Source organism: Lacinutrix algicola (assembly GCF_001418085.1).
Classification (GTDB): Bacteria; Bacteroidota; Bacteroidia; order Flavobacteriales; family Flavobacteriaceae; genus Lacinutrix; species Lacinutrix algicola.
In genome coordinates this window covers 115343-173013 of sequence record NZ_LIQH01000032.1, presented here as the reverse complement: position 1 = coordinate 173013, position 57671 = coordinate 115343, and the positions used below count along the sequence as shown (strand labels likewise).

The 57671-nt window shown below is 32.5% G+C and carries 49 protein-coding genes and 1 tRNA gene (2 of these 50 running past the window's edge); 26 read left to right on the top strand and 24 right to left on the bottom strand.

Going from position 1 to position 57671, the window contains the following annotated elements:
- The 6 genes from ASC41_RS07290 to ASC41_RS07265 all read right to left on the bottom strand — a co-directional run.
- On the bottom strand, positions 1-504 hold the 5' portion of the coding sequence (locus tag ASC41_RS07290; RefSeq protein ID WP_055435978.1) for a response regulator. Its footprint begins 129 nt before the window's first position; 504 of the gene's 633 nt are visible here — the first part of the coding sequence; its start codon is at positions 502-504; its stop codon lies beyond the left edge, outside the window.
- A 59-nt stretch (positions 505-563) separates the two neighbouring features.
- A complete protein-coding gene (locus ASC41_RS07285) occupies positions 564-1010 on the bottom strand; it encodes a retropepsin-like aspartic protease (RefSeq protein WP_055435977.1) in 447 nt (148 codons plus the stop codon).
- Positions 979-3573: a CHAT domain-containing protein gene (locus ASC41_RS07280; RefSeq protein WP_083477160.1), complete on the bottom strand. Its 2595-nt coding sequence runs from the start codon at positions 3571-3573 to the stop codon at positions 979-981. The genes ASC41_RS07285 and ASC41_RS07280 overlap by 32 nt, the downstream gene beginning before the upstream one ends.
- Before the next feature lie 52 nt (positions 3574-3625).
- The gene (locus ASC41_RS07275; protein ID WP_055435975.1) at positions 3626-5584 is read right to left on the bottom strand and encodes a DUF7849 domain-containing protein; all 1959 of its coding nucleotides are present in this window, start codon (positions 5582-5584) and stop codon (positions 3626-3628) included.
- 187 nt (positions 5585-5771) lie between these two features.
- Entirely contained in the window at positions 5772-6746 is a 975-nt protein-coding gene (locus tag ASC41_RS07270; RefSeq protein ID WP_055435974.1) for a hypothetical protein, read from the bottom strand.
- A 78-nt stretch (positions 6747-6824) separates the two neighbouring features.
- Positions 6825-7262, bottom strand: coding sequence for a hypothetical protein (locus ASC41_RS07265; RefSeq protein ID WP_055435973.1), 438 nt, complete (start codon positions 7260-7262; stop codon positions 6825-6827).
- Between the two features lie 151 nt (positions 7263-7413).
- On the opposite strand from ASC41_RS07265, the gene ASC41_RS07260 reads away from it, so the two are divergent.
- From ASC41_RS07260 to ASC41_RS07220, 9 genes are all read left to right on the top strand, one after another.
- Positions 7414-7995: an RNA polymerase sigma factor gene (locus ASC41_RS07260; protein WP_055435972.1), complete on the top strand. Its 582-nt coding sequence runs from the start codon at positions 7414-7416 to the stop codon at positions 7993-7995.
- Positions 7996-8000: 5 nt separating this feature from the next.
- A complete protein-coding gene (locus ASC41_RS07255) occupies positions 8001-8741 on the top strand; it encodes a tetratricopeptide repeat protein (protein WP_055435971.1) in 741 nt (246 codons plus the stop codon).
- Positions 8742-8850: 109 nt separating this feature from the next.
- On the top strand, positions 8851-9618 hold the full coding sequence (locus ASC41_RS07250; RefSeq protein ID WP_055435970.1) for a TatD family hydrolase: 768 nt from the start codon (positions 8851-8853) through the stop codon (positions 9616-9618).
- A 35-nt stretch (positions 9619-9653) separates the two neighbouring features.
- Positions 9654-10685 (top strand): asparaginase, encoded by a 1032-nt coding sequence (locus tag ASC41_RS07245; RefSeq protein WP_055435969.1) that lies wholly within the window; start codon positions 9654-9656, stop codon positions 10683-10685.
- A 182-nt stretch (positions 10686-10867) separates the two neighbouring features.
- Positions 10868-11635, top strand: a complete 768-nt coding sequence (locus ASC41_RS07240) for a MotA/TolQ/ExbB proton channel family protein (protein ID WP_055435968.1) — start codon at positions 10868-10870, stop codon at positions 11633-11635.
- 31 nt (positions 11636-11666) lie between these two features.
- Positions 11667-12119: a hypothetical protein gene (locus ASC41_RS07235; protein ID WP_055435967.1), complete on the top strand. Its 453-nt coding sequence runs from the start codon at positions 11667-11669 to the stop codon at positions 12117-12119.
- A 2-nt stretch (positions 12120-12121) separates the two neighbouring features.
- Complete coding sequence (locus ASC41_RS07230) at positions 12122-12757, top strand: ExbD/TolR family protein (protein WP_055435966.1); 636 nt, start codon at positions 12122-12124, stop codon at positions 12755-12757.
- Positions 12758-12775: 18 nt separating this feature from the next.
- Positions 12776-13252, top strand: coding sequence for an ExbD/TolR family protein (locus tag ASC41_RS07225; protein WP_055435965.1), 477 nt, complete (start codon positions 12776-12778; stop codon positions 13250-13252).
- 177 nt (positions 13253-13429) lie between these two features.
- Positions 13430-14134 carry a porin family protein gene (locus tag ASC41_RS07220; RefSeq protein ID WP_055435964.1) on the top strand — a complete coding sequence of 235 codons (705 nt, stop codon included), beginning with the start codon at positions 13430-13432 and terminating at the stop codon, positions 14132-14134.
- Here the strand turns inward: ASC41_RS07220 and ASC41_RS07215 are convergent.
- The 12 genes from ASC41_RS07215 to rplM all read right to left on the bottom strand — a co-directional run bounded on the left by ASC41_RS07215 (position 14129) and on the right by rplM (position 26805).
- Positions 14129-14734 (bottom strand): hypothetical protein, encoded by a 606-nt coding sequence (locus ASC41_RS07215; protein WP_055435963.1) that lies wholly within the window; start codon positions 14732-14734, stop codon positions 14129-14131. The genes ASC41_RS07220 and ASC41_RS07215 overlap by 6 nt on opposite strands.
- Before the next feature lie 24 nt (positions 14735-14758).
- Positions 14759-16216, bottom strand: a complete 1458-nt coding sequence (rpoN, locus tag ASC41_RS07210; RefSeq protein WP_055435962.1) for an RNA polymerase factor sigma-54 — start codon at positions 16214-16216, stop codon at positions 14759-14761.
- A gap of 94 nt (positions 16217-16310) precedes the next feature.
- On the bottom strand, positions 16311-17741 hold the full coding sequence (gene asnS / locus ASC41_RS07205; RefSeq protein WP_055435961.1) for an asparagine--tRNA ligase: 1431 nt from the start codon (positions 17739-17741) through the stop codon (positions 16311-16313).
- 45 nt (positions 17742-17786) lie between these two features.
- The gene (locus ASC41_RS07200; protein WP_055435960.1) at positions 17787-20198 is read right to left on the bottom strand and encodes an efflux RND transporter permease subunit; all 2412 of its coding nucleotides are present in this window, start codon (positions 20196-20198) and stop codon (positions 17787-17789) included.
- 52 nt (positions 20199-20250) lie between these two features.
- On the bottom strand, positions 20251-21519 hold the full coding sequence (locus ASC41_RS07195; RefSeq protein ID WP_055435959.1) for a DUF5686 family protein: 1269 nt from the start codon (positions 21517-21519) through the stop codon (positions 20251-20253).
- 3 nt (positions 21520-21522) lie between these two features.
- On the bottom strand, positions 21523-22263 hold the full coding sequence (locus ASC41_RS07190; RefSeq protein WP_083477159.1) for a TlpA family protein disulfide reductase: 741 nt from the start codon (positions 22261-22263) through the stop codon (positions 21523-21525).
- 68 nt (positions 22264-22331) lie between these two features.
- A complete protein-coding gene (gene frr, locus ASC41_RS07185) occupies positions 22332-22889 on the bottom strand; it encodes a ribosome recycling factor (RefSeq protein WP_055435957.1) in 558 nt (185 codons plus the stop codon).
- A gap of 160 nt (positions 22890-23049) precedes the next feature.
- On the bottom strand, positions 23050-23772 hold the full coding sequence (gene pyrH / locus ASC41_RS07180; protein ID WP_055435956.1) for a UMP kinase: 723 nt from the start codon (positions 23770-23772) through the stop codon (positions 23050-23052).
- A 160-nt stretch (positions 23773-23932) separates the two neighbouring features.
- On the bottom strand, positions 23933-24892 hold the full coding sequence (tsf, locus tag ASC41_RS07175; RefSeq protein ID WP_055435955.1) for a translation elongation factor Ts: 960 nt from the start codon (positions 24890-24892) through the stop codon (positions 23933-23935).
- 83 nt (positions 24893-24975) lie between these two features.
- The gene (gene rpsB, locus ASC41_RS07170; RefSeq protein WP_055435954.1) at positions 24976-25761 is read right to left on the bottom strand and encodes a 30S ribosomal protein S2; all 786 of its coding nucleotides are present in this window, start codon (positions 25759-25761) and stop codon (positions 24976-24978) included.
- A gap of 202 nt (positions 25762-25963) precedes the next feature.
- Entirely contained in the window at positions 25964-26350 is a 387-nt protein-coding gene (gene rpsI, locus ASC41_RS07165; RefSeq protein WP_055435953.1) for a 30S ribosomal protein S9, read from the bottom strand.
- Entirely contained in the window at positions 26350-26805 is a 456-nt protein-coding gene (gene rplM, locus ASC41_RS07160) for a 50S ribosomal protein L13 (protein ID WP_055435952.1), read from the bottom strand. Before rplM ends, rpsI begins: the two co-directional genes overlap by 1 nt.
- Before the next feature lie 324 nt (positions 26806-27129).
- Between rplM and ASC41_RS07155 the strand changes: the two genes are divergently transcribed.
- The 4 genes from ASC41_RS07155 to ASC41_RS07140 all read left to right on the top strand — a co-directional run bounded on the left by ASC41_RS07155 (position 27130) and on the right by ASC41_RS07140 (position 32530).
- A complete protein-coding gene (locus ASC41_RS07155) occupies positions 27130-29091 on the top strand; it encodes a YgiQ family radical SAM protein (protein WP_055435951.1) in 1962 nt (653 codons plus the stop codon).
- 82 nt (positions 29092-29173) lie between these two features.
- On the top strand, positions 29174-30241 hold the full coding sequence (locus ASC41_RS07150) for a methyltransferase (RefSeq protein ID WP_055435950.1): 1068 nt from the start codon (positions 29174-29176) through the stop codon (positions 30239-30241).
- Between the two features lie 120 nt (positions 30242-30361).
- Complete coding sequence (locus ASC41_RS07145) at positions 30362-31162, top strand: hypothetical protein (protein WP_055435949.1); 801 nt, start codon at positions 30362-30364, stop codon at positions 31160-31162.
- A gap of 123 nt (positions 31163-31285) precedes the next feature.
- Positions 31286-32530: a DNA cytosine methyltransferase gene (locus ASC41_RS07140; RefSeq protein ID WP_055435948.1), complete on the top strand. Its 1245-nt coding sequence runs from the start codon at positions 31286-31288 to the stop codon at positions 32528-32530.
- Here the strand turns inward: ASC41_RS07140 and ASC41_RS07135 are convergent.
- The gene (locus ASC41_RS07135; RefSeq protein WP_055435947.1) at positions 32503-33267 is read right to left on the bottom strand and encodes an Eco47II family restriction endonuclease; all 765 of its coding nucleotides are present in this window, start codon (positions 33265-33267) and stop codon (positions 32503-32505) included. The two genes, ASC41_RS07140 and ASC41_RS07135, sit on opposite strands and share 28 nt — an antisense overlap.
- A gap of 227 nt (positions 33268-33494) precedes the next feature.
- Here ASC41_RS07135 and ASC41_RS16785 point away from each other — a divergent pair, with 227 nt between their 5' ends.
- Together ASC41_RS16785 and ASC41_RS07130 are read left to right on the top strand one after the other, a co-directional pair.
- Positions 33495-33608: a P-loop NTPase fold protein gene (locus ASC41_RS16785; RefSeq protein WP_152971434.1), complete on the top strand. Its 114-nt coding sequence runs from the start codon at positions 33495-33497 to the stop codon at positions 33606-33608.
- Between the two features lie 39 nt (positions 33609-33647).
- Positions 33648-34793, top strand: coding sequence for a P-loop NTPase fold protein (locus ASC41_RS07130; protein WP_055435946.1), 1146 nt, complete (start codon positions 33648-33650; stop codon positions 34791-34793).
- Here the strand turns inward: ASC41_RS07130 and polA are convergent.
- Positions 34790-37636, bottom strand: a complete 2847-nt coding sequence (gene polA / locus ASC41_RS07125; protein ID WP_055435945.1) for a DNA polymerase I — start codon at positions 37634-37636, stop codon at positions 34790-34792. The genes ASC41_RS07130 and polA overlap by 4 nt on opposite strands.
- A 335-nt stretch (positions 37637-37971) precedes the next feature.
- On the opposite strand from polA, the gene ASC41_RS07120 reads away from it, so the two are divergent.
- Together ASC41_RS07120 and ASC41_RS07115 are read left to right on the top strand one after the other, a co-directional pair.
- Positions 37972-39273 (top strand): metallophosphoesterase, encoded by a 1302-nt coding sequence (locus ASC41_RS07120; RefSeq protein ID WP_055435944.1) that lies wholly within the window; start codon positions 37972-37974, stop codon positions 39271-39273.
- An 87-nt stretch (positions 39274-39360) separates the two neighbouring features.
- A complete protein-coding gene (locus ASC41_RS07115; RefSeq protein WP_055435943.1) occupies positions 39361-39657 on the top strand; it encodes a thioredoxin family protein in 297 nt (98 codons plus the stop codon).
- On the opposite strand, the gene ASC41_RS07110 is transcribed toward ASC41_RS07115, so the two are convergent.
- On the bottom strand, positions 39654-40307 hold the full coding sequence (locus ASC41_RS07110; protein WP_055435942.1) for a polysaccharide deacetylase family protein: 654 nt from the start codon (positions 40305-40307) through the stop codon (positions 39654-39656). The two genes, ASC41_RS07115 and ASC41_RS07110, sit on opposite strands and share 4 nt — an antisense overlap.
- 2 nt (positions 40308-40309) lie before the next feature.
- A complete protein-coding gene (locus ASC41_RS07105; RefSeq protein WP_055435941.1) occupies positions 40310-43801 on the bottom strand; it encodes a glycosyltransferase family 117 protein in 3492 nt (1163 codons plus the stop codon).
- A gap of 210 nt (positions 43802-44011) precedes the next feature.
- Between ASC41_RS07105 and ASC41_RS07100 the strand changes: the two genes are divergently transcribed.
- A tRNA-Gln gene (locus ASC41_RS07100) sits at positions 44012-44084 on the top strand.
- A gap of 92 nt (positions 44085-44176) precedes the next feature.
- Here ASC41_RS07100 and ASC41_RS07095 read toward each other — a convergent pair.
- On the bottom strand, positions 44177-44998 hold the full coding sequence (locus ASC41_RS07095; protein WP_055435940.1) for a universal stress protein: 822 nt from the start codon (positions 44996-44998) through the stop codon (positions 44177-44179).
- A gap of 302 nt (positions 44999-45300) precedes the next feature.
- Between ASC41_RS07095 and rimP the strand changes: the two genes are divergently transcribed.
- From rimP to infB, 3 genes are read left to right on the top strand one after another with little or no spacing between them, the layout of a single operon-like run.
- Positions 45301-45762, top strand: a complete 462-nt coding sequence (gene rimP, locus ASC41_RS07090) for a ribosome assembly cofactor RimP (protein WP_055435939.1) — start codon at positions 45301-45303, stop codon at positions 45760-45762.
- Between the two features lie 12 nt (positions 45763-45774).
- Entirely contained in the window at positions 45775-47007 is a 1233-nt protein-coding gene (gene nusA, locus ASC41_RS07085; RefSeq protein ID WP_055435938.1) for a transcription termination factor NusA, read from the top strand.
- Between the two features lie 35 nt (positions 47008-47042).
- A complete protein-coding gene (gene infB, locus ASC41_RS07080) occupies positions 47043-49868 on the top strand; it encodes a translation initiation factor IF-2 (protein ID WP_055435937.1) in 2826 nt (941 codons plus the stop codon).
- 273 nt (positions 49869-50141) lie between these two features.
- Here infB and ASC41_RS07075 read toward each other — a convergent pair whose 3' ends face one another.
- Positions 50142-50534, bottom strand: a complete 393-nt coding sequence (locus ASC41_RS07075) for an SPOR domain-containing protein (protein WP_055435936.1) — start codon at positions 50532-50534, stop codon at positions 50142-50144.
- Positions 50535-50746: 212 nt separating this feature from the next.
- Here ASC41_RS07075 and ASC41_RS07070 point away from each other — a divergent pair, with 212 nt between their 5' ends.
- The 5 genes from ASC41_RS07070 to ASC41_RS07050 all read left to right on the top strand — a co-directional run.
- Positions 50747-52042, top strand: coding sequence for a c-type cytochrome (locus ASC41_RS07070; protein WP_055436005.1), 1296 nt, complete (start codon positions 50747-50749; stop codon positions 52040-52042).
- An 88-nt stretch (positions 52043-52130) separates the two neighbouring features.
- Complete coding sequence (locus ASC41_RS07065) at positions 52131-55232, top strand: TAT-variant-translocated molybdopterin oxidoreductase (RefSeq protein ID WP_055435935.1); 3102 nt, start codon at positions 52131-52133, stop codon at positions 55230-55232.
- Between the two features lie 34 nt (positions 55233-55266).
- Positions 55267-56736, top strand: coding sequence for an NrfD/PsrC family molybdoenzyme membrane anchor subunit (gene nrfD / locus ASC41_RS07060; RefSeq protein WP_055435934.1), 1470 nt, complete (start codon positions 55267-55269; stop codon positions 56734-56736).
- A gap of 3 nt (positions 56737-56739) precedes the next feature.
- Complete coding sequence (locus ASC41_RS07055; protein WP_055435933.1) at positions 56740-57270, top strand: DUF3341 domain-containing protein; 531 nt, start codon at positions 56740-56742, stop codon at positions 57268-57270.
- Positions 57271-57279: 9 nt separating this feature from the next.
- A protein-coding gene (locus ASC41_RS07050) for a c-type cytochrome (protein WP_055435932.1) crosses the window boundary here: on the top strand, positions 57280-57671 show its 5' portion. It continues 166 nt past the right edge of the window; only the first 392 of its 558 coding nucleotides appear in the window; the start codon lies at positions 57280-57282; its stop codon lies off the right edge, out of view.

The following is a 57671-nucleotide window of genomic DNA, read 5'->3' as shown; positions in this document are numbered from 1 at the left end:
GATCTCTTGATTAGATTTGTTTTTCGATAATAACTTAACAATTTTCAATTCTGTTTTGGTTAGTAAATCTTTAATGTGTGCATTAGAATATTTTATTTTAGAGTTTAAATAAGAAGCTATTTCCTCACTAAAATACTTTTCGTTTTTTTCAACATGACCAATACATATTTCAATTTCTTCAATAGCAAATTCTTTTAATATATAACCATATACATTAAAAGCTCTCGCTTTATCGAAAAGGGCTTCTTCATTATCGAAAGTAATTAAAATCACTTTGGTGTTTAGCTCGTATTTTTGGCATTGTTCGGCAACATCTAAGCCTGTTAAATATGGCATTCTTATATCTAAAACAGCAATGTCTGGCTTGTGTTTAATAATGAGATTGTATGCAGCTTGTCCATCTTCGGCTTTTCCTAAAATGTTGTATCCTTTAGAGGATAAAAAATCACTTAAACCGCGAAGCATTAATGGATGGTCGTCTGCAATAACAATGGAGGTACTCATATTCTAAGGGAGTTTTTATGTGAAAGTAGTAGCTAAATAAATGTAATAAAATTATTGCACTATAACGATTTTAAGTAAAGGTATTTCTTGTTATAATCTATAATTGCTTTTCCTTTTTTTAATACATCTGCTCCAATAATACCATTTACTGGTTTTGCGTTATGCATGGTTAACGCTGTATTTACATGTGTTAAATCGAAAAGAACTAAAGTAAGGTTTGAGCTTTTCCAACTACCAATTTTTATATTGTTTTTAGATGCTGTTTGAGTTAGCATATCTGATGCTCCAGCTCCAGCTGCTTTTATATTTGAAGCTTTGGCTTTTAAGTTAAAAAAATCGACATCTTCAAATCCAATACAGCTGTTAGAAGCTCCTGTGTCTAATATAAAAAAACCTTTTACGCCGTTAATAGTAGCTCTTACCTCAAAATGATTAGTTTTTGTGAGCCTTAATTTTATCTTTTTATACTCTTTTTTAAGCAGAAATTCCCAGAGTGCGTTTTCCATTTTTACGTTTAAATAACCACAGTAAAAGTAGCATAATTAGAAAAGATAGTCCAATAATTGACCATAAATTATTACTTTCATTAACTTTATCAAAACTTCCATAAAGTGTAAAAGCGCTCCAATAATATGGTGATTTTTTTAAATTTTTTATATCTTCATTATTAAGGTAATCTAATTTAGATTGTTGGTTCGCATAACTTATAGATTTACTGTTGTCCAATTGTTTGTAAAAGGAAGTCATTATTTGCGAGGTAGATAAGTCGCTAATTTGCCACAGCGAATACAATACTCTTTTTGCTCCAGCATATTGAAAACCTCTTGCAATGCTTAAAACACCTTCTCCACTTTTTATTTCGCCAACACCTGTTTCGCAAGCGCTTAAAACTACCAATTCCGGATTTAGGTTTAAACCATAGAGCTCGTTAGTAGATATTGGTTGGTCTATAAAAGCTATTTGTGCAGGCTCAAAAAAGTCACCACTTGTTCCATGTGTAGATAAATGTAGAATCGAGTAATTGTTGGCTTGTTTTAGAAAATTACTTTTAGTGGCTTGAGCATCCATTAATAAGGTGGTCTCTATTTCTTTTTTAATATTTTTTGCTTCGTCTATAGAGTAAGTTAATTCTTGAGAACTCTCTTTAAAAACAGGAAATACGCCTAAAACATTATATTTTACTTTAGTAGAATTGCCTTTTATATAGAATGAAACACTAGAGTTAAAAACAGCATTATGAGATTTTACTAAAAATGGCATGTTTTTGAAAGTTTTACTTTCTGTTTTTGTAGTTAAAAGCGCATCAAAAGGAATGAAGTTTAAAAAACCATCAGGAATAATGATGAGGTTTTTTTTTTCTTTTACTTCATTTAGTTTTAATAAGTTGTAAAGTGAATGTGCATCTTCGGTATATTTAGAGATGTTATTGTTTATAGTAGAAGGACTATCAAAATACTTAATAAAGGTTTTAATAGCTTTAGTGTTTGCATCATTTAAAAGAATCTTATTAAAAGCAGTTATTTTATCTGAAACAATAATCTGATATATGGCTTCTTTACCATAAAAGTAATTTACTAATGTAGATTGATCTTCTATTAGTTTAATATTAAGTTTTGATACGTTTAATGAAGTTTTTGTATTAGTCGCGTACTTTTTGCTAATGGTATCTTTTAGGTTTTTAAGTTCAATATTTATAGAAGATAGTTGAGCTCTAAGTTCTAGTTTTTGGTTTTCAGTAAAATTAGTAAAAGGCGCTCTTGTTAGTTTAATAATGAGTTGTTCTTGATTGTTTAAAAGCTTTTGCTGTGTTATTAAAAGAGAATCATTTGGATGCTCTTTTAATAAATTTTTTTTACTAATGGTTTCTTTTAAAACGGAAGCTTTATAGCGCTCGGAAAGTTGTAATGCTTCAAAGGTGTATTCTGTATCGTCACTGTTATTTTGAAGATAATATAATATGTTCAAGCTTTGTTCGCTTCGTTTGCGTTTTTCATTTAATACTATAAGTTTTCCTTCTTGTGTAGTAATATTTTCAGTGAGTAAGTCGCTAACATAAAAACTTAAATTGTAATATTCAATTGCTTTTTTAGGATCAGTTTCTATTTCTGCAAATAAATCGAAAATTCCAATAAAGGCATTCTCCGGATATAAGTCTGATTCTGCAGGAAGAGTATTAGAATTGTAATTAGGAATCAATAATTTTAAAGCAGAATTTAAAATCTTTTTAGTGTCTTTGGGCTGCTTAAGTAGTAAGTAAAGTTGAGCTTCTTCAATGTAAATTTTAGACAAACTATTTACTGAAGATAGTTGATTAGTTTTGAGCGGTTTTAAGTTTTTGAATATTTTTAAAGCTAAAACATAATCTTTTTTCTGAATAGCCATTTCGTAGGCCAATTCTAGTGTTTCTATAGATTGTGTTTTATAGTTGATAACAATACCTCTGTTATCTGTAAATTTCACTTTTTTGTTTAGCCTTGTTTCACTTCTCGATTTTATAAGCTTTAATTTGCCTTTTTGCTCTGTACTGGCTTGTTTTATATTTAGGCTATAATTAGCAATATCAATTGCGAGTTGGTGTCTTCCAATGGTTTGGTATAAACGCGATAAGTTTATTGCTCCTGCAACACGTTGTGTGTTGTTTTTGTTCTTTTCGGCTATTGCAATGTAGGTTTTTATTGTATTTTCGGTAGCGGTGTGGTCGCCAATTTCATTATAAAGCACAGCTAGCGGAATTAAACAATAATCGACAATATTGTATTTGTAAACAGATGCAACTTTATCATTATAAATTTTATAGGCTTTTTCGTAACCTTTAATAGCTTCTATATTTTTATTATTAGTTTTTAAGTAATGTGCTTTGTTAACTAATAGATTTACAAACGCGAAGTAATCGTCTGTGGTAGACAATTGTGTTTCAAATGTTGAAATCGTATTATTTAGCGTCGTTAATGCTTCAGCAGATTTTAGGTTATTAAAAGCATCTGTAGCTTCATAGATTTTATCTTCTAAGGTTTGCGAAAACACACTTCCGAAGCATAGAAAACAGAGAACGAGTACGTGGTTTTTCATAATTAATTATAGTAATAAGCGCATGAGTGAGTTGCCAAAAAAACGCCTAGCGTTAGAATTTCCAGATGGCGTAAAATTGCATGTAGTTGTAGTTTTCTTTAAAATTAAGTACATAGCGTGCGCCAACGCTAGGACCAATTCTTGCAAATCCAGCAGTGGCTTCTACTAGAAAACCAGTTCTAAAATTAGCAAAAGAATTACTTGCACTGGTTGATGTTTTGCTAATTTGAGAATATTGCCCAATATCTCCTCCGTTTAAGTTTTCGGCTTGTTCTATTGTTATTTCTTCTGTGCTTTTTTCGCTTATAGAAATCATGCCTTGTAAACCTGCGCCTAAGCCAATATAATTATTAATGTTGTATCTAGCTAAAACGGGTAATTCCCAATCGACATTGTTAAAACTGTTGGTTGTTGTTGTACGTTGTGTGCCAATAAAAGTAGGTGAATCAATCGTTTCTATTGTAACTGTTTTATTATCGTTGTATTTATGAAAACTATTTAATAATTCTACTTGCCAATACCATTTGTATGATTTGTAAGGTGAAATGGTAGCACCAACAAAGTAGCTTTTAGAATCTTCAAGGTCGCTAAAGGAATTGTATCCAGCTTTTGCACCAATTGAGATGCCAGGTAAAAAACGAGTTGTAGAGTAATTGGTGATTATAGGTTTGTTTTTATCGAAAATAATAGCTGTTCTTGATTTTGTTTTTTGCTTATGAAAATCTTTGCTAAACTTTAAACTGTATTTTACAAAACCTTGTGTAGAATCGTAATCCTTCACGTTTTTTTGTTCACTTCCAGGAAGGTAAATGTTTTTGAAAGTAAAAATGGCTTGTTTGTTTGTATAAGTAGTGTCTAAACAACTATAGTTAACTTCACTTTTAGGGCAGATTTTAACTTTAGGATACATGTCTTCCACGCGAATGGTAGCTTTATCGAACATGTCTGGAACATCTGTTTCTAAACGAATAGTACTTGCAGGACCTTCGCCATTGTTTTGGAATCTAATTTTAAATTTTGGTCTTTTAAAACGGACTAATCTATAGTTTAAAAAGGTGGAATTAGACGACATTTTGTTAGGATCGTGAGAGGTTACAATCTCCATTTCCATATCTTTTACCTTGTGTGTTTTGTAATTGTTGTCTGGAATATAAATACTTCTCACCGAAATAATAGCACTTGTGTCGTTAAGCATTTCTGGAGTTGTTTTAAAAGTGTAGAAAATATTACGTTCTTCGTTTGGTTTCATATTTTCAAAAGCAATGGTACTTGATTTTTTATAGGTTGCTTTCGTTTCCATAAGTGTAAGCTCAAGATCTTCTTTTTCGGTAGAATCTTGAAAACGCGCGCGAAGTAAGTTTATTTCGTTTTTAGACGAGGCGTAAAAGCTGCGCTCATCGTTAACTTCATGAGAGAAAACAAGATCTTCACTTTTAATTTGTCTTTCGTTGTTATAAAGTCTTGTATCTGCTAATTCAAAATTATCGGCTTTATATTTTTGTTCATTAAAATACAGGTGAAGCGTCCCGCTAGTAGCATAATCTTTATAGTTTTTATAACTCATTACCACAACCATTTCTTCACTAGGCATTGGTTCTCTATTGCGAATTAATGAAAGATCGTCTGCCATAGAAGAATCAGCTTCTGCAGAATCATTAGCATCATCTATTTTAATTTTTTTAGGCCTTGATGTTGGTGGTTTTCCGTTGTCGTAAACATTGGTTGCCCAGTATTTTACTTCGTATTCACCTTCTTTTTTATATTGTTTTGTGGGTGCTTCTTCATTACTATAGTCACCATCTCCAAGTTCCCAAAAGTGTTTGTAGAATGCTGTTGGAGCTCCTGCTATTTGAGTTAGTGGAGGTGTTTCGGGCGTAAATGTAACTTCACTACCATTCTTTTTATATGTAATATTAGCAACTCTTCTGGTTGTGTCTACTATTTGGCTCTCTTGACTAGTTGCATTTTTAGAGAAAAAAATAATAATGAAAAGGATTAATAGGTTTTTCATAATAGCGCTGGTTGGTTTAGATTTTAAAGATACAAAAACTGTAATTTCAAAGTTAACTGAAAACCTGTTAATTTCTTAAGTGTATTCTATTACTTGCTGTTTTGAGTTAATTAACTGTAGAGTTTGTGTTATATAAAAAGACCAGAAAAATTTAATTTCTGGTCTTTTTTTTAATGTTATAAATGTTTTAATCTAAAATAGATAAAGCATCAAGAATTTCTTGTGTTGATTTTACTTCAAAGTTTAGAGTTAACTCTTCTTCGTCAGAAATAGTTACATCTTCCATAGCTAAGTATTGCTGATTGTTTTCTACGGTAATGGCTACATAGGTTACAGCTAAACCTTCTGGAAGCATATCTATATAACTCTGTATTCCATTAGCGTAAGTTGTTGAGAACTTAACAACGGCTGGTAAATTGTTTTCTTCAAAGATTAAAAATATTGCTGTTTCAGAGGCATTAGGACTATTTGATAAATTAATATAGTTAGTTGTTTGTGCTCCAGGATAATTGTAAAATTTATCGCAATTAGACCATCCGGTATTAAAAATGTCGTAGATATAAGATGCAGGAGCTGTTACATATTGCATTCCACTACTCGTTACACCAACATCACTTGTAGGATCCCATACAATACCTTCGGCATCTGAAGTTGTTCCTTCAAAGGGAAGCATTTCGTAATCTAAACCACCAGCAGAAGGTACAGATATTTGATAGTTAATACCATTTGCAAGTTGCAAAGTGTTTCCGTTTTGAGAAATTTTAACTTCTGTTTCACCTTCAGATAAAAGAAAAGTGTTTTGGTTCGAAAAACTTAAAGCGTTTGTTGGTTTGTTAGATAAAATCATTTCACTTGGCTTAAAAATTTCTTTTATAGCTACATCCACGATTCCGGTTACTGGATTATTACTTCCATCTACAAATGCATTAGCCGGGAAAGTAATAATAGTGCCGTCTTCACCAATTATATTTCCACCTGTAACGGCATCTAATGTAAAATCTTGGTCTTGTACTCCATTAGTTTCAAAAAAGCCCTGAATATTATTGTATTCTAAAACCTCTGGTATGTCAATTGTTTCTCCGTTATCATCTGGATCACAACTTGTAAATAAGGTTAGGGATGTAATAAATAAACTAGCAAATACTGTTTTTAAATTTCTCATAATTTCTAACGTTTTAATTGTTTATACCTCTTTGCATAAATTGAGTAACAATTTTGCTACCCAGTTTTTAAATGTTTTTTATATTTTTTTACTTTCTATTATTCTGTAAGACACTATCTCTCCTTTTGCTACTAAATGCATCATCTTTTTAGCAGAAAACTCATTAGAGCTATATCCTTTAGCATAACCGTATTCGCTCTTTACTTCCCAGAAATAAACTCTATTAGTTTTAGAATGCATTTCGCTTTTTAACACATAATAGTTGGTGATTTTTTGTTCAAGTACTATAGAACCTTGTCCTAGCATGTTTGATATTCTTTTAGCATCGAATAAAGTAGAGGTTGTTCCTGCAAATTCACCAGTTGTTGTTTTAACAGTCCAATCGAAAATTTGAACTATTTCATCTTTTGTAATATCTACACTTGTTGCAGTGTTTGGGTTTGTTTTTAAAGTTGTAGCATTTAAATTTAAAAAGCTTAATACTACTGTCGCGATAATTAAAATTGAATTTTTCATAATTTCTAAATGTTTATGGTTTAATGTTTTGTTTTAAAGTTGTTAGCGTTTTGCCTTTTACAACCTTATATCAAAACCATTTAAAAATTGTTACCTCTTTTTTCTAAAGTTTTTTTAAATTCGTAGGAAACTAACCGAAAAACAAGGGCTTATGAGTGGGAAGAAAATTCATGAAGATCAAAAGTATATAGAAGGATTATTAAATAATAAATCATTTATTATACAAACTATCTACGATAAGTTCGTGCCTAAAGTGGTTAATTATATAAAGCAGAATAGTGGAGATGCAGATAAAGCGCAAGACATTATACAAGAAACTATTGTTACTATATATAATCAAGCAAAAGAAAAAGGCTTACAGCTTACGTGTCCTTTTGATGCTTATTTCTTTTTGCTTTGTAAACGTAAGTGGTTAAATGCACTCAAAAAAAATAACAATAAAGAGGTAACAATTAACGAAGAAGTTTTATCTATAGATGACGACGCACAAGAACTAGCGTTTGAAACCTCTCTGTTTGGAGAAAAACAAGCTTTATTCAACGAGATGTTTCAAAAAATGGGTACAGCGTGTAAAGATTTAATAAAAGCAACTTTTAAAATAAAGTCTATGGAAGATGTTGCTAAAAGTTTAGGCCTAACTTATGCTTATGCTCGAAAAAAGAAATCGTTATGCATTGGGCAATTAACAAAGTTGGTTCAAGAGTCGCCAAAATTTAATCAACTTAATTTTTAATTGATATGGAAGATCAGGACTACATTTTATTCGATAGTTATATAAATAATGAATTATCTGCAGAAGAAAGACTAGCTTTTGAAAACAGACGCGATAATGACGAAGCATTTGCACAAAGTTTTAGAGTGTTTTTAGATGCTACTATTTATTTACAAAATTCTATTGGAAATGAAGCTGAAACAAATGCCTTTAAAAAGAATTTAGAAAGTATATCTACTAATCATTTTAATAAAGCCGAAGCAGTAACAGTCAAAACAGAACCTTCAAAAGTGTTTAGATTCGCAAAACTGGCAATGGCAGCAAGTGTGGTTATCTTTTTAGGTGTTTTTGCTTTTAATCAGTTTTCTAATCCAGTATATTCAGATTATAACGCGCACGAACCAATGACAATTGTTAGAGGTAGCGTAAAGGATTTAATAGCTGCTACAAAAGCATTTAATAATAAGGAATACGATAAAGCAAATGTGTTATTAAAAAATGTACTTGAAAAAGATCCTGAAAACAGTGAGTTACAATTATACTATGCAATTACAAATATCGAATTAGATAATTTTAAAGTAGCAGACGCTCAATTAAATAAAATTATTACAGGAGAATCTGCTTATAAAGACAGAGCATTATGGTATTCCGCTTTAAGTAGGTTAAAACAAAAAAATATTGATGCCACTATTGTTCTCTTAAAGCAGATTCCTGATGGAGCAGACGATTATAAAGAGGCTCAGAAGTTATTAGATAAATTAGAGTAAACGTTAAATTAGAATTGTTTGTTCGGGTTAAATTCTTTTATCAGAACTTTATATAAAATAGAATCATAAAAAGTCATCATTAAACCGATGACTTTTTTATTTTTACCACATGATTATTACAGATACACATACACATTTATATAGTGAAGCTTTCGATGAAGATAGAGCAGAAGTAATGCAACGTACTCTTGAAGCAAATGTTTCAAGATTATTTATTCCAGCAATAGATTCTACTTACACGGCTTCAATGCTTCAGTTAGAAAAAGACTATCCTGAAAATATTTTTTTAATGATGGGTTTACATCCAACACACGTAAAAGATAATTATAAAGAAGAACTTGCTCACGTAGTAGAAATGTTAGATAAACATAAATTTTATGCCGTTGGCGAAATTGGTATTGATTTATATTGGGATAAAAGCACTCTAGCAACACAACAAGATGCTTTTAGACAACAAATAAAATTAGCAAAACAGCATAAATTACCAATAGTAATACATTGCCGCGAAGCATTCGATGAGATTTTCGAAATATTAGAAGAAGAAAAGAGTGACGAACTTTTTGGAATTTTTCATTGTTTTTCAGGAACTTTAGAACAAGCACATCAAGCCATTTATTATAATATGAAATTGGGTATTGGTGGTGTAGCAACATTTAAGAACGGTAAAATAGATCAGTTTTTAAACGAAATAGATTTAAAACATATTGTTTTAGAAACCGATTCTCCTTATTTAGCACCAAAGCCTTTCCGCGGAAAGCGAAATGAAAGTAGTTATATATTAAAGGTAGTGGAAAAGCTATCTGAGATCTATAATATTTCCGAAGAAAAAATTGCCGATATTACAACAGAGAATTCTAAAGCCGTCTTTGGTGTATAACCAAAAGTAAAACGTTGTTAGTTAAAAGCGAATAAATGACAAAAACAATCCCGAACATACTCCTTATATATACCGGTGGAACTATTGGTATGATAAAAGATCCCGAAACAGGAGCATTACGTGCATTCGATTTCGATAATTTATTGATTCGTATTCCAGAACTAAAGCTTTTAGATTGTAACATCGAAACGTTTTCTTTCATAGAGCCAATAGATTCTAGTAATATGGAACCAAAATATTGGGTCGAGATTGCTGAGGTTATTGAAGAAAATTACGACACATTCGATGGTTTTGTAGTGTTACATGGTAGCGACACGATGAGTTACACTGCTTCTGCTTTAAGTTTTATGCTAGAGCATTTAGCAAAACCAGTAGTGTTTACGGGTTCGCAGTTGCCAATTGGTGATTTGCGTACAGATGCGAAAGAGAATTTAATTACTTCAATACAAGTTGCTTCCTTACAACATTACAGTAAACCTATAATAAAAGAGGTGTGCCTGTATTTTGAATATAAATTATATAGAGCAAATAGAACTACAAAAATAAACGCAGAACATTTTGAAGCCTTTGCAAGTTTAAATTATCCTGATTTAGCAGAGTCTGGCGTGCATTTAAAGGTAAATAACGATGCGTTATTTAAACCTAATGCACGAAAAAAACTGTTAGTTCATAAAAATTTAGATAAAAATATAGCGTTAATAAAGTTGTTTCCGGGCATTTCGGAACAATTGTTGAGTTGTATATTTAATACGCCAAACCTTAAAGGTGTTATTATTGAAACTTACGGTGCAGGAAATTGTACGACCGAAGAATGGTTTATTTCATTATTAAAAGAAACCATTAAAAAAGGCATACAAATTATCAATATTACCCAATGTTCTGGCGGAAGTGTCATGATGGGACAGTATGAAACTAGTGAAAAACTGAAAAAAATAGGTTTAATTTCAGGAAAAGACATAACAACAGAGGCAGCGGTTAGTAAACTCATGTATTTGTTAGGACAAAATATTACACCTAACTTGTTTAAAACCATATATGAAACAGCATTAAGAGGAGAAATGGCTTAAAATTATCATTTTAAATTTGAGACTTAACATTTTTTTCGTTTAATTTGAAATCGGAAATTATTAAAATATATTTAGTGCTTGAGTAAGAATTTTCTACAAGCTCTATTAATATTTTTATATTTACTTCCATTTTTTTTATATCTTTAACACTTTAACTAATTAATAAAATTAAGATCAAAAACATGAAAAGATTATTTTCTATCCTAGCCATAGTATTTTTAATGGCATTTGGCACAGCTAATGCAACTACGAGCGCAGCAACTATTGCTACGACTATTGCGACTACACAAGATGCAGCAGCAGATGATGTAGCAGAAGAATTAACATTCCACCAAGAACTTAAAAAACGTTTTATTGAAGGTGGTCCAGGTTTCATGGGAATTGTATTACTTTGTTTAATTCTTGGATTAGCAATTGCTATTGAAAGAATTATCTTTTTAAACCTTTCTTCTACAAACACAAAAAAATTAACTCAAAATGTTGAAGATGCACTACAATCAGGTGGTCTTGAAGCAGCAAAAGAAGTATGTAGAAATACAAAAGGTCCTGTAGCATCTATTTTCTATCAAGGTTTAGATAGAGCTGATGATAGCTTAGAATCTGCTGAAAAAGCTGTTGTAGCTTATGGTGGAGTTCAAATGGGACAATTAGAGAAAAATGTATCTTGGATATCATTATTTATCGCATTAGCTCCAATGTTAGGGTTTATGGGAACAGTAATTGGTATGATCCAAGCCTTTGATAAAATTCAGTCTGCAGGTGGAATGGATGCAACGTTAGTAGCAGGTGGTATTAAAGTAGCCTTATTAACAACTGTATTTGGTCTTATTGTAGCAATTATATTACAAGTTTTCTACAACTATATCGTAGCAAAAATTGATAGTATTGTAAATGACATGGAAGATTCTTCTATCACTTTAATGGATATGTTATCGAAATACAAAAAATAAGCTATTAACTAAAATTTAAAAACATAAGATTATGCATAAGATTTTAAAAATAGTTGTAGCTGTATTAAGTTTAGTTGGTATAATATCGCTTTTTCGTATTATCGCAAAAGGTGAAGAAGAAGTAAAAGGTCTTGCAGCTGCAGGAGATACTTCTTTATTAGAACCAATGGCTTGGATAGCGTACATAATATTAGCTTTAACATTAGCATTAGTAATTTTCTTTGTAATCACTAATTTATTTGGTGGTAGCGGAAACATTAAAAACACTTTAATAGGTGTTGGAGCTTTTGCTTTAGTGTTAATAATGGGTTATGCTCTTTCAGGAGGAGATCCTTTAGTAGGTAAAGTATATGCTTACGATGGAGTTATGGCAACAGAAGGAGAGTCAAGATTTGTAGGAGGTGGTTTAATAGCCTTTTATATATTAAGTGTTGTTGCAATTGCATCAATGGTATTCTCAGGAGTTAAAAAATTAATTAAATAATTATGGCAAAAAGATCAGCACCAGAAGTTAATGCAGGCTCTATGGCTGACATTGCCTTCTTATTACTTATATTCTTTCTAGTAACAACAGATATCGCAACAGATTCTGGTTTAAGTAGAAAGTTACCACCATGGGAGCCGCCAACAGATGTACCTGTTATTATTAAAGAAAAAAATATTTTTGCTTTAACTTTAAATAGTAAAAATGAGATATTGTTAACTTCTGGAGGTGATTCAGAACTTGTTCCTCTTAATGAATTAAGAGGTCAGGCTGTGAAGTTTCTCGATAACGGAGGAGGAGAAGGAAAAGATGTTTGTAGAAGATGTAAAGGAGAAGGTGATAAAGCTTCATCTGACAACTTCATTAAAGCAGTTATTTCTTTAGCTAACGATAGACTTACAGATTACAAAACGTACATAGCTGTTCAAAATGAAATTTTAGCAGCATATAACGATATTAGAAATCGTGAGTTTAAGAAGGACTATCCAAGTTTAGAAATGGATTTTGTTCAAGCTACAGAAATGTATCAAGATCCTTCAACAGAGCCAAAAGTAAAAGAAAATTTAAAAGAGAAGCTAGAAGCAATTAAAGCAATAGTACCTCAAAAATTCTCTGAAGCTGAGGCAAAAAGAGATTAACAAATTAACATAAACACTATGTCTAAATTTAAAAAGAAAAAAGATGGAGGTTTACCTCCAATTTCAACAGCATCTTTACCAGATATTGTATTTATGCTTCTATTTTTCTTTATGGTTGCTACAGTAATTAAAGAGGATAATTTAATAATCCAAAATAGTTTACCAAAAGCAAATCAGATTGAAAAATTAGATAAAAAGAAACCTATAAGTTATATCTATATTGGAAAGCCAAGTCCAAATTATATTGATACTTACGGTACTGAAGATAGAATACAATTAAACGATAAGTTGCAAAGTGTTGAGCAAGTTCAAGCATTTATTGCTGCAGAACGTGCTGCATTAGCAGAAGAGTTAGTGCCTACACTTACTGTTTCTCTTAAAGTAGATAGAGATGCGAAAATGGGTGTGCTAACAGATGTTAAGCAAGAATTACGTAAAACTAATGCACTTAAAATTAATTACACCACCAAAAAAGGTGATGCACTTGATAATTAGTAGCATATATTCTTAATTTTATAAAAAGGCGTTTTGAAATTTTCAAAACGCCTTTTATTTGTTTTAAACCTTCCTATTTTAGTATATTGTAAATAGAAAGTGCGATGTAGAGTATTTATAAAAAGTAATTAATAACATCGTTATGTTTTTAGCATAAAGCACATAAATTATAAACTCATGAAATCTATAATACTTTTCTTTTGTCTCTGTTTTGTTACCTGTTACTCTTTTTCTCAAGAAGAAATAAGTAGTAATATTCAAGAAATTGATTCGTTATATAAAGAAGATCAGTTTTATTTTGGTTTAACATATAATCTAATAGGTAAAAAGCCTTCTAAATTGTCTCAGACCGGTTTTTCTGGAGGTTTTCATTTTGGATATACTAAAGACATGCCAATTAATAAAAAACGAAATAGGGCCATTGGTTTGGGTTTAGGTCTGTCTTTTAATTCTTTTAATCAAAATATGCAAATTTATGAAGACTCTAATGGAGATGCATTATTTGAAATTATAGATGCAACAGAAGTAACATATACTAAAAACAAGTTTACAACCTACATGGTTGAAATGCCAATAGAATATAGATGGCGTACTTCTACAGCAAAAGATTACAAGTTTTGGCGTATCTATTCTGGATTTAAATTAGGTTACATATTTGCTAATAGTACCAAGTTTGAAGGTTCTCCAGAAAATATTAGTCTCAAAAACAATAGCGCATTTAATAACCTTCAATATGGACTAACATTAGGAGCTGGTTATAATACATGGAATTTTTATTTGTATTATGCTTTAAATCCTATTTTTAAGAGTTCTTCTAAAATAGATGGAGAGGTAATAGATGCTAATGCTATTAAGGTTGGCCTTATGTTTTATATTTTATAACCAGTAACTTAATATTGATAATTGCGGAAATAGCCCAATACAAAATCCGAAAATTAATTCCACATTAGTATGCGCTTTCAAGTGCAATCTTGAAGTTGCAATTGCTCCTGCTATCAAAAAGAATAGAGCTAAAGAACCGTTTAAGTTTTTTCCAAAATGTAAGGATATTGCGATAGCGAACATTAATACTCCTGAAATACCAATCATATGGATACTAGCTTTAAAGTTTAAAATAGCTAGTACTAGGCAAATAATAGTTGATATTAGAATGCCAATAAAGAAAAAATATAATTCTATTATTTGATAAGAAGGTAACACGCGTAGTATTATTAAAACACATATAATAATGTTTAATGATAATGGAATTATGCGCTCTTTGGTTGTTTTAAGGTATATGGATTCTGTTCTACCTATTGTTTTAAGTAAAAAATAAAGCAGTATTGGTAATATAATTGTAAGTATGGACAGCGATATAATTTTCGCTTGAATAACTTCTAGAGGAATATATCTAGGTGATTTTGAAAAATAAAAAATAACACCTAATAATGGCATTATTATAGGATGAAAAATAAAGGATATGCTTTTAAGTAGCCAATGCATTAGTTACTAGTCTAAAATTTGATATTATAATTCCTTTCTTAATCTTGCAACAGAGATATCTAACTGCTCTCGATACTTGGCAACTGTTCTTCTTGCAATAGGATAGCCTTTTTCTTTTAAAATTTTAGCCAAAGCTTCGTCTGTTAATGGTTTCTTTTTATTTTCTTCTTCAATAACAGTCTCTAGAATTTTTTTAATTTCTCTAGTTGATACTTCTTCGCCTTGATCGTTAGTCATAGACTCAGAAAAGAATTCTTTAATTAATTTAGTTCCGTAAGGTGTATCTACATATTTACTATTAGCAACACGTGAAACGGTAGAAACATCCATTTCAATTTCATCTGCAATGTCTTTTAAAATCATGGGTCTTAAATTACGCTCATCACCTGTTAAGAAGTATTCTTTTTGGTAATGCATAATAGAACTCATAGTAACAAATAAAGTTTGCTGACGCTGCTTTATAGCTTCAATAAACCATTTTGCAGCATCGAGTTTTTGTTTGATAAACATGACTGCATCTTTTTGTGATTTAGACTTTTCTTTAGATTCTTTGTAGCCTTTAAGCATATTATTATACTCTCTAGATACGTGTAGTTCTGGAGCATTTCTTCCATTTAAAGTTAGCTCTAATTCACCATTTACAATTTTGATTGCAAAATCTGGAATTACATGTTCTATCATTCTAGTATTACCAGAATAACTTCCTCCAGGTTTAGGGTTTAGGCGTTCTATTTCATGAATGGCATCTTTAAGTTGCTCTTCACTAATATCGAATTTAGACATTAACTTTTTATAATGCTTTTTTGTAAACCTCTCAAAAGCATTATTTATAATATTTAATGCTAAAGCTACATCTGGAGATTGTTCCTTTCTTTTAAGCTGAATACTTAAGCATTCTTGTAAATCTCTTGCTCCAACACCGGCAGGATCTAATTGATGCACTATTTTAAGTACATGTTCAATTTTATCTTCTGTAGTGTATACATTTTGGGTAAAAGCTAAATCGTCCATTATATCACTTAATTCTCGACGGATGTATCCACTTTCATCAACACTTCCAACTAAAAACTCAGCGATATCACGTTCTTCATCGTTTAAACGATACGTGTTTAACTGTGTTTTTAAATGTTGTGTAAAAGACGTTCCGGAAGCATAAGGAATACTTTTTTCATCGTCATCTGCACTATAATTATTTACGCTTGTTCTGTAATCTGGAATTTCATCATCGCTTAAATAATCGTCTACATTTATATCTTCAGCCTCAATCTTATCGTTGTCATCATACTCATCTTGAGAATTATCCATATCCTCATACTCATTATCTTTATCTTCTTTTCCAGTATCAAGAGCAGGATTTTCTTCTAATTCTTGCTTTAAACGTTGCTCAAAAGCTTGCGTAGGCAACTGTATCAATTTCATTAATTGAATTTGTTGCGGAGACAATTTCTGTGATAATTTGAACTGTAAGTATTGTTTAAGCATAATATTAATTTGGTATAAGTATAAAAATAAAAAAAACAATCTACAATATGGATATTAGTAGATTGTTTTAATAATTATTTATGTGGTATGCTTTTTAAAATTCAGCATTTTGTGGTGTTCTAGGATAAGGTATTACATCTCTAATATTACTCATTCCTGTTGCAAACATAACTAAACGTTCGAAACCTAAACCAAAACCAGAGTGTACCGCAGTTCCATACTTACGTAGGTCTAGGTACCACCATAATTCTTCTTCAGAAATATCTAAAACTGCCATTTTCTCTTTTAAAACATCTAAACGTTCTTCACGTTGAGAACCTCCAACCATTTCTCCAATACCTGGAAAAAGAATATCCATAGCACGAACTGTTTTACCATCTTCGTTTAAACGCATATAAAATGCTTTAATGTTTGCTGGGTAATCAAATAAAATTACGGGACATTTAAAGTGTTTTTCTACAAGGAAACGCTCGTGTTCAGACTGCAAGTCGGCTCCCCATTCTTCAATTATATAATTGAATTTTTTCTTTTTATTAGGTTTAGAATTTTTTAGAATGTCTATTGCTTCAGTATAGCTTACTCGTTTAAAATTATTATCGGTTACAAATTTTAATTTTTCAATTAAACGTAACTCACTACGTTCTGCTTGCGGCTTTGTTTTTTCTTCATCAAATAGACGTTGATCTAAGAATTCTAAATCTTCAGCATTATGCTCTAAAACGTATGAGATAACAGACTTCATGAAATCTTCTGCTAGATCCATGTTTCCGGCTAAATCCATGAATGCAACTTCAGGTTCAATCATCCAAAATTCAGATAAATGACGAGAAGTGTTAGAGTTTTCTGCTCTAAATGTTGGTCCGAATGTATATACTTTACCTAAAGACATAGCATAAGTTTCTGCTTCTAATTGCCCAGAAACCGTAAGATTTGTGTCTTTTCCAAAAAAGTTTTTAGAGTGGTCTATCGCTCCGTCTTCTGTTAATGGTGGATTTTTTTGATCTAAAGTACTTACTCTAAACATTTCTCCTGCACCTTCTGCATCACTACCAGTAATAATAGGTGTGTGCATGTAATTAAAACCATTGTCGTTAAAGTATTTATGCACAGCAAAAGATAATGCAGAACGTAAACGCATAACAGCACTAAAAGTGTTGGTACGTGTACGTAAATGAGCATTTTCTCTTAAAAACTCAAACGAATGTTTTTTAGGTTGAATAGGATATGTTTCAGGATCACTATCACCTAAAATTTCGATAGAAGAGACAACAATTTCAACGCTTTGTCCTTTACCTTGGCTTTCCACTAGTTCTCCTTTAATATGAACAGCAGCACCTGTTGTAATACGTTTTAAAGTATCTTCATCTGTATTTTCGAAATCAACAACACATTGAATATTATTAAGAGTAGAACCATCATTTAAGGCGATAAATCTTTTAGCTCTAAAGGTACGAACCCAACCTTTTGCTTCTACTTGCTGTAGCTTTGTTTCTTTTAATAATTGTGCAATTGTTAATTTTGTCATTTTTGTATTTATTAGATAGCAAATATAATTTTTTACCTCGTTTTATTATTCCGTTTCCTCAGATTTTTCATCAGAATCATTTTCAATAGGAATAATATTTATTGAAGGTTTTTTTAGTGTTTCTTTATTAGCAATACTACGTTCTAAAGATAATAATAGTGATGGTAGTAATAGTAAGTTAGATAACATAGCGAATAATAATGTTACCGAAACTAAAGCTCCTAATGCAACAGTACCACCAAAACTAGAAATAGTAAAGACTGAAAAACCAAAGAATAAAACAATAGAGGTGTAAAACATACTTACTCCAGTTTCTCTTAATGCGGCATAAACCGATTTTTTAATTTTCCAGTTATTGGCTTGTAACTCTTGTCTGTATTTTGCTAAAAAGTGAATAGTATCATCTACAGATATTCCAAAAGCAATACTAAATACTAATATAGTCGATGGTTTTATTGGGACACCTAAGTAGCCCATTAATCCAGCGGTTACAACTAATGGTAATAAATTAGGTATTAGCGATACAATAATCATTCTAAAAGAACGAAACATATAAGCCATAAACAGCGAAATAAGTAATATCGCTAGTGATAACGATAAAGCTAAATTGTTAACCAAATAAGTTGTTCCTTTTTGAAAAACTAAAGCTTTTCCTGTAATACTAACGTTGTATTTCTCTTTAGGGAAAACATTGTTTATTTTATTAAGAAGATTTTCTTCGATACGTTCCATTTTATCGGTTCCAATATCCTTCATAAATGTAGTAATACGAGCATATTGTCCGGTGGAATCAACAAAATTATTTAATAGATTGCCTTCTCCAGAGGTAGAGTTTTTAGCATAAGGTAAAATAAAGGCCTCTTCTTGTTTTGTTGGTAATTGATAATATTTAGGGTTACCATTATAGTAAGCTTGCTTAGAGTATTTAACAAGACTAACGATTGAAATTGGTCGAGATAGCTCTGGTGTTTCTGTAATTAAATCTTCAATCTGTTCCATGCGTTTTAAGGTCGTCGATTTCATAACTCCTTTTTTACGCTTAGTATCTACCATAATTTCCATTGGCATGATACCATTAAATTCCTCTTCAAAAAAGCGAATATCACTAAAGAACTCTGCATTTTTTGGCATGTCTTCTATTAAACTTCCTGAAACTTTAATTTTGTAAATACCAATAATACAAACTATTATTAAGCCTAAAGAGGTTGCATATATAGCAATACGTTTTTCTTTTACCATACGTACAGTCCAATCTACAAAACCACCAATCCATTTTTTATTTAAATGTTCTAAATGGCGTTCTTTTGGGTAAGGTAAAAAGGTGTATAAAATTGGGATGATAAGTAAGCAAAGTATAAATATGGCCAATATACTAAGTGATGCTACGACTCCAAATTCTTTTAATAATTTACTTTCTGTTATAATAAAAGTAGCAAATCCAGAGGCTGTAGTAACGTTAGTCATTAACGTAGCATTACCAACTTTGGTAATTACACGTTGTAAAGATTTTACTTTATTACCGTGTAGTTTTACTTCGTGTTGGTATTTGTTAATTAAGAAAATACAATTAGGAATTCCAATTACAATAATAAGTGGTGGAATTAATGCCGTTAAAACAGTGATTTCGTATTTTAAAAGACCGAGTATTCCCAGTGTCCACATTACACCAACGCAAACAACTATTAGAGAAATAAATGTTGCTCTAAAAGATCTGAAGAATAAAAAGAATATAAAAGATGTAATACCTAATGCGGCTAAAACAAATAGACCAATTTCATCTACAATGTTTTGAGCATTTAAAGTTCTTATGTAAGGCATTCCAGAAACACGAACATCTAGATTGTAGGTGTCTTCAAAAACCTTAACTTTTTTCATTAAAGTTTCAATTACAAAATCTTTTCTTGCTGGTGTATTTACCAAGTCTTTTTTAAGGTAAATAGCCGTTCTTACTGTTTTTGTTTCTTTATTAAATAAGAAATTATCGTAAAAAGGATATTTATTAAAAAGCTCGTCTTGAAGCACTTCTATTTGTGCAGTAGTTTTAACCGAATCTTTAATAAAAGGTTCTAAATCGAACTTTTGTTCTTTTGTGTTTTTTACAAGTTTTTGTAAATCTTTAATTGAGACAACGCTTTCTACTTCGTGTGAAGTTCTAAAACTATCTGAGAGTGCATTCCAAGCATTTAATTTTTCGACGGTAAAAAGAGTAGAATCTTTAACCCCTAAAACAATAAGATTGCCTTCTTCTCCAAAAACATCTAAAAAGTTGTTGTATTCAATATTTACTTCGTGATCGTCTGGTAATAAATTTGCTTCGGTATAAGTGAAGCGCATGTATTTCCATTGTGTACTAAATAAAATAGTAATTATTATAATGCCTAAAAGAATACCAATTTTATTACGTAAAATTAGTCTAGCCACTATGTCCCAAAATTTGGATTTTGTTTGTTTCGCCATGATGCTTTAAAAGGAGCTTCAAAGGTATGGAAAACCTATAGATTTTACGAAATTATAATGTAATATTAAAAGTGAATTTAAGAGCAATATTATCTTCTTCTTTAGGTAGGTGATATGCACCATATCGGTAAGTGAAACTTAAACCAAAACCTAGTAGTAGTTTGTTTAATTCTATGCCAGATTCTGTGTAACCACTTTTTAAAGTTCCAAAACTAACGTTTTCATGTCTTGAAACATTATTCATATTACCAACTGCATAACGTGTTATTAAAACCAGCTGTGGTTTAAAATAATTACTAATATGAAATGGTTTTACGTAGTGTTTAACTACCATGGTTGCAAATCGGTCTGAGAAGAACTCGTCGAAAAACATCGTTTCAAAACTATTAATTCCGGCTACAGAGAAACGATTTAAAATAGTTTCTTTGTTAATGTTATTTGGATATGCATGATATAAATGTGTTAATGGAGTGTCTCCATGTGCTAGGCCTAAAGAAAAAGTTCCTATGGTATGAGAATCTTTATTATGCGTAACTTTATGAATGGTTCTAAAGTCTAATTTCGAAAAATTAAAATCAGCATTCAAAACATTCTTAAAACTTTTACTGTACTGTAGAGTAAACTTAGGATAGCCATCTACTGTAGTTTTAGTTTTTCCATTTACAGTTTCATATTCTACAAAAGGACTCCATTGCAAAGCAACTTTAGCAATTGTAGTTTCAAAAGAATTGTAAGAAGTATTATTTAGAATATAGTTGTAGTCGTAAGTTGGAGTGATGTTACTAATAGCAACTTCGGTCTCTGTTATTAACTTTGGACTTATTTCGTGTTCAAGTGAAATAGCCGAAGTAATGTGCTTGTGAAATAAACTAATATTAAGTAAACGTGGTTCGAAAAAAGAGAATGTTCTTCCATCTGTTAAGAAATTAGAACTACCGGTTTCCATTAAATCGTCTGTGTAAGAAACGTTAAGCCAGCTCTTAGTTTTTTCATTTAAAAGAAAACCACCACCAAGTTTGTATTTAAAACGATGATCTCTAAATCCATATACGCCATAAGAATCTATTCTAAAGTTTTTTGAAAACTCATCATTAGTTACACCTCCTAATCCAGTTCTAAAGCCTTCATATTGATTAAACTTAACTAAATAGCGTAAGTCAAAATTCCAAAGTTTAGTAGGGAAGAAACCATTACCTATTTGCTTTAAAAGTGCACTAGACTTTGTCGAGTCTTGTGGTTTTTCGGTATCTTTTTCTGGTGTTTGCGCATTTAATGTAAATGCACAACAAAAGAAAAGCGTGTATAACCAAAGGTTGCGCATATATTATTTTAGTTGGTTTTTAATAGCTTTAGAAAGAACACTTTTAATGTTTGTTCTGTATCCAATTTCTTTAAGTACTATTTCTCCTTTTTTGTTAATTACAATACTTGTAGGATAGCTTTGTACACCATACATATTAATTACATCGTTTGCATTTGGAACTATAGTATAATTAAACTCTGTTTCGTATAAAAAATGATCTACAACACCTTCTTTGTTAAATGTTATTGCTAAAAAAACAACATCTTTATCTTCATACTCTTTTACAAGCTCATTTAGTTTTGGCATTTCTACAACACAAGGACCACATTTTGTAAACCAAAAGTTTAAAACAACCACTTTATCTTTTAATTCTGAAAGCTTAATTGTGTTTCCTTCTAAGTCTGTAACAATAAAATCAAGTGCTTTTTCTCCTTTTGCGAAATCTGCTTCAGGATTTTTTTTAATTAAAATAGGATGATTACTCTTTTTCTGAAATATTACAGATTTAATTTTCCCTTCATCGTTAGCATAAAATAATGGTTTGTAATCAGGATTAGCCATTAATTCCATATTAGACATTGGAAGAATTTCACCTTTTTCATTAAATAGTAAAACATCTGGAGTAATCATGATTTGCATGGTTTTAACCTGCTCATCTGTTAAACGTTCTTGTTTTTTAGGAATGAACTTGTAATCTTGAGTAAAACCTATTGTAGAAAACAATAAAGCACACAAGAGGAATATGGATTTTAGATAGCGCATAATTATATAAACGATAAAGTTAATAGTCCTCGTATAAAAAAAAGCGACAATTAAGTCGCTTTTAACGTTTAAACCGTCATTATTTCTTTGTCTTTGCTTGCTAAGATTTCTTCAATCCGTTTAGAGGAGGCATCTGTAAGGGTTTGTACATCTGCTTCAGCATTTTTCTGTAAATCTTCAGATACGCCATCAACTTTTTTAATATCGTTGTTAGCTTCCTTTCTTGCATTACGCACACCAACTTTAGCATCTTCAGCTTCAGATTTTGCTTGCTTTGCTAAATCACGTCTACGCTCTTCCGTTAAAGGTGGGACACTAATAATAAGTATTTCTCCATTATTCATTGGATTAAAACCTAGGTTTGCAATTTGAATTGCTTTTTCAATAGGTTGAATCATGTTTTTTTCCCAAGGCTGAACAGTAATTGTTCTACCATCTGGAGTGTTTACATTTGCTACCTGTGCTAATGGTGTTTGAGAACCGTAATAATCTACCATCACACTACCTAACATTGCAGGACTAGCTTTACCAGCACGAATATTAGAAAATTGTTTAATAAGGTGTAGGATAGCATTTTCCATAGACTCTTTAGTGCTATCTATTATAAATTGAATGTCTTCGTTCATTGTTAAAAATTTTTGTTACTACTCTGCTTTATTCAAGAATTAAGCCAAATTTTATTTAGGCTTTTAAACTTAATCAAGTGGTAGTATGTCTCTTAATTTAAATACTAAAGTAAACAATTATAGAAACTGATACAAATTTATCGATTTCTAAGGTTTTATATTACTTACTTTTTGGTAATAAACTTACCTGAGTTCCAATGTTTTCTCCAGTAACTACTTTCATTAAGTTTCCTCTTGTATTCATATCAAATACAATAATTGGTAAATCGTTTTCTTGACTTAATGTAAAAGCAGTTGTGTCCATAACTTTTAAGCCTTTACGTAAGACATCGTCAAAAGTAATATGATCAAATTTTATTGCAGTAGCATCTTTTTCTGGATCGGTATTGTAAATACCGTCTACACGAGTCCCTTTTAAAATAACATCGGCTTCAATTTCTATAGCTCTTAAAACAGCTGCAGAATCTGTAGTAAAATAAGGGTTGCCTGTTCCTCCTCCAAAAATAACTACACGTCCTTTTCGTAAATGACTCATTGCTTTTCTTCTAATAAAAGGTTCAGCAACTTCGTTAATTTTAATAGCGGTTTGTAAACGCGTTTTTACATCTGCATCTTCAAGTGCTTGTTGTAATGCTAAACCGTTTATAACAGTTGCTAACATTCCCATGTGGTCGCCTTGAACGCGATCCATTCCATTCATAGCTCCTGCAACACCTCTAAAAATATTTCCACCACCAATTACTATGGCAACTTCAATACCTTTTTCTGTTACAGCTTTAATGTCTTGTGCATATTCTGCTAGACGTTCTGGGTCAATACCATATTGGCGATTTCCCATTAGGGCTTCACCAGATAGTTTTAGGAGGATTCTTTTGTATTTCATGTTGAATGTCGCTGTGTGTTATTTTCGCTTTCGCGGAAATTTTAGTTACGCAAAATTAAGTGTTTTTAAGCATAAAAAAAACCACTAGCTCTAAAAATAGAGTAGTGGCTTTTTATAATATATATTCTTGAAAATTCCACATCAAGTGTGGAAAGACAAATTATCCTAAAGAAACACGCTTAAAAGCAGTTACTTCAACATTTTTAGATGCAACATAAGCTGCAACTGTTTGCTTTTCGTCTTTAATAAATTTTTGGTCAAGTAAACATTGTTCTTGATCTAAAGTTGTGTTATCACTAATAAAACGATCCATTTTACCTGGTAAGATATTTCCCCAGATTTTTTCTGGTTTACCTTCTGCAGCCAATTGAGCTTTAGCATCTTCTTCTGCTTTAGCCATAACTTCAGGAGTTAATTGAGCCATAGAAATATATTGAGGTACGTTTTTAAGTGTTTTACCTAAACGGCCTAATTCAATATTATCTTTTTCTATAACTGCAATTCTTGCTTCAGTTTCGTTTGCTACATAAGAAGCATCAAAACCTTTGTAAGATAAAGAAGTTGCTCCCATAGAAGCGACTTGCATTGCTACATCTTTAGCTACTGATTCTTCTGCTTGAGATAAACCAACTAATGCACCAATTTTATTAATATGAACGTAAGTACCAACGTAAGGAGCTTCTAATCTCTCGAATGCATTGATTTCTAATTTCTCACCTACAACACCAGTTTGTTCAACTAATTTTTCGGCAACTGTCATACCACCAAAGTCTGCAGCTAAGAAATCTTCTTTGTTATCAAAGTTGATAGCGATATCTGCAAATTGTCCAGCTAATGCTAAGAAAGATTCGTTTTTACCAACGAAATCTGTTTCACATCCTAATACAATAGCAACACCAACAGTATTGTCTGCATTAATTCTTGTAACAGCAGCACCTTCAGAAGAATCTCTGTCAGCTCTCTTTTCTGCAACTTTTTGACCTTTTTTACGTAATACGTTGATTGCTTCATCAAAATCACCTTTAGCTTCCACTAAGGCTTTTTTACAATCCATCATACCTGCACCAGTAGCTTTTCTTAATTTGTTTACTTCTGCTGCTGAAATTTTTACATCACTCATAGTAAATATAATTTAAAAAAGTCGTTTAATTAATTTCTGTTAGGAAAGAACTAAACGACTTTATTTGTAATAATTTTATTGTTTTATTCTTCTTCTTCGTTAGCTGCTGCTTTTTCAGTTTTAGCTGGAGCCGCTTTTTCAACTTTAGCTTCAGTTTTACCTTCTGCTTTAGCATCTTTTTCAGCTTTACGCGCATTTAATCCACCAGTGATAGCTTCAGTAACATGCGTTAAAATTTTATCGATCGATTTAGAAGCATCATCATTTGATGGTATAACGTAATCTACTTGACGTGGATCAGAGTTAGTATCTACCATTGCAAAAATAGGAATGTTTAATTTCTGTGCTTCTTTAATCGCGATATGCTCACGTTTAATATCTACAACAAACAAAGCTGCTGGAAGACGAGTCATGTCAACAATAGAACCTAAATTCTTTTCTAACTTAGCTCTTAAACGGTCAACTTGTAAACGTTCTTTTTTAGATAAAGTTAAAAATGTTCCATCTTTCTTCATTCTATCAATAGTAGCCATCTTCTTGATTGCTTTTCTAATAGTAATAAAGTTAGTTAACATTCCACCAGGCCATCTTTCTGTGATAAAAGGCATGTTAATACCTCCCGCTTTTTCAGCGACGATGTCTTTTGCTTGTTTTTTTGTAGCTACAAATAAGATTTTACGACCAGAGGCTGCGATTTTCGCTAAAGCTTCTCCAGCTTCGTCCATCTTAGCTGCTGTTTTATATAAATTGATAATATGGATACCGTTACGTTCCATATATACGTAAGGAGCCATGTTTGGATCCCACTTACGTGTAAGGTGACCGAAGTGTACACCTGCTTCAAGTAATTCTTTTACTTCTACTGCCATTTTGTAATAGTTTACGTTCTGTTGAATTAGCAATAATTAAGTGGTCATTTATTAAAATTCGCCTTAATTATTTAGATGCTAGACTAAATCCTGTGCTTTAGTTTTAAAGACACTAGGACAACAATAACTGTTTTATTTTTTTGTGATTTCAACACTATTGAAAAAGTGAAAAACAAATTTCCAATACTGTTGAAGGATAATATTAACGTTTCGAGAATTGGAATTTCTTACGGGCTTTCTTCTGTCCGAATTTCTTACGTTCCACCATTCTTGGGTCTCTAGTTAATAAACCTTCTGGCTTTAATACTAATCTATGTTCAGCATCTATTTCGCACATTGCACGAGAGATTGCTAAACGGATAGCTTCAGCTTGACCAGTGATACCACCACCAAATACATTTACATTAATGTCAAAAGTCTCCTCGTTGTTAGTTAATACTAACGGTTGGTTTACTTTGTACTGTAACGTTGCTGTATCGAAGTAGTCTTTAATGTCTTTTTTGTTAATCGTGATGTTTCCTTTACCTTCTTTTAGGTAAACACGAGCAACTGCCGTTTTACGACGACCAATTTTGTGTAATACTTCCATTACTTGAATTCGTTTAAGTTAATTACTGTAGGCTTTTGCGCTTCGTGAGCGTGCTTAGTTCCTGTAACAACAGTTAAATTTCTGAAAAGTGCTGCTCCTAATTTGTTTTTAGGTAACATTCCTTTTACAGATTTCTCTACTAATCTTGACGGATCTTTTCCGAACAATTCAGTAGCAGTTAAACTTCTTTGACCACCTGGGTAACCTGTGTGACGAATGTACGATTTGTCATTCCACTTGTTTCCAGTTAAGATGATTTTTTCTGCATTGATAACGATTACGTTATCTCCACAATCAACGTGAGGTGTGAAGCTTGGCTTGTGCTTACCTCTTAAAAGTCTTGCGACTTGAGAGCACATACGCCCTAAAGTTTGACCATCAGCATCAATTAAAACCCACTGCTTATCGACAGTAGCTTTATTGGCTGAAATGGTTTTGTAGCTTATTGTATCCACAATTTTTAAATTTTATAATTAAACATTCCTCTCTTAAAAAGAGTTTGCAAATTTACGACAATCTTATTGATTACCAAATAGTATGGCGTATTTTATTTGATAACTTTGTTCATATGTTTTGCAGCTTTGTTAATTACCTTCTCATTTTTGAAAACCAACTGTTTATAACTGCATCGTATTGTTTATTTCTTAGTTAAAAGATAAAACAGCATACTATAATAGGACAATTGTTTTTTATTTATATAAAAAGATACCTCATAATTTTAAGCTAAAGCCTTTTATAATAATAGATAAGAGTCATTTTTTGTCTATTTTTGCAGCGTTATGCAAGAATTAAAACTTTCAGATTGGTTACCTACCACTAATAAAGAGGTGAAAATACGCGGATGGGAAGCACTAGATGTTATCCTGTTTAGTGGTGATGCTTATGTAGATCACCCAACGTTTGGTCCAGCAGTTATTGGACGTATGTTAGAAAGTTTTGGCTTGCGTGTTGCAATTGTTCCACAACCTAACGTTAAAGACAATCTTCAGGATTTTGTGAAAATGGGTAAACCAAAATTGTTTTTTGGTGTTACTGGTGGTTGTATGGATCCTATGATTAGCAACTATAATGCTAATAAAAAGAAAAGAGATAAAGATGCCTATACTCCAAATGGAGACATTGGCTTTAGACCAGATTATGCCACTTCTGTATATTCTAAGATATTAAAAGAGAAATGGCCAGATACTCCTGTTTTAATTGGTGGTATTGAAGCATCGTTACGTCGTGTAACACATTACGATTTTTGGAGCGATAAATTAATGCCTTCTATTTTAGAAACTTCTAAAGCAGATATGCTAGTTTACGGTATGGGTGAGCAACCTTTACGAGAAGTTGTACGTTTATTAGAAAGAGGAGTGCCTTTTAGTAGCATAAATACAGTATTACAAACGGCTGTTCTATTAGATAAAGACGAAGCAATACCTAAAAATGCAAATTGGGAAGATGTAGAAATTGTATCGCATGAAGTATGTTTAAAGGATAAGAAGAAATACGCTTCTAACTTTAAAGTAATCGAGCAGGAGTCTAATAAATTGGCAGCAAGACGTATTTTTCAGAAAGTAGGTGATAAAACCTTGATGATAAATCCGCCTTATCCAACGATGACGGAAGCCGAAATTGATGCCTCTTTCGATTTACCATATACACGTTTACCACATCCAAAATATAATAAAAGAGGACCAATTCCTGCGTTCGAAATGATAAAGTTCTCCATTAACATCCATAGAGGTTGTTTTGGTGGTTGTAGCTTTTGTACCATTTCGGCACATCAAGGAAAGTTTATTGCCTCTCGTAGTCAAGAATCTATTTTAAAAGAAGTAGATACTGTGGCTAATATGCCAGATTTTAAAGGCTATTTGTCTGATATTGGTGGACCAAGTGCCAACATGTACCAAATGAAAGGTAAAGTACAATCTATTTGCGACAAGTGTGTGGCACCTTCTTGTATTTCACCAGTAATCTGTAGTAATTTAGATACGTCACATAAGCCATTAACCGAATTGTATCAAGCGGTAGATAAGCATCCAAAGGTTAAAAAATCGTTTATAGGTTCAGGTATTAGGCATGATATGTTAGTGCCAGAATTTAATAAAAATGCAGATCCAAAAGAATTAGATGCTTATACTGAAGAAGTAATGACTAAGCACGTTTCTGGTAGACTAAAAGTAGCACCAGAACATACTAGTGATCCTGTTTTAAAACTAATGCGTAAGCCATCGTTTAAATACTTCCATAAGTTTAAAGAACGTTTCGATAAAATTAATGTCGCTAAGAAATTAAAGCTTCAATTAATACCATACTTTATATCTAATCATCCTGCATGTGAGGTTGAAGATATGGCCAACCTAGCTGCCGAGACTAAAGATCTTGGTTTCCAGTTAGAGCAAGTACAAGGTTTTACACCAACACCAATGACGGTGGCGACTGTAATTTATTATAGTGGTTACCATCCTTACACGCTTAAAAAAGTAAATACACCAATTTCGCAAAAAGAGAAAGACGAGCAACATCGTTTTTTCTTCTGGTATAAAGACGAAAATAAAGCGTGGATAAAAAAGACGTTAAACAAATTAGGTCGTGAAGATTTACTAAAAGTACTACTTCCGGATAAAGACGATAAATGGCGTAAAAACAAACCTAAAGGTGATGCTAAAAACACCTTTAATGATGCTGTGCCTAATGTTCCTTTTAATCAAAGGAAGAATAAGGCTAAGTTTAAGTCTAAAAATAAGAGACGTTAGTCTCTACATTTCAACAAAATAATTTAATAGTACGTCTTGCTAATATCATTATTACGCAATTCAATTTAACGCATACATACCTATGATTTCTGATATAATTATAAACAAACCAGCACCTTTTTTACCAGAACAGCCTTTAGTGCAGTTTAATCGCTCTATAAACCTTAATCGTACGATTAAAGGATTAGAAGCTGGTAAGCCTGTAATGATAACAGAATTTTACAGTAATGGTCTAGACTTGCTTAAAGCGTTACATAAGCATCTGCAAGGTAAGTATCCTAACGAGACTTTCCAGGAGCAGCGCGATTACCGTTTGGCTTATAAAGAACTGGCGAAGCTTATTTATATAAAAATTGTAGATCATAAATTAACGGTTAAAAAAGCACCAGCTATTGGTTGGTTAGAAGAATTATATCCAGAGGATACTAATTTTTTATTACCATTTACTAAAGTGCAAGGTCTTAATAGTGCTTGGCAATGGCATAAAAACGGCATTATTTTACCTGTGTTAAGAAATAAAATTCATCCGTATTACGGTGTGTATTTTCCAACACGTTTCGATCATTTAATACTGTTCGATAATTGGTTAAAAAGATATGAAGGTCCTAAAAAGTCTGCAATAGATGTTGGTATCGGTAGTGGTGTGTTATCATTTCAAATGGTAAAACATGGTTTCCAGAAAGTGTTTGGTACAGATACTAACCCAAATGCTATTGTTGGTTTAACCAAATCTATGGGAGAAACAAAAATGTCTCGTAAAATAGAACTTGATTTTGCACCTCTTTTTGGTAAGTTTGAAAAGCAAACCGAATTAATTGTTTTTAATCCGCCTTGGTTACCTGCGTCTCACGATTTAGATAAAAACGACGAAGCTATTTATTATAACGATACTTTGTTTCCTGAGTTTTTTGCGGAAGCTAAAAAACGATTATTACCAGAAGGAAAGCTTGTTGTTATATTTTCTAATATTGCTGAAATTACCGATGTTGAAAGTGAACATCCTATTAAAAAGGAATTGGCTGAAGGTGGCCGTTTTAAATTAGAAAACTGCTTAACACGTAAAGTAAAACTGGCTTCAGATAAAACAAAGCGCGATCAAAATTGGCGTGCTGAAGAAGAAGTGGAGCTTTGGGAATTGGTTAATGCTTAAACCTAAGGTTGCTCATTTTTTACTAAGCACAGGCTAGTGCTAAAAAAATAAAGTAGCGGAGACTTTTAGTTTTTTATGTAGATAATTTTGATTAAATTTTAATTCAATATTTTTAATACTATGAAAAAACGACTTCAAATAATTAATGCTTTTGCTTTTGTTTGTGTTATTGTAATGAACTATTTATCCAACACAGGTTTATTAAATAACACCACTATTGGTGAAGTGTCTAAAGATTATAATACTTTATTTACACCAGCAGGTTATGCGTTTTCTATTTGGGGAATCATATATTTAATGGTTTTAGGATTTGTTATTTACCAAGGACGTAGCCTTTTTGTAAACGTAAGAGACGATGCTTTTGTGCTTAAAACAGGTTGGTGGTTTTTACTGTCTTGTATTGCTAATATATTATGGATTGTAACCTGGATTTATGGTTACACGCTGTTGTCTTCTGTTTTTATTTTTATACTACTAGTCTCGTTAATACAAATAGTGCTTAAAAACAGCATGGAATTGGTAGACGAACCCATTTCTGTGATTCTTTTTTTATGGTGGCCTTTTGTAATTTATAGTGGTTGGGTTACGGTAGCAAGTATTGCAAACGTCTCTGCAGTTTTAGTAAAATACAATTGGGATGGTTTCGGTCTGTCTCCAACCGTTTGGACTATTTTACTTATTGGTATCGCAATGGTAATAAACTTAATGATTACTTGGACACGTAACATGCGCGAATTTGCTCTTGTTGGTGCTTGGGCTTTAATTGCTATTTACGTAGCTAATACTGATGTTAATACTACTGTAGCGTATACCGCTGCAATTGGTGCTGCTATTTTAATAATTAGCAGTTTTACACATGCTTTTAAAAACCGAAAAACGAATCCTGCTATTAAGTGTGTGGAGTATTTTAGGGGAGAGTAGTTTGTTGAAGTTGATTTTTCTATTCTCTGCTATAAAATTTTAGAATAAAAAATAAATCAAAAGACTTCAAATAATTCAAAAATAATTTCATAAATTTGTAACCAATACATAAGGTTGCATAATATGGTTATTAAAAATTACTATTCTATTTCTGAAGCTGCTGAATTATTAGGTAAAACTACTGACACTCTAAGAAGATGGGATAAAAACGGTACACTTGAGGCTTTAAGAGAACCCATAAGCAAGTATCGAATATACAAAAAAGAGGATATCAATAATTTGATAAAACCATTATTTGATAATCTTGAAGAAGTCATTGATAATTCTGAAAAACCGATTAAAGAATTTAAAGTTTTAGAGCTATTTGCGGGAGCTGGAGGTTTAGCGATTGGTCTTGAAAAAGCAGGAATAAAATGTGCTGCTTTAAACGAAATTGATAAATGGGCTTGTCAAACTTTAAGAGAAAATAGGCCAAATTGGAACGTTTTAGAAGGAGATATTAAATCTTTTAGTTTTGAAGAATTTAAAGGAGAGGTTGATATTGTTACAGGCGGTTTTCCTTGTCAGGCCTTTAGTTATGCAGGGAAAAAATTAGGTTTAGAAGATGCAAGAGGAACTTTGTTTTATGAATTTGCTCGTGCTGTAAAAGAAGTCAATCCTCCAATTTGTATTGGCGAAAATGTAAAAGGCTTGCGTTCTCACGAAAAAGGTGAAACGCTTAAAGGAATGCTATCAATTCTTGACGAGATTGGTTATAACGTTGTTCCTGTTGAGGTTTTAAAAGCTATTAACTACAAAGTACCACAAAAGCGCGAACGTATAATTTTGGTTGGTATTAGAAAAGATATTGATATTAAATATGAATATCCAAAACCGTATCAAACTATCTATAATTTATCTGATGCATTAAAGAAAGGAAAGCTTTATAATTCTGATGTTCCAAAATCTGAAGGTTCAAAATATCCTGAACATAAAAAAGTAGTTTTAGATTTAGTGCCACCAAAAGGCTATTGGAGAGATTTACCATTAGACTTACAAAAGGAATATATGGGAAAAAGCTTTTATTTAGGTGGAGGAAAAACGGGAATGGCTAGACGTATTGGTTGGGATGAACCTAGTTTAACTTTAACGTGTAGTCCTGCTCAAAAGCAAACTGAAAGATGCCATCCAGATGAAACAAGGCCTTTTACTGTTCGTGAGTATGCTCGAATTCAAACCTTTCCAGACGACTGGAAATTTATTGGTTCTGTTTCACAGCAATACAAGCAAATAGGAAATGCTGTGCCTTGTAATTTGGGTACAGAAATAGGGTATTCTATTATTAAGTTTTTAAATGATTATCATTCGAGCTTATCAAAACCTAAATAATGATTGTAGTTTTCGAAAGTGATTTCGTCTAAAATTGACCTTTTTGACTTGTTTGAACTATTTGTAATTTCTTCAAGAGCTGAGGTTGATTCAACATCTTTGCTGTCTTTCATTTTTATAAAATCTGAAATTGCTTTAGGAAGTACTTTGTATAATTCGAAAAAAGCATTTTCTCTTCCGCTTAATAATTTATAAAATTGGTCACCTGAAATCATATTTACTCGACTATGACTGTATTCTTTTCCATTTATAATTCCACTCCATTTTTTTATAAAGCACTTTTTGGCTAAGACTTGTACTAAATAACATTCGGCTTGTTTATTATCATCAGCAAAACGTGCGAGTTTTTGGAATGCTGCTTCTGCTGAAGAGCTACTCATTGTATTGTGTTTGTTCTTGATTTCAGCAAATAGAGTATCGTCTTTGGCTTTTACGTCGTATCCACTAAGTTTACCAATTTCAAAGCCTTTAATTCCTCCTAAAATTTCTTCGTGAAATGTTCCGATAAAATTATTAATAGATTTATCTATTTGACGACTAATTTCTGTTTTAATGAGTGTTTCTTCATCTAACTCGTTAAATTTAGAATCAAAAGTCATTTTAATGGTATCAACTTTATTTTTGTAAAACTTTTTCGTGTCTACTCCAGACTTAGCTGAGATATAAGAATTGTTGAGGTTTTCAATACATTTTAAAAGATGTTCGTCTGAAATGTATTTTAAATATTTATTAGCCATGGTTGTATTATTCTAATAGCAAGTTAATAAAACTAAAATATCTTTTTTGAGTATATGAAAATAAATTTTTTATTACTTTTAAAAAAACGAATTTTATGTCAAAATTTTTACCAAATCTACCAATAGAAAATTTAACATCTGAAAATGATTATCTTGGAATCATAGATAAAGGAGAGATAATTAAAACTTTTTTACATAGTAATAAATATCAATTCTGAGAAATTAAAATGTATTCTCTTTATGGAGAATGGGGAAGTGGGAAAAGTACTCTAATGAAATATCTTGAAAAAGAATTAAAAGGAGATTTTAACACGTTCTTTTTTGAAGCATGGGAATTCTAAAGTGATTCAAACTTATCATTATCATTGTTAGAATATGTAATGAAGAAGAGTCAAGATTCAACAGAAGAAGCTTTTGGAGAAATAATTAAAATTGCATCAATGTTATTTAGAGGTTTTTCTCGTTCTGTTAGAATTTCTATGCCTGGATTAAGTATAGATGGCAATAAGATTGTTGAATCTTTGGAAGATGAACCAGATGCTACCTTTTTAGAACTAAAAAATAGTTTCAAGACTGAATTTATTAGATGGGAAGATAATAAAACACCGAGTAAACAAAAAAGCTTTAATATTGTATTTATTGACGATTTAGATAGATGTGAGCCTGAGAACGTTCTTAATTTATTGTCAGCATTAAAATTATTTTTCACCTATGGTAAAAAAACTATTTTCTTTTGTGGTATTGATAAAAAGGCAGTAAAAGAAGCTGTAAAAACCAAATACGGTGAAGTTGTAAAGGCAAACGAGTATTTAGAAAAGATTTTTGATATTTCTTTTACAATGCCTGAGTATAAGAATATATTAAAACTAGTTGATCAATATTTTGATAAAAGAGAAGACGATGCTATCAAAGGTAGTATTAGTGAAAATATTTCATTTTTTTTTGAAGCTATTAAATTTACTAACCCAAGAAGAGTAAAAAAAGTTTTAAACAAGCTTCAGTTATTAAGGAGCGTTATAAATAATAACTTGAATCATGGAGGAAATAAAAATATCACTAATATTTATTCTGATAAAACGGGTAATTATTTGGAGACTATTCTTACAATTTATCTTATTATACTCCATGAATTTCATCCAACTTCTTATGAAAAAGTTTTTGACATTAAAGCCAAAGAAATGCTCTTGTTAAGAGCTGTTAAAGGCGTAACTGGTAGTGCTCACTATAAAGTAAAGATTGAAGGTCTTATGAAAAAAGATATTGTCAATAAACCTCTAAATTCTTTATCATTGGATAGAGGTCAACTAGAGGATTTAATTTTTGTTTTTGCTCCTGATAATATTGAATTATTTAATACTCCTTCATTTAATATGGGGCATTATCTTGGACATAAATTAAAAAAAGAAACTATTGAATCAAGATTTTTGGATTATTTAATTAATAATCCAAGAATAGTTTCTAATTCAAATGAATTCTCTGAAATTTCATTTATTGAGATGAAGGAAATGGTGAAATTGTTCCTCTAATGCGCCTCCAACCAATTCAACCCAACATCCATCTCGACATCCAACGGAACTTCCATTACAAAAGCACTCTCCATTTCTGTTTTAATCAATGTTTTCATGTCTTCAAGTTCAGGTTTAAAAACATCAAAAACCAATTCATCATGCACTTGCAGTAGCATTTTAGTTTTATAATTACCAGCTTCTAGTTTGTTATAGATGTTAATCATGGCAATTTTAATAATATCTGCAGCAGAACCTTGTATAGGTGCATTTACAGCATTACGCTCTGCAGCACCACGCACAATAGCGTTGGCAGAATTAATATCTTTAAGATAACGCCTTCTATCTAAAACCGTTTTTACATAACCATTATCGCGTGCAAAATCGACTTGTTCGCTCATGTATTGTTTCAGTTTTGGGTAAGTTTCGTAATAGGTATCAATAAGCTCTTTGGCTTCACCACGCGATAAATCGGTTTGGTTACTTAATCCAAAAGCAGACACACCATACACAATCCCGAAGTTTACGGTTTTGGCATTACTACGTTGCTCACGAGTAACTTCGTCTAAAGGCACATTAAATACTTTAGCAGCGGTAGAAGCATGAATATCTTCTCCGTTTTTAAAGGCTTCAATCATGGTTTCCTCTTCGCTTAAAGCAGCAATAATACGCAGTTCTATTTGGCTATAATCGGCAGCTAGTAAAGTGTACTCCTCACTACGTGGAATAAAGGCTTTACGCACTTGACGACCACGTTCGGTACGAATAGGAATGTTTTGCAAGTTAGGATTGTTACTACTTAAACGACCTGTAGCCGCAACGGTTTGCATATAATCTGTGTGCACACGACCTGTAGAAGGTTCCACTTGTAATGGTAAAGCATCCACATACGTGCTTTTTAGTTTTGCTAAACCACGATATTCTAAAATATCTCTAATAATTTCGTGCTCTTTTGCTAAAGCAGATAAAATATCTTCTCCAGTTTTATATTGTCCGGTTTTGGTCTTTTTAGGTTTGTCTACAAGCTTTAGTTTTTCGAAAAGGATGATTCCTAATTGTTTTGGTGACGCGATATTAAATTCTTTGCCGGCAACCTCGTAAATTTTGGCAACTAAAGTGTCGATGTCTTTGTTTAGGTCTTCCGCTAACCCATTTAAAAAAGGTACATCTAAATTAATACCTTCAAGTTCCATAGCCGCTAGGACGCGTACTAAAGGTACTTCGATATCTGTAAACAGTTTTTTAGTATTGGCTTCGCCTAATTCTTTTTCAAAATGCTCTTTTAGTTGTAATGTAATGTCCGAATCTTCAACCGCATATTCGGTTTGTTTGTCTAACGGAACATCTCGCATCGACAATTGATTCTTTCCTTTTTTACCAATTAAGTCCACAATAGGAACTGGTGTGTAGTTTAGGTACGTTTCTGCCAAGATATCCATATTATGGCGCATGTCTGGATTTATTAAATAATGCGCTAACATGGTATCGAACAACTTTCCTTTTACTTGCACGTTATATTTTGCTAATACTTTAATATCGTATTTTAAATTCTGACCAATTTTCTGAATGTTTTCGGCTTCGAAAAAACATCGTAATGTTTCGATAATAGCCTGTGCTTCTTCTTTGTCTTCTGGAAAAGGTAAATAGAAACCTTTACCAACTTCCCATGAAAAGGCGATACCAACCAACTCTGCAGTTAACGGATTTAAACCTGTAGTTTCCGTATCGAAACACACAGCCGTTTGGTTCATTAAATTTTTAATAAACAGTTTGGTTCCCATGCCTGGTGCTACACTTTGGTAGAAGTGAGCGTAGGTTGCAATGGTTTTTCTTGCCGAAGCGTTTTCTGTTGTCGCTTCCGCGGAAGGACTCTCGCCTCCAAACAAATTAAATTGTCCTGCGCCAGCACTTTCGGCTTCTTTAGGTGTTACTTTTATTTCTTTTTTAACTGAAGTGTCTGCTGTTGCAGTTGCAGGAGCACCAGAGGTAAATGTTTTATTAAAATTATCGATGAGTCTTCTAAACTCTAATTCTTGAAAAATTTCTGTCACTTTTGGAATATCTGGTTCAGACATTTCAAAATTTTTGGCATCAAAAGTCACCGGAACATCTAGCATAATAGTGGCTAGTTTTTTAGATAGTAAACCCAATTCTTGATTGGCTTCTATTTTTTCTTTCATTTTACCTTTAAGCTCATGCGTATTGGCAAAAAGATTTTCCATGGTGCCATAAGCGGCTAAAAACTTCTTGGCTGTTTTTTCGCCAACGCCTGGTAATCCTGGAATATTATCACTGGCATCACCCATCATGCCTAAAAAGTCGATAACTTGTAAAGGATCGGTAACTGCAAATTTCTTTTGTACTTCTGGTATGCCCCAAGTTTCGTAGCCTCCACCAAACATTGGTCTGTACATAAATATGTTTTCGCTTACTAACTGCGCAAAATCTTTATCTGGTGTTACCATAAACGTTTGGTAACCTTCTTTCTCTGCTTGTTTCGCTAAGGTTCCAATAATATCATCGGCTTCGTAACCTGCTTTTACTACAATAGGAATATGCATGGCTTTTAAAATATCCATGATATAAGGAATGGCTGTTTTAATGCCTTCGGGTGTTTCGTCTCTATTGGCTTTGTAAGCTTCGAATAGCTCTACGCGGTCTGCACTTCCGCCTTTATCGAAACAAACGGCTAAATGGTCTGGTCTTTCACGTTTAATAACGTCTAATAATGAGTTCATAAAACCCATAATTGCTGAGGTATCTTCTCCTTTAGAGTTTATTCTCGGATTTTTTATAAAGGCATAGTAGCCACGGAAAATTAATGCGAAAGCATCAACTAAAAACACACGTTTATTATCTGACATAATTGGAATTTTGATAGAATACCAAAACTACAAAACTTAACGCAGGTTTAGTTGTTTTTTTATTAACATGACGTCTAAATGAAACAAGCATTTTGTTTTACTAATGGCTTTTTAATTAAATAGGATTATTAGTATATAATTTATTTAGGTCTACTGTAATTCATGCTAAATACAGATCTGTTATTATTCTTGTTTTAAAAAGAAGAAATAGGTGTTTGTTGTTTAGGACATTTAGGCTTCTTAATTTTAGTGTTTTGCTCTTAAACTAAACGTTTAACAAATTAGTAAGATAACTCGGTTTTACAATTAATATATTTACACCAAAAATTGATTTTATGTTGCGTTGGATTATTCTTGTTTTAATTATACTGGTATTAGATTTCTATGCTTTTCAGGCTGTTAGAACACTTACCAAAAATTACATGTTTTATATTGTTTATTGGTTTGCGAGTGCTTGTGTTATAGGCAATTTTGTTTATCGTTATTCTAATTTTGTACGTGGAGAAAGCTTTACGCATGAGCATGGTTATGCAGTCGCTTTTTTGTTTATGCTTTTTATACCAAAACTGATTTTGATACTCTTTATGTTTGGTGAGGATATTGTGAGAGGCGCTTTAAGTTTAGTTAATAAAGTGTATAAATCTAGCCCAGAAGACATTGCGTATTCTACAAGTAGACGTGGTTTTGTTTCTAAAATAGCATTAGGCTTGGCGGCAATTCCTTTTACCTCAATTATTTACGGTGTTTTTAAAGGAAAGTATAATTACAAAGTAATAAAACATGCGCTTTATTTTGAAGATTTGCCAGCCGCTTTCGATGGCTATACTATTACGCAAATTAGTGATGTGCACTCAGGAAGCCTAGAGAGTAAAGAGAAGATTTCTTATGGAATAGACTTAATTAACGAGCAAGAGAGTGATGCTATTCTGTTTACTGGAGATTTAGTGAATACTAAGGCAGAAGAAATGAATAGTTGGATTGATACCTTTAAACAGTTAAAAGCTAAAGATGGAAAGTTTGCTGTCATGGGAAATCATGATTACGGTTATTATGCTTATGGAAGTGATGAGGACTCAAATAAAGAAAATCAGCGTCAATTAGAAGAAGTGCACCGTAAATTAGGTTTCGATTTAATAATGAATGACAACCGAAGAATAGAGCGAAATGGACAGGCTATTAATATTCTTGGTGTTGAGAATTGGGGAGCATCGAAACATTTTCCAAAGCGAGGAAGCTTAAAAGAGGCAACCAAGACTATTGGAGAGAATGATTTTAATGTTTTAATGTCTCATGATCCTTCTCATTTTGATTATACCGAAATGGAGCTTAATAAAACCGACCTAAATAAACACGATATCATAACAGATGAAACCAATATTGTTGACTTCGAAAAGCATATTCATTTAACTTTAGCAGGACATACACATGGAATGCAATTTGGTATCGAAGTGCCATCTTTAGGTATTAAATGGAGTCCTGTTAAGTATCGCTATCCTAAATGGGCAGGAATGTACGAAGTTGCAGGTAAGTTTTTACATGTAAACAGAGGTTTTGGATATTTAGCGTTTCCAGGACGTATAGGTATTTGGCCCGAAATTACTGTGATTACACTTAAAAAGGGCACGAAAGTTGCTTAGATTTAAGTTATAAAAAAAGAGGTAAATCTATAAGTTGTTAAAATATTGTAGATTTACATTAACGATGTTAAACTAATACTTTAAATAATGTCAAAATTTGGAGAATTAATCGATGTAAAAATTCCAGTTTTACTGGATTTCTTTACAGAGTGGAATGAACAATCAACAGCTATGCATCCGGTACTTCGTGATGTTGCAGCTGCACTTGGTGATAAAGCTAGAGTGATTAAGATTGATGTAGATAAAAATAAAGAGTTATCTGATGCTTTACGCGTAAAAAACTTACCAACTTTAATTATTTATAAAGATGGCGAGATGAAATGGAGGCAAAGTGGTGAGCAGGATGCAAACACACTAATAGCTTTAATTAAAGACTTTGTTTAAGCGCTAATAGCTTTAAAAATATAACCTTTTTTGCTAAAATGCTCTAATACCTTTGGCAATGCATACATCATGTTTCTTGATGCTTTGATGCTATCATGAAACACTATTATGTTGTTTTTTGCAGATGCTTTGTTAATTACATTTTTTAAACATTGCTCTTTAGATATTTTTTGTTCCCAATCGAAAGCAACAACACTCCACATAATTATTTTATAGCCTAATTTTATAACGGCTTTACCTTGGCTTTTTTTTAATTGCCCGTAAGGTGGTCTAAATAGGCTAAGCTTAATTTTGGTATTAGCTAATTCTTTATTAATTATAGTTTCAGCTTTAATAACATCTTCTATATATGTTTTTGTTGAGGTTTTCCAACCTTTTACATGGTCTTGCGTGTGGTTTCCTATGGTATGCCCATCTTTTAAAACAGCATTAAACAGTTCTGGATGCTTATTAACATTATTACCAATACAAAAAAAAGTAGCTTTAGCATTGTATTGCTTGAGCGTATTTAGTGTCCATTGTGTTATTTCTGGAGTAGGACCATCATCAAAAGTAAGATATAAAACCTTGTCTTTAGACGAAAAATCCCAAACATAGTTTGGGAATATTCGTTTAATAAATTGCGGTATTTTAGCAGGAGTAAATCTCATCTTTATTCTGCAATTTCCGGATCAATAGGCTCTGCAATAGGAATACTACTGTCTCTATTTATATCGCGTTCTTCTCTAAGTTGAGGTGCATCGTTTGGAAATAACCTGCTAAAGAGTTTTTCATAGTTATTAAAATTTAAAAATTCTTTTTCAGCAAAATCCTCGTCATACTTTACTAACACGATTATTAAAGCTCTATAGCGTTCTAAATCTGTAATAATTTGTTGTCCGTTTTTAATTTGGTTATCAAGAGTTAACTCGCTATAATACGTTAAAGTTTCTTGGTATTTAACAGCAACATCTTGATACAATTGTCTTGCCTTTTCTTTAGAGCCTACTTCGTAGTAACCGCTAATGTATGGTTCTAGTAAAGTGTAATAGCCAAACTTATCTACAGGCATATTCTCCATGGCAATATCTGCTATGTTTTCAGCTTTGTCTAGTTTTTCTTCTTGAATAAGTTTTTCCATTAAACGCGCAAGATTACCTCTGTAAGTAATAGAGTTTTTACGTGTCTCTGGATCATGGTAAATGTCATCACTACCACTATTTCCCCAATCCCAAGCTTTAACTTTGTTGTACATAAATTCACTGTCTACTCGTCCCATATCAAAAGGATTAGCACGGTCTGTAGGTGTTTTTATTGGTACCAGCTTGTAAACCATTCCATCAAGTTGTAAGTAGTCTTTCATCCAGATGTAATCGTCTTCACCAAAAGCACCACCTGTAAAGTAGATAGGGCGTTTCCAGTCGTTATTACCAACAATGTCTAGCATTAGTAAACGTTGTTTGTAAATAGCACTTTCTTCAATTTTAATGTCAATATGGTCAACAATAGAAGCAGCGTCTTTTTCTTTTACTATGCCATATTTAATGGCGTTCTCTTTATTAACTGGAATACGAATGTTTTCTACAGGAAAATAATTAGTATTTAATAATTGTGAAGGATATTGTTCTATATCCTCTTCTTGTAGTTGGATTATGCGCTTAAACTTTGTTTTAGGGTTGTCACTTGATACAAAATCTAAAAATTCTTTAATAGAAAGCGTATCACGACTAAACGTAGGTTTAGCTTCTTCCGTTTTAGGGTCTACATAATAGGTGCGTTTCATTATATAATCTCGCGTACCATATTTGTATTGATCGTGTGTTAACTGAGAAGGAATCGGGTCACTTTCGTAAGCTTTACGCTTCATTTGGTCTATATACCAATCAGTTTGGAATAAACTAGTGTTAACTACACGAACGTCTGTTCTATAATTTTCGATTTCTTGAGCATACCAAAGTGCGAATGTATCATTATCTCCAATAGAGAATAGTATTGCATTTTCTCCACAAGAATCTAAGTACTTTTTAGCCATAGATAAAGCGGTGTATTTTCCAGATCTATCGTGGTCGTCCCAATTGTTTACTGCTAAAATTAAAGGTGCAATTAGTAAGCAAATTCCAGTAACGGCTAATGGTAATGCAGAACTTTTTACTTTGTTCTTGAAGAATTCAAAAATACCATACACACTAAATCCTATCCAAATTGCAAATACGTAAAAGGAACCAACTACAGAGTAGTCACGTTCACGAGGTTCAAATGGTCTTACATTGGTGTATACTTGTATTGCAATTCCAGTAAAGAGGAAGAACACTAAGAGTACCCAAAAGGTTTTTTTGTCTTTATTGAATAAGAAAAACAGACCAATAAGCCCTAGTATTAAAGGGAGGAAAAAATAGGTGTTTCTTGCTTTGTTGTTTTTTACATCGCTTGGTAAATTATCCTGAGACTGTCCTAAGTGCCAAGCATCGAATGCGTCGATACCACTTATCCAATTTCCATGATCGTTGTATTCTCCTTGAATATCGTCTTGTCTTCCTGTGAAATTCCACATAAAGTAACGCCAGTACATATAACCTAATTGGTATTGAAACAGGTAAATTGTATTGTCTATAAAAGAAGGTTTTTCAATATTTAAATACTCTTGACCATATTGTTTTAAAAATCTGTGGTAACCTTCGTAGTCAACATTGTTTTTATTAACTTCAGCTCTAAACTGATTAATAAAAGCAATATCTTTTTGTATTCTTGGACTTAAAGCTGTGTTTAGTTTTTCGCCATAAATAGACATGAACTCGTCGTATTCGCGTTCTGTTAATTCATTTTTTTGATATTTTTCTACAAAAGCTTCAATTTTTTTCTGTGTAAAAACATCAACATTAAATTTTTCTTTAATAGTAAAATCTAAAAAGCCAGAAAATAGCATATAATTCTCAGCATTTTCACCACTCCACATTCTTGGTAAAATTGCAGCATGATCGTAGTTGTAGTTTTGCGCTGCGTCTTTATAATCGTTAACGATAACATATTTACCTTGTTCTAAATCTTTTTCATATTTAGGTTTATCATCTGTGTAAGCGTCTTCTTTATTATCATTTAATGTAGCATATTGGTCTGTAAACAATGGTCCATAAAACAAGTGTGTTTTAGGATATTGCTCTAAATTATAATAGGCTAAAAGTTCTCTTGCACTTGAAGGATTGTTTTCATTAATTACTACATCTGCATTAGCACGAATAGGTAACATTAGCCAAGAAGAAAAGCCAATAATTACAAAAGTTATACACAGAATAGCAGTGTTAATATGCCTGTGTCCTTTTTCTCTTGTGTATTTTAAACTAAAATAGATTGCGGCTATTAATAAGACACCAGCGATAATTGAACCAGAGTTAAAAGGCAATCCAATAGTGTTGACAAAGAAAATCTCTAATACACTAAAGAATCTTAGAATATTTGGAGCCAACAATTTGAATACAAATAATAGAACAGCTACTGAAGCAATGTTGGCTATTATAAAGTTTTTAACTGTTACTGTTTTATAGTTTTTAAAGTAATAGATTAATCCTATTGCGGGAATAGTTAATAATCCCATAAAGTGTACACCAAACGATAAGCCAATAATAAAAGCAATAAGTATTAACCAGCGGTTACCTCTAGGGTTGTGCATATCGAAATCCCAGCGTAAAGCGCAGTAAAATAAAATAGCCATTAATAATGTGGCCATGGCATAAACTTCTGTCTCTACGGCATTAAACCAAAACGAATCTGTGAATGCAAACGATAAACTTCCTACTAAAGCACTTCCTAAAATAGCGTAGGCTTTAGAGGTTGTGAACTCTTCAGTTTTAATCATTTTTTGAAGTAATAATGAAATACTCCAAAACATAAACAAAATAGTGAAGGCACTAGAAACAGCACTTAGCATATTAAGCATAAGTCCAATGTTTTCTGGCGACATAGCAAAAGTGGAGAAAAAAGCACCTAACATTTGAAATAAAGGAGCTCCTGGTGGGTGACCAACTTGCAGTTTTGCAGAGGTTAGAATATATTCACCAGCATCCCAATAACTAACGGTTGGTTCTACTGTTAAGCTGTAGGTTATTAAAGCAATTAAAAAAGCGAACCATCCTAAGATATTGTTCCATTTTTTAAAGATTGAAGACGTCATACACGTGGTTTGTTTAATTTTATGGCGAATTTACTAATTATTATCAAACGAGAATGATAAAATTTTCATAACAGATAAAATTGAAAAGAGCTCATTTTCATATACATTACGAGCTTTTTGAAAAAAAAGATGAAATTTTTTTATTTTTTTATTGAAAAATGTTTGCGCAACTACAAATTTGTTTTAAATTTGCAGCCTGTTACAAAACAATGGCCTATGGTGTAACTGGTAACACGTCAGTTTTTGGTACTGAAGAGTCTAGGTTCGAGACCTAGTGGGCCAACAAAGTAATCCTAACACATTTATGTGTTAGGATTTTTTGGTTTTATAGGTTTTTGTAGTGAGATTTTTGTGTTATTTGTAGTATTGTCGGCGTTAAATTTTAAAGGTAATCACTGGTCTTTTTGCGTGATTTACAAGATCTTCACTTAGGCTTCCGTTTAAAAAGTGAGCAATGCCTTGTCTTCCATGTGTGCTAATACCAATAAGATCTGCGTTAATGATGTGAGAGAAATTTAAAATTCCTTTTTCTACAGTTTCATCGTTGTATATGTTGGTGGTGTAGTTTGTGAAATTTGTGCCTTCAATAAATTCGCTGATTTTTACTTTTGCGCGAGCAGTTGTTTTAAAGTTTGCAACAGTGTTTACCATTAATAAATGAATTTTTGCATTAAAAGCTTCAGCTAATTTTACTGCTTGTTTGTAGGTTTCTTTATTATCATTCTCAAAGTCTGAAGCAAAAACAAATTCTTCAATATTAAAATCTAGATGTTCGTTTTTAATAACTAAAACAGGTTTTTCAGATGTGCGAACAATTTTTTCGGCATTAGAGCCAATAAACATTTCCTTGAGTCCATTAGAGCCATGAGATCCCATGACAATTAAATCAATGTCATGTGACTTGCAGGTTTCTAAAATACCAGTAGATATATCATGAAAATCTACCATTTCTGTAACTGTAATATCATTCAAGTAAGCCTTACTCATAACTTCCGCAAATTGTTTGTGGGCAAGTTTCATAAAATAAACAGCTTCTGGTAAGTCTGATGGAACACCTTCAGAAATGTGAGATAGTGGTAAATCAAGCATGTGGAGCAAGATAAGTTCGCAATTGTGTTTTTTAGAGAGTTGAGCGGCTACTTTTATCGCATTCTCTGCTTCGTTTGAAAAATCGGTTGGAACAAGAATTTTTTTCATAATAACTATGTTTAGAGGTACTTAAAGTTAGGGAAAAAAATGGACTTCTAAAAACCGAGGGTCGTTTACTTTTTTGTTGCACTCAAAAAAGACGGGTCATAGGGCTGTTTGTGGTGTTTCCATTAAATGAAGCAGAATAATATTATGCTAATAAATTTGACAGTAAAAAGCTCTTTTTTTTAGTAAAAATAAAAGTCTGCTTTAGTTTTCTATGAAAATTAATAAAAACTATGTATATTTGCAGCGTTGTAAGAAATAATGAATGTGAGCGGACGAAAAGTCCGCTCTTTTTATACTTAAAAATGTTTAACACCACAGTAAAAGATTTATTGAACGAAGCTCTAGAAGAGAGAACCGATTTATTTTTAATCGATTTCACTATTTCTAGTGAACAAGCAGTAAACATAATTATCGATGGCGATAATGGTGTAAAAGTTGACGATTGTATTTTTATTAGTAGAGCAATTGAGCATAATATTGATAGAGAAGAGCATGATTTTTCTTTGGAAGTAGCTTCGGCTGGAGCAGCTGCACCTTTAACACTACCAAGACAATTTAAAAGAAACATTGGTAGAACATTAGAAGTTAGAACACAAACCGATAACATTGAAGCAGAGTTAATAGACGTTTCAGAGGAAGGTATAGAGTTGACATGGAAAGCTAGAGAGCCAAAACCTGTTGGAAAAGGTAAGGTTACGGTTGTTAAGAATGCAAAAATAGCTTTCAACGATATTGTAGAAGCAAAAGTTGTGATAAAATTTTAATTCAGTAGAATAATGGAGAATATAGCGTTAATTGAGTCATTTTCAGAGTTTAAAGACGATAAATTTATCGATCGTGTTACGCTAATGGCAATATTAGAAGATGTATTTAGAAATGCATTAAAGAAGAAGTTTGGAGATGATGATAACTTCGATATTATTATAAATCCAGATAAAGGAGATTTAGAGATTTGGAGAAATAGAATCGTTGTTGCTGATGGAGAAGTAGAAGAGCCAAACCAAGAAATTTCGTTATCTGCAGCTAGAAAAATTGAACCAGATTTTGAGGTTGGTGAAGATGTGTCTCAAGAAGTGAAATTAATAGACCTTGGTCGTCGTGCTATTTTAGCATTACGTCAAAATTTAATTTCTAAAATACACGAACACGATAATACTAATATATTCAAGCAGTTTAAAGAGCTTGAAGGTACATTATATACTGCCGAAGTGCACCACATTCGTCATAGAGCTGTTATTTTGCTTGACGATGAAGGAAATGAAATTATATTGCCTAAAGACAAACAAATACCTTCAGATTTTTTCCGTAAAGGAGATAATGTAAGAGGTATTATTGATAGTGTAGAGCTTAAAGGAAATAAACCAGCGATTATTATGTCGCGTACATCACCTAAGTTTTTAGAAAAATTATTTGAATCTGAAATTCCTGAAGTGTTTGATGGTTTAATTACTATTAAAAACGTAGTAAGAATTCCTGGTGAAAAAGCAAAAGTAGCAGTAGATTCTTATGATGATAGAATTGATCCTGTTGGAGCTTGTGTAGGTATGAAAGGATCTAGAATTCATGGTATCGTTAGAGAATTAGGAAACGAGAACATTGATGTAATCAATTATACTACCAACCTACAATTATATATAACAAGAGCATTAAGTCCAGCACGTGTAACATCAATTAAAATTGATGAAGAAAACAAACGTGCAGAGGCTATCTTAAAGCCAGAAGAAGTAAGTAAAGCTATTGGACGTGGAGGTCACAATATCCGTTTAGCTGGACAACTTACTGGTTACGAGATCGATGTGTTTAGAGAAGGCGCAGAAGAAGATGTTGAATTGAGAGAATTCTCTGATGAAATAGAAGGCTGGGTAATTAAAGAATTTAGCAAAGCAGGTTTAGATACAGCAAAAAGTATTCTAGAACAAGATGTTGCAGATTTAGTAAAGAGAACAGACTTAGAAGAAGAAACAATATTAGATGTTATTAGAATTCTTAAGGAAGAATTCGAAGATTAACATATATTTGAGTAAAATTAAGGTAAAGGCAATTTATGGCTGAAACGATTAGATTAAACAAAGTACTACGTGAGCTTAACATCTCTCTGGATCGTGCTGTGGAATTTTTAGATTCCAAAGGTGTCGAGGTAGAGAAGCGTCCGACTACGAAAATTTCTGAAACAACTTATAAGATTCTTTCAGATGAGTTCGAAACTGATGCAGGTAAGAAGATGAAGTCTCAAGCTGTTAGTGAAGCTAAGCTTAAAGAAAAGGAAGATTTACGTATTAAACGTGAGCAAGAATTAGAAGCTAAGCGAAAAGAGGAGGATGCAAAAGCAGCTATAGCCAAAGCCAAAGCAGAAGAAGTTGTTAAAGCAGCTAAAATTCTTGCTGGACCTAAAAAAGTTGGTAAAATAGACTTAGATCCAAAAAAGAAAGCGCCAAAAGCAGCAGAAAAAGAAATCAAAGAAGTTAAAACTGAAACTCCTAAAAAGGAGGAGAAGGTAGAGATTAAAGCTCCAGTTAAAACTGAAGTAAAAAAAGAATCTACACCTAAAGAAGTTGAAACTCCAAAAGTAGAAACTCCTAAAGCGGATTCTAAAAAAGTAGAGAAAGAAATTTCTGTTAAGAAAGTAACTCCTGTTAAGGAAGTGCCTTCTAAAGAAGAAGTTGCTCCTGCTGAAGAAAGTAACGCACCGGAAACTGTTGAAACAAAATATCAAAAACTTTCTGGACCTAAAATCGCAGGTGAAAAAATTGATTTATCTCAATTTAATAAACCTAAGAAAAAGAAAGAAGTTGCTAAAAAAGGTGATGATGCTAACAAGAAAAAGCGTCGTCGTATTTCTAAGCCAGGAGATAATAGACCAAGTACTGGAGGTAACAACAGAGGTGGTAATACTCGTGGTGGTAACGATAGATTTAAAGGGAAACCAGGACAAGGACGTCGTGCTCCTATTGTAAAAGCAGAACCTAGTGAGGAAGATGTAAAGAAACAAGTAAGAGAAACACTTGAGAAATTACAAGGAAAATCTAACAAAGGTAGAGGAGCTAAAAACAGAAGAGATAAAAGAGATAAGCATAGAGAGCAGACTGAAATCGATGAGCAAATCGAAGCAGCTGAAAGTAAAATCCTTAAAGTAACAGAGTTTGTTACTTCAAGTGAAGTTGCTACTATGATGGATGTTCAAGTCACTCAAATTATTTCAGCATGTATGTCTTTAGGTATGATGGTGACAATGAATCAGCGTTTAGATGCTGAAACATTAACTATTGTAGCCGAAGAATTTGGATATAAAGTAGAATTTGTAACTACAGATATTGAGGAATCAATTGTAGAAGTAGAAGATAAACCAGAAGATTTAATAGAACGTGCACCTATTGTTACGGTAATGGGACACGTAGATCACGGTAAAACATCACTTCTAGATTACATTCGTCAAGAAAACGTAATTGCAGGAGAATCTGGTGGGATAACACAGCACATTGGAGCATACGGAGTAGAGTTAGAAAATGGTCAAAAGATTGCTTTCTTAGATACACCAGGTCACGAGGCCTTTACTGCCATGCGTGCACGTGGAGCTCAAGTAACAGATATTGCAATTATTGTTGCAGCAGCAGATGATGATATCATGCCGCAAACAAAAGAAGCAATTTCTCATGCTCAAGCAGCAGGAGTGCCAATAGTATTTGCTATTAACAAAATAGATAAACCAGACGCTAATCCTGAAAAGATTAAAGAAGGTTTAGCACAAATGAATCTTTTAGTTGAAGATTGGGGAGGTAAAATTCAATCTCATGATATTTCAGCAAAAATAGGAACTGGTGTTAAAGAATTATTAGAAAAAGTATTACTTGAAGCAGAATTATTAGAGCTTAAAGCAAACCCTAATAAGCCTGCGGTTGGTACAGTTGTAGAGGCATTCTTAGACAAAGGTCGTGGTTATGTATCAACAATATTAGTACAAGCAGGAACACTTAAAGTAGGTGATTATGTATTAGCTGGTAAAAATAGTGGTAAGATTAAAGCAATGCAAGATGAACGTGGACACGATGTTCAATCTGCAGGACCTTCTACGCCAGTATCAATATTAGGATTAGATGGAGCGCCTCAAGCTGGTGATAAGTTTAATGTATTTGCAGATGAGCGTGAAGCAAAACAAATTGCTACTAAACGTATGCAATTACAACGTGAGCAAGATGTTCGTACTACTAAAACATTAACATTAGCAGAAATTGGACGTCGTATCGCATTAGGTACATTTAAGGAATTAAATATTATTCTTAAAGGAGATGTAGATGGTTCGGTTGAAGCATTAACAGATTCTTTCCAGAAGTTGTCTACTGAAGAAATTCAAGTAAATATCTTACATAAAGGAGTTGGAGCCATTACAGAAAGTGATGTATTATTAGCAACAGCTTCTGATGCCATTATTATCGGATTTAATGTGCGTCCTGTTGGAAATGCAAGAGTTATTGCAGATAGAGAAGAAGTTGATATTAGAACATACTCAATTATCTACGATGCCATTAACGATCTTAAAGATGCAATGGAAGGTATGTTATCTCCAGAGCTCAAAGAAGAGATTACTGGTACAGCCGAAATTAGAGAAATCTTTAAGGTTACTAAAATTGGAAGTATTGCTGGTTGTATGGTAATGAATGGTAAAATATATAGAAACTCTCAAATACGTTTAGTACGTGATGGAGTTGTAGTTTACACAGGTGAATTAGCCTCTTTAAAGCGATTTAAAGATGATGTTAAAGAAGTTGGTAAAGGATACGACTGTGGTATGCAGGTTAAAAATTACAACGATATTAAAGAAGGCGATGTAATTGAAGCGTTCCATGAAGTAGAGGTTAAGAAAAAACTTAAGTAAATAGATGCTTAAAAAGTATCTATGGAGTTTAATCATTACTCGATAATAAATAAAACTAAAACCGCTTTCAAATATTTGAAAGCGGTTTTTTTATGTTCTTATCTTAATTACTTTATAGGTGACTAATGTATAAATTCAGTATAGTTAATGAAGAACTACTTGTTTAATTTAGTTACTTAACTGAATCCATATGTACCTTTTGTAATTACATAAAAAAAACGTTATCAAATATTTGATAACGTTTTCTTATTTTAAATAACTTCTTGTGCTGTTTTAGCTCTTCTTTTTTGGTTTAAAGATAAATGCACTTGGGAAGTTTTTCTTTACTTTTAATAAAGCTTTATCTGCTTCTAATCGTGTTCTAAAATTACCAACCCATACCTTGTAATTTGGTGTCTCGTATTCTAGTTTAGAAGACCAAGAGTTGAAAGTGCTATCAAAACTATTTTCTATACTTTCAGCACGTTGTCTTGATCCAGAATAGATCTGAATTTTATAACGATCGCTATCTTCATCTTCATTATTTATCTGTTTTTTCAACTTTAATATAGCCGAAATCTCTGGGTCTTGATTTACCGTAACAGTGCCTTCTTGAGCTAAAACGTAACTACTACTAAGTGTTAAGCCTAGAGATAAACAAAGGATTTTTAGAGGTTTAATGTTCATAATCAATATTTATTTAATGCAAATGTAAAAGTAATAAACGAAAAAAAATGTCTTTTTCTTATTTAGAATTTTTCTAAATTATAAATTAAGACTTCCTTAAGATTTAAAAAATGGACTTTAAGTATTACTTTTGCCTAAGTTTTTTATAACTGTATTTTTATACATAGATGAAAAAATCGTACCAAAGTTTAGAAGTAAATTCAATCAACAATATGAAACAGGTGATTCACCGCAGATTAGGTCTTAATGTTTTTCATTTTTGCTTAATTTTTTTAATAGCGTTCTCTACTACTCTTTCTGCTCAAGAAGGAGATGTTGCAGCAGGTAAAGCATTGTTTAATGCAAATTGTGCATCATGTCACAAATTAGACAAAAAAATGACAGGTCCAGCATTGCGTAATGTTGAGAGTCGTTTAGCAGATGACGAAGGTCTTGACAGAGCATGGATATACACATGGATTAAAAATAGTGCCGGAATGGTGAAATCTGGTGATGCTTACGCAAACAAGATTTACAAGGAGTATAATGGCACTGCCATGACTGCTTTTCCTCAGTTAGCAGATGCGGATATAGATAATATATTGGCATACACTTCAGCAGAAGCTCCAGCACCGGTAGTGACTCCTGGTCAGGCTGTAGCAGCTAATCCTTCTGGAGATACTTCTTCAAATGGGTTAATTCTTGGAGCATTAGCATTGTTATTTGCTTTATTAGCAGGAGCATTGTTCTTAGTGAATAAAACTTTACGTCGCTTTGCTGATGAGAAAGGTGTTGAGTTAGCTGATAAGCAAAAAAACACTCCTATCTGGAAAGCGTTTGTTGAAAATCAATTTCTAGTATTAGTTACTGCTATTTTGTTTTTATTAGCTTCAGGGTATTTTGTATATGGTTACTTTATGCAAGTTGGTGTTAATCAAGGATACGAGCCAGTTCAAGAGATTCATTATTCGCATAGAATTCATGCAGGAGATAACGAGATTGATTGTAAATACTGTCACTCTTCAGCTAGAGTTAGTAAAACATCTGGTATACCTTCTTTAAATGTTTGTATGAATTGTCATAAAACAATAGCAGAAGTTGCTCCAGAAACTCAGTCAGAAGGTATGTCTGAATATGGTGTTGATTATAATTCTGAAATCAAAAAACTATACAAGGCTGTTGGTTGGGATGATGCAGAACAAAATTACACAGGTGAAACAAGCCCAGTTAAATGGACAAGAATTCATAACTTACCTGATTTCGCATACTTTAATCATTCACAACACGTGTCTGTTGCAGGAGTAGAGTGCCAAACATGTCACGGTCCTGTAGAAGAAATGGAAGTTATGTATCAATATGCTCCATTAACAATGGGTTGGTGTATTAACTGTCACAGAGAGACAAACGTTAATGTAAAGGATAACGAGTACTATACTAAAATTCACGATCAACTATCTAAAAAATATGGTGTAGAAGAGCTAACTGCTGCACAGATGGGTGGAACTGAATGTGGTAAGTGTCATTACTAAAAGTAAGTTTTTAGTACTTCCATTAAAGTGGATGTCTCGAATAGAGAAATTTTAAATAATAAATTAAGAAGTAATTCAATTATATAATATGTCATCAAACAAGAAATACTGGAAAAGTGTTGAGGAGCTAAAAGATAGCTCTATTGTTGAGACGCTAAAACAAAACGAGTTTGTAAACGAAATACCTACTGATGAGTTTCTTGGAGACAAGGAAACATTAGAGTCTTCTTCTACAACACGTCGCGATTTCTTAAAGTACGTAGGTTTTAGTACAGCTGCTGCATCTTTAGCTGCTTGTGAAGGACCAGTAATTAAATCAATACCTTACGTAGTACAACCGGATTCTATTATTCCTGGTGTTGCAAACTATTATGCTACAACTATTGCTGATGGTTTTGATTTTGCAAGTGTTTTAGTAAAAACTCGCGAAGGTCGTCCAATAAAAATTGAGAATAATAACCTTGGTGCTACAGACGCTGGAGCAAATGCAAGAGTTAATGCATCAGTTTTAGGATTATATGATAGTTTAAGAGTACAAAGTCCAATGAAAGGCGAAGATGCTATTTCTTGGTCCGCTTTTACTTCAGAAACTACTCAGAAATTAAACACATTAAAAGACAGTGGAAAGCAAATTGTGTTATTAACACAAACATATGCTAGTCCAACCACGTCTAAATTAATTGCAGAGTTTAAAGAGAAATACGGAAATGTAAATCATGTAGTATATGACGCTGTTTCAGAGTCTTCTGCATTAGATGCATTTCAAGCAAAATATAACGAAAGAGGCTTAGCCGATTATAATTTTTCACTAGCTGCAACAATAGTTGCATTTGGTGCTGATTTCTTAGGAGATTGGCAAGGTGGAGGATTTGATACTGGATACTCTCAAGGACGTGTTCCAACAAATGGAAAAATGTCTCGTCATATTCAGTTTGAATCTAATATGTCATTAGCAGGAGCAAATGCCGATAAACGTGTGCCTTTAACACCAAGTCAGCAAAAATTAGCTTTAGCAAAATTACATAGTTTATTAGTAGGCGGTGCTTTTTCAGGAAGCTTACCTGCAAATATAGAGAAAGCTGTACAAGATGCTGCTTCAGAGCTTAGAAAAGCTGGAAGTACAGGTGTTGTAGTAACAGGTCTTCAAGATGTAAATGCACAAACTGTAGTTTTAGAGATTAATGAAAAGCTTAATAGTAAAGCTTTTAATCCTAAAAAACCTATTAAAACTAGACAAGGAAATGATAAGGCAGTTATGTCTTTAGTTGCTGATATGAAAGCAGGTAAAGTTGGAGCTGTTATTATGAGTGGTGTAAATCCACTATATACATTACCTAATGCTTCAGATTTTGCTGAAGGATTAAAAAACACTGAATTATCTGTTGCTTTTTCAATGAAAGCAGATGAGACAGCTTCAGCTTCGCAATATATTGCTGCTGCACCTCACTACTTAGAAAGTTGGGGAGATGTAGAGTTAAAGAAAGGTCATTTTGGATTAATTCAACCAACTATTCGCCCTTTATTCGATACGAAACAATTTCAAGACACACTATTACTTTGGAATGGTAGAGATGAGAAGTATAGCGATTATATTAAGTCACTTTGGAATACTGAAATATTAGGCGGTGCATCATTCAACCAAGCGTTACATGATGGATCTTATATCTCTAAATTCTCAGGAGATTTAGTTGAAGATACAACTGAAACTTCAGAAGAAAATGTTGAAACTCCATCTGGAAATGCAGCAAGAGCTTTAGTTTCTAGTGTAACTTCAAATGGAATGGAACTTACTTTATACACTAAAGTAGGAATGGGTGATGGACAACAAGCGAATAATCCTTGGTTACAAGAATTTCCAGATCCAATTACAAGAACAACATGGGATAACTATTTAACAGTTTCTGCAGCAGATGCTAAAGCGTTAGAATTAGTTAACGAACATGAAGCAACAGGTGCTTTAAATGGTAGTTATGCAGATGTTAATGTTAATGGTAATAAATTAACTGTTCCTGTAATTATTCAGCCAGGTCAAGCTAAAGGTTCTGTTGGTTTAGCATTTGGATATGGTAAAGTAGCAGGTTTAAAAGAAGAAATGCAAACTGGAGTTAATGCTTATACATTATACCAAGGTTTTAATACAATACAAAACGTAACTGTTACAAAGTCTGCTGGTATGCACGAGTTTGCTTGTGTACAATTACAAAACACTTTAATGGGTCGTGGTGACATTATTAAAGAAACAACCTTAGAGATCTTTAATACTAAAGATAAAAAGCACTGGAATGCTGTTCCTGTGGTATCTTTAAATCACGAAGAAGTTGAAGTAACTTCACCAGAAGTTGATTTATGGGATGAATTTGACCGTTCAATTGGACATCACTTTAACTTATCTATAGATTTAAATGCTTGTACAGGTTGTGGAGCATGTGTAATAGCATGTCATGCAGAAAACAATGTACCTGTTGTAGGTAAAGAAGAAATACGTAGAAGTCGCGATATGCACTGGTTACGTATTGATAGATATTATTCATCTGAAGATTCTTTTGAAGCTGATGATGCTAAAAAAGAAGGCTTCGATGGTTTATTTGGAGACAATGGTTCTTTAGGAGGTTTTGGAGAATTAGAACATCCTGCAGATAACCCACAAGTAGCTTTCCAACCTGTAATGTGTCAACACTGTAATCATGCTCCTTGTGAGACTGTTTGTCCAGTAGCTGCAACATCACATGGTCGTCAAGGTCAAAACCATATGGCTTATAACCGTTGTGTAGGTACAAGATATTGTGCTAACAACTGTCCATATAAAGTACGTCGTTTTAACTGGTTCCTTTATAATGGAAACGATGAGTTCGATTACTTCATGAATGACGATTTAGGAAGAATGGTAATTAACCCAGACGTAACAGTACGTTCTCGTGGTGTCATGGAAAAATGTTCTATGTGTATTCAAAAAACACAGAAAACAATTCTTGATGCTAAACGCGATGGTCGTGTTATTAAGGATGGTGAATTCCAAACAGCTTGTTCATCTGCTTGTAGCAGTGGAGCGATGGTATTTGGAGATATTAACGATAAAGATAGTAAAGTTGCAAAACTTTTAGAAGACGATCGTATGTATCACTTATTAGAAAGTGTTGGTACTAAACCTAATGTTCAGTATCATACTAAAGTGAGAAACACGAAAGCATAGAAAGGATTAATTAACGAACAATTATAAAAGGATTATGGCGTCTCATTACGAAGCACCTATTAGAAGACCTTTAGTTACAGGCAATAAGTCGTATCACGATGTAACCGTAGATATCGCAGCTCCTGTAGAAGGTAAAGCCAACAAACAATGGTGGATTGTATTCTCTATCGCATTAGTAGCTTTCCTATGGGGAGTTGGATGTATGGTTTACACAATATCTACCGGAATTGGAACTTGGGGATTAAACAAGACCGTAGGATGGGCTTGGGATATTACTAACTTCGTTTGGTGGGTTGGTATTGGTCACGCAGGAACATTAATTTCTGCAGTACTATTATTATTCCGTCAAAAATGGAGAATGGCAATTAACCGTTCTGCAGAAGCAATGACAATTTTCTCTGTAGTACAGGCAGGATTGTTTCCAGTAATTCACATGGGTAGACCATGGTTAGCGTATTGGGTATTACCAATTCCAAACCAATTTGGTTCACTATGGGTAAACTTTAACTCACCATTACTTTGGGATGTATTTGCTATTTCAACGTATTTATCTGTATCATTAGTATTTTGGTGGACAGGTTTATTACCGGATTTCGCAATGTTACGTGATAGAGCTATTAAGCCTTTCCAAAAGAAAATTTATAGTTTATTAAGTTTTGGTTGGACAGGTAGAGCAAAAGATTGGCAACGTTTTGAAGAAGTATCATTAGTGCTTGCTGGTTTAGCAACACCATTAGTACTTTCTGTACACACGATTGTATCTTTCGATTTTGCAACATCTGTTATTCCAGGTTGGCACACAACTATATTCCCTCCTTACTTTGTTGCAGGAGCAGTATTCTCTGGTTTTGCAATGGTAAATACACTTCTTATTATTATGAGAAAAGTGTGTAGCTTAGAAGACTATATTACAGTACAGCATATCGAATTAATGAACATTGTAATTATGATTACAGGTTCTATTGTAGGTGTTGCATATATAACTGAGTTATTTGTAGCATGGTATTCTGGTGTAGAGTATGAGCAATATGCTTTCTTGAATAGAGCAACTGGACCATACGCATGGGCTTACTGGTCGATGATGACTTGTAATGTATTCTCTCCGCAGTTTATGTGGTTCAAGAAACTTAGAACAAGTATCATGTTCTCTTTTGGAATATCAATTGTTGTAAACATTGGAATGTGGTTTGAGCGTTTTGTAATTATTGTAACTTCATTACACAGAGATTACTTACCATCATCATGGACAATGTTCTCACCAACGTTTGTAGATATTGGAATATTTATTGGAACGATAGGATTCTTCTTTGTATTATTCTTATTATATTCAAGAACATTCCCAGTAATAGCGCAGGCAGAAGTTAAAACTATATTAAAATCTTCAGGAGATAAGTATAAGAACTTAAGAGAATCTGGAAAAACTTTAATGGGAACTGGTGCTGATGCTAGAACATCAGTAGTGACAAACTTCGATAATAAAGAACAAAAAAACAATAACGAGTAGCATATGGAAACTTCAAAAGTAATTCACGCTATTTATAACGATGATGATGTTTTAATGGCAGCTGTTAAATCAGTTAAAGCTAAAAGATATCACATTGAAGAAATATATACTCCATTTCCTGTCCATGGACTAGACAAGGCAATGGGATTAGCGCCAACAAGAATCGCAATCGCAGCTTTTATGTACGGTTGTATAGGTCTAGCAGTAGCCACTTTAATGATGAATTTCATTATGATTGAAGATTGGCCTCAAAATATTGGTGGTAAACCAAGTTTTAGTTACTTAGAAAATATGCCTGCATTCGTACCTATTATGTTCGAATTAACGGTTTTCTTTGCAGCTCACTTAATGGTAATAACATTTTACTTACGCAGTAGAATGTGGCCATTCAAAAAAGCAGAAAATCCAGATCCAAGAACAACAGATGACCATTTTTTAATGGAAATAGCTGTTCATGGTAACGAAAAAGAATTGCACGATTTACTTTCAGAAACTGGTGCAGTTGAAATAAACGTAGTAGATAATACGCATTAATTATAGACAATGAAGAGCATTTTTAACATAACAATATTAGCGCTGGTTTTAGTGTCGATTGTAGCTTGTAAGAAAGATTCGAGACCGAATTATGAATACATGCCTAATATGTACGAATCAGTTGCATACGAAACATATCAAGAGTCTGATGCTTTCGCAAACGGAGTAGAAGCTCAATTACCTGCTGAAGGAACAATACCTAGAGGTTATACACCTTTTGATATTGATAATACTACTGAAGGTTACAACGAAGCTAAAGCAAATTTAAAAAACGTTTTAGATTCTACTCAAGTAGATTACGTTAGAGGTAAAGAATTATTTGATATCTATTGTGGAATTTGCCACGGTACTAAAGGTGACGGTAAAGGTAAATTAGTACAAAGAGAAAAAATTCTTGGTAT

What these genes read in the sequence shown, in the direction of transcription:
- ASC41_RS07285 (WP_055435977.1), bottom strand. Translation starts at nt 1,010, where the DNA reads ATGGAAAACGCACTCTGGGAATTTCTGCTTAAAAAAGAGTATAAAAAG.
- ASC41_RS07280 (WP_083477160.1), bottom strand. Translation starts at nt 3,573, where the DNA reads ATGAAAAACCACGTACTCGTTCTCTGTTTTCTATGCTTCGGAAGTGTG.
- ASC41_RS07275 (WP_055435975.1), bottom strand. Translation starts at nt 5,584, where the DNA reads ATGAAAAACCTATTAATCCTTTTCATTATTATTTTTTTCTCTAAAAAT.
- ASC41_RS07270 (WP_055435974.1), bottom strand. Translation starts at nt 6,746, where the DNA reads ATGAGAAATTTAAAAACAGTATTTGCTAGTTTATTTATTACATCCCTA.
- ASC41_RS07265 (WP_055435973.1), bottom strand. Translation starts at nt 7,262, where the DNA reads ATGAAAAATTCAATTTTAATTATCGCGACAGTAGTATTAAGCTTTTTA.
- ASC41_RS07260 (WP_055435972.1), top strand. Translation starts at nt 7,414, where the DNA reads ATGAGTGGGAAGAAAATTCATGAAGATCAAAAGTATATAGAAGGATTA.
- ASC41_RS07255 (WP_055435971.1), top strand. Translation starts at nt 8,001, where the DNA reads ATGGAAGATCAGGACTACATTTTATTCGATAGTTATATAAATAATGAA.
- ASC41_RS07250 (WP_055435970.1), top strand. Translation starts at nt 8,851, where the DNA reads ATGATTATTACAGATACACATACACATTTATATAGTGAAGCTTTCGAT.
- ASC41_RS07245 (WP_055435969.1), top strand. Translation starts at nt 9,654, where the DNA reads ATGACAAAAACAATCCCGAACATACTCCTTATATATACCGGTGGAACT.
- ASC41_RS07240 (WP_055435968.1), top strand. Translation starts at nt 10,868, where the DNA reads ATGAAAAGATTATTTTCTATCCTAGCCATAGTATTTTTAATGGCATTT.
- ASC41_RS07235 (WP_055435967.1), top strand. Translation starts at nt 11,667, where the DNA reads ATGCATAAGATTTTAAAAATAGTTGTAGCTGTATTAAGTTTAGTTGGT.
- ASC41_RS07230 (WP_055435966.1), top strand. Translation starts at nt 12,122, where the DNA reads ATGGCAAAAAGATCAGCACCAGAAGTTAATGCAGGCTCTATGGCTGAC.
- ASC41_RS07225 (WP_055435965.1), top strand. Translation starts at nt 12,776, where the DNA reads ATGTCTAAATTTAAAAAGAAAAAAGATGGAGGTTTACCTCCAATTTCA.
- ASC41_RS07220 (WP_055435964.1), top strand. Translation starts at nt 13,430, where the DNA reads ATGAAATCTATAATACTTTTCTTTTGTCTCTGTTTTGTTACCTGTTAC.
- ASC41_RS07215 (WP_055435963.1), bottom strand. Translation starts at nt 14,734, where the DNA reads ATGCATTGGCTACTTAAAAGCATATCCTTTATTTTTCATCCTATAATA.
- rpoN (WP_055435962.1), bottom strand. Translation starts at nt 16,216, where the DNA reads ATGCTTAAACAATACTTACAGTTCAAATTATCACAGAAATTGTCTCCG.
- asnS (WP_055435961.1), bottom strand. Translation starts at nt 17,741, where the DNA reads ATGACAAAATTAACAATTGCACAATTATTAAAAGAAACAAAGCTACAG.
- ASC41_RS07200 (WP_055435960.1), bottom strand. Translation starts at nt 20,198, where the DNA reads ATGGCGAAACAAACAAAATCCAAATTTTGGGACATAGTGGCTAGACTA.
- ASC41_RS07195 (WP_055435959.1), bottom strand. Translation starts at nt 21,519, where the DNA reads ATGCGCAACCTTTGGTTATACACGCTTTTCTTTTGTTGTGCATTTACA.
- ASC41_RS07190 (WP_083477159.1), bottom strand. Translation starts at nt 22,263, where the DNA reads ATGCGCTATCTAAAATCCATATTCCTCTTGTGTGCTTTATTGTTTTCT.
- frr (WP_055435957.1), bottom strand. Translation starts at nt 22,889, where the DNA reads ATGAACGAAGACATTCAATTTATAATAGATAGCACTAAAGAGTCTATG.
- pyrH (WP_055435956.1), bottom strand. Translation starts at nt 23,772, where the DNA reads ATGAAATACAAAAGAATCCTCCTAAAACTATCTGGTGAAGCCCTAATG.
- tsf (WP_055435955.1), bottom strand. Translation starts at nt 24,892, where the DNA reads ATGAGTGATGTAAAAATTTCAGCAGCAGAAGTAAACAAATTAAGAAAA.
- rpsB (WP_055435954.1), bottom strand. Translation starts at nt 25,761, where the DNA reads ATGGCAGTAGAAGTAAAAGAATTACTTGAAGCAGGTGTACACTTCGGT.
- rpsI (WP_055435953.1), bottom strand. Translation starts at nt 26,350, where the DNA reads ATGGAAGTATTACACAAAATTGGTCGTCGTAAAACGGCAGTTGCTCGT.
- ASC41_RS07155 (WP_055435951.1), top strand. Translation starts at nt 27,130, where the DNA reads ATGCAAGAATTAAAACTTTCAGATTGGTTACCTACCACTAATAAAGAG.
- ASC41_RS07150 (WP_055435950.1), top strand. Translation starts at nt 29,174, where the DNA reads ATGATTTCTGATATAATTATAAACAAACCAGCACCTTTTTTACCAGAA.
- ASC41_RS07145 (WP_055435949.1), top strand. Translation starts at nt 30,362, where the DNA reads ATGAAAAAACGACTTCAAATAATTAATGCTTTTGCTTTTGTTTGTGTT.
- ASC41_RS07140 (WP_055435948.1), top strand. Translation starts at nt 31,286, where the DNA reads ATGGTTATTAAAAATTACTATTCTATTTCTGAAGCTGCTGAATTATTA.
- ASC41_RS07135 (WP_055435947.1), bottom strand. Translation starts at nt 33,267, where the DNA reads ATGGCTAATAAATATTTAAAATACATTTCAGACGAACATCTTTTAAAA.
- ASC41_RS16785 (WP_152971434.1), top strand. Translation starts at nt 33,495, where the DNA reads ATGTATTCTCTTTATGGAGAATGGGGAAGTGGGAAAAGTACTCTAATG.
- ASC41_RS07130 (WP_055435946.1), top strand. Translation starts at nt 33,648, where the DNA reads ATGAAGAAGAGTCAAGATTCAACAGAAGAAGCTTTTGGAGAAATAATT.
- polA (WP_055435945.1), bottom strand. Translation starts at nt 37,636, where the DNA reads ATGTCAGATAATAAACGTGTGTTTTTAGTTGATGCTTTCGCATTAATT.
- ASC41_RS07120 (WP_055435944.1), top strand. Translation starts at nt 37,972, where the DNA reads ATGTTGCGTTGGATTATTCTTGTTTTAATTATACTGGTATTAGATTTC.
- ASC41_RS07115 (WP_055435943.1), top strand. Translation starts at nt 39,361, where the DNA reads ATGTCAAAATTTGGAGAATTAATCGATGTAAAAATTCCAGTTTTACTG.
- ASC41_RS07110 (WP_055435942.1), bottom strand. Translation starts at nt 40,307, where the DNA reads ATGAGATTTACTCCTGCTAAAATACCGCAATTTATTAAACGAATATTC.
- ASC41_RS07105 (WP_055435941.1), bottom strand. Translation starts at nt 43,801, where the DNA reads ATGACGTCTTCAATCTTTAAAAAATGGAACAATATCTTAGGATGGTTC.
- ASC41_RS07095 (WP_055435940.1), bottom strand. Translation starts at nt 44,998, where the DNA reads ATGAAAAAAATTCTTGTTCCAACCGATTTTTCAAACGAAGCAGAGAAT.
- rimP (WP_055435939.1), top strand. Translation starts at nt 45,301, where the DNA reads ATGTTTAACACCACAGTAAAAGATTTATTGAACGAAGCTCTAGAAGAG.
- nusA (WP_055435938.1), top strand. Translation starts at nt 45,775, where the DNA reads ATGGAGAATATAGCGTTAATTGAGTCATTTTCAGAGTTTAAAGACGAT.
- infB (WP_055435937.1), top strand. Translation starts at nt 47,043, where the DNA reads ATGGCTGAAACGATTAGATTAAACAAAGTACTACGTGAGCTTAACATC.
- ASC41_RS07075 (WP_055435936.1), bottom strand. Translation starts at nt 50,534, where the DNA reads ATGAACATTAAACCTCTAAAAATCCTTTGTTTATCTCTAGGCTTAACA.
- ASC41_RS07070 (WP_055436005.1), top strand. Translation starts at nt 50,747, where the DNA reads ATGAAACAGGTGATTCACCGCAGATTAGGTCTTAATGTTTTTCATTTT.
- ASC41_RS07065 (WP_055435935.1), top strand. Translation starts at nt 52,131, where the DNA reads ATGTCATCAAACAAGAAATACTGGAAAAGTGTTGAGGAGCTAAAAGAT.
- nrfD (WP_055435934.1), top strand. Translation starts at nt 55,267, where the DNA reads ATGGCGTCTCATTACGAAGCACCTATTAGAAGACCTTTAGTTACAGGC.
- ASC41_RS07055 (WP_055435933.1), top strand. Translation starts at nt 56,740, where the DNA reads ATGGAAACTTCAAAAGTAATTCACGCTATTTATAACGATGATGATGTT.